Genomic DNA, 54,670 nt, shown 5'->3' with positions numbered 1-54,670 from the left:
TGAACCTGTCGACCACCGGCGGCAGCACCAATTTCGGTTTTACCCTCTACACGTTCCTCAAGTCCCTGCCGGTGCCGTTGTGTGCGATCAATGCGGGCAATATCGAGTCCATGGGCATCATCATGTTCCTGGCGGCAAACCGCCGGATCACCACGCCACACTCGCGCTTCCTGATCCATCCGATGAACTGGTACTTCAACCAGAACTCGGTAGACCACCAGCGCCTGCGGGAATACCTGTCGAGCCTGGACAACGACCTGGCGCGCTACGTGAAAATCTACGAACTGGAAACCGCCAGCGCCGAAACCCACCTGGATATTTTCAAGTGCCTCTCGGCCGAGGAAAAAGTCATCGCCGCCCACGAGTCACTGGCCTACGGGATTGCCCATGAGGTCGAGCAGATCGTGTTTGCCGACGACATCAAGCACTGGAAAGTCAGCGGCGGCTAGGCATGGTTTAATGCATGCCAGCCGCCACTGGACCGTGCAACCTGCACGACCAGCGTCGATATTTATTCGATATAAACTATTGATTTATAAGCCAATAAATATTCCGCTCAACTTGGTACAACTCATGCTGTAGAGGTCTGGACAGGCGGGCAATTCGACCCGCCCTTTCGCTACCCGTGAGGTGTCACCCATGAATGCCATTGATCTTCTCAAGGCCGACCACGAACGCGTCAAAGCCATCCTGAACCAGCTGAGTGAGTCTACTGAACGCGGCGTCAAAAAGCGCACCGAGCTACTGGCGAAACTGGAAATGGAAATCAGCCTTCACACCCGCCTTGAGGAAGAAATCCTCTATCCGGCTTTTCGCAAGGCTGGGGGCAAGGATCAGGAAATCATGTACCACGAGGCCAAGGAAGAACATCGCACTGTCGACTCCCTCGTCCTTCCGGACCTGAAGCAGACTTCGCCCTCCACCACCGAGTTTTCCGGCCGGGTGAAAGTCGTCAAGGAACTGTTGGAGCACCATATCGAGGAAGAGGAAAGCGAGATGTTCCCACAGGCCAGGAAGCTGTTGGGCAAGGCCTTGCTGGAAGAGCTGGGCGCGGAGATGGAAGCGATGAAAGCCGCGCACAAGAAAGCACCCGGCGCGAAGCCAATGGCGGCTTGATGTCCATTCGTCGCATGCCTGGAAACTATTTCAAACTTTGAATTGGCTGGAGGATTCCCAATTAGGCAACACCATTGATTCGCTCATCATTGAGGGTTTTCAAAATGGCTAATAGTGGAAAAACTACCCCAGGTGCTGGTCACAAAGACCAGAAAGACCCAAACCGTAAAAGCGGCGGCCAGGGTTCAGGCGGCAACTTCGCCAATGACCGCGAGAAGGCTTCTGAAGCGGGCAAAAAAGGCGGGGCTCATAGCCACGCCCCAGGCTCCAGGAAGTCTTGATTGAGGCGTCGCCGAAGCCTGGATGTGCTCCGGGCTTCGGTCCCCATCGCCAAGAGGGATTGAGTCATGAAGACCAGCATTTCCCAAAGGATCGTACTTGTCGCCAGCCTGGCGCTCGTTCTGTATGCCCCCGCCTACGCAGCCTTCGGCGACAACACCGCCCCCGAGGTGCCCGCCCTGAGCGGCAACAGCGCTCCTGGCTCGGCACTGCCGCCCGGCACCTATCCCAGCAGCCCGTCCGGGGCTGACAGCAGTGGCAACAAGGACGCTGAAACGAACGCACCTGCACCGTCTAAAACCGTGAAGAGCACGCGCCATAAAGGCACCTCGACCCAGCATCCCGGTACCAAGACCGGCAAAAAGGCCGTGCCAGAATCGGGCAGTTGACCGATTAGTTCTCGCTGGGGCCGCCGATAAAGTCCAGGCGCAGGTTCATCCACTGCCGAACGATTTCCCGGGCTGCTTGCCTGGCATCAGCAGCAGAGAAGCCGCGCTCGCGTTGCAGCCAGTCACTCGTCGCTTGCCGTGCGGGCTCAATGGCGGCCAGCGCTTGCTGACGTTGCCTGGCAGGCCACTGTTTATCTGCGCCCCAGTTGTGCAGGGCTGATTCCGGGTCCTGGGCCTGCGCTGCGGTGCCTGGCTGGAGAAACAGCCGAGGCGACGCGGTGGCCTTGAGGGAAAGCGTGTTCCAGTCGGCGTAGCTGGCAAAGCGGATGGTGCCTTCGTTCTGCGATGCAGTGGACAAAGGCTCGGTAAACGAATCGTCCAACCGCTTCCACGCCGGCTGTGCAAACAGATCACCCTGAGGGGCACAAATCGGCGCAAAGCTGTCGCGGGTGGAGCCGTACAACGACCCGAACGACTCATACGCGACCTCACCCTGCCGGCTGAAAACGAAACAGTGCACATACGGGCGTTGGTCGGCGTACATCTCATACTGTTGGCGCTCGATCATCATGCGCAGCAAGGTCAACATCACCCGGTCACGGCTGACAGCAGGATCATTCTGCAGGTCCTGCCAGATCGACCAGGGAAAACTGTCTTCCTTGAGTGCTATGAGAACCTGCTTGCGATTCTCCTCGGCCTCATTCTCCGTAACGCCACTGTCAGGTTCAAAACGCTGCAGGTAGACCAGCCAGGAGGCGGCCAGATCGTTCATCGGGTAGCGCCGAAGCCCTTCAGCTGCCTGGGCCGGATGGTACGGAATACTGGCAATGATTGCGTCAAGGGCTGCGGTGTCTTTGTGGGTGATGGTTCCCACCTCGACCACTCTCTGGCTCAGTTGGGATTGCAGGCAGCCGGGCAATTGTTCGGGGGCACCGGCACACGCGTTGCGAGTCTGCAACCACGTGCGCTGGCCACGGCGCAATTCGTCGCGCTGGTCGGGTGCCAGTTTGGCCATTGCCTGGCTGTAGTAAACGCTCAGCGTAGTGTCGAGTTCGCTTAATTCAGGGCTGGCGCAAATGGCCTTTTCCACCGTGGTGGAGGCCTTTTTACAATCGAAGGACGCGCCACTGGCAGGCATCGCTGCGCCTATCAGCGCGCCAGCGAGCAACAACATTGGGTAGGCAGAATGAATACGGCGGGCCATGGCTTTCCTTGGGTGAGTTCCTTTCAAGGCGCTCATTGTGCCGACGCGATTGCCAATGTCCAGCCTGTCGGCACAGTACTACGAAGCACTGGCCATGGAGGGGCGATCACTTGCCAGTTCACGTTCAATCTGTTCGATGCTGGGCAGGCTGGTTTGCAGCTCTGCCGGCAGGGATTCCACCAGCTGATACTCGGCAACCCCAATAGGACGGGAGCTGTCACGCAGAGCGTATTCGGCCACTACTTCGTTCTTGCTCTTGCACAGCAGCAGGCCGATGGTGGGGCTGTCCTGCGGGTGCTTGAGCTGGGCGTCTACCGCAGCGAGGTAAAAGCCCAACTGCCCCAGATGGTCGGGTTTGAATTTACCGGCCTTGAGTTCGATCACCACGTAGCACCTCAGCTTGAGGTGATAAAACAGCAGGTCGACGAAAAACTCCTCGCCCCCTACGTCCAGCAATACTTGCCGTCCCACGAAGGCAAAACCGGCGCCCAGCTCCAGCAGAAAATCGGTGACATGTTTGACCAGGGCGTTTTCGATTTCACGCTCCTGCGCGTCAAGGGACAGGCCCAGGAAGTCGAAACGGTAAGGATCTTTAAGCGATTCGCGAGCCAGGTCGGATTGCGCCTTGGGTAGCAGCCCCTCGAAGTTGCTGACCGCATTGCCGCTGCGCTCCAGCAGGCGACCCTCGATTTGCATCACCAGGACGTTGCGCGACCAGTTGTGCTCGATGGCCTGGGCAATGTACCAGCGACGGGTTTCGCGCCCGGGCAGCCTGTCCAGCAACACCAGGTTATGGCCCCAGGGCAATTGTGCAGCAGCCTGTTGCACAAATTCGGAGTCCGGCCACGCCTCCGCAAATGCGCGCATGTACTTCAGGTTACGCGGCGAAAAACCCTTCATCTCCGGAAATGCTGAACGCAAATCCTGCGCCAGCCGCTCAATCACCTTGGTCCCCCAGCCCTGCCGCGCTTGCCGGGTCAGAATATCCTGGCCGATTTGCCAATACAGCAACACCAGCTCGCGGTTTACCGCCAGGGTGGCGCGTTGCTGGGCGCAGTGGATTCGACTCTTGAGATCGGACAGCCAGTCGCTGTATCCCTCGGGTGGTGTGTTCAGGCTATCGGGGGTCTCACTCATTCCTTTTCCCTCGTGGGTTGGGCAGGCGGCCGATAGTAGCGAGGGAAAAATGCGTGATGGGCCAGCAGAATGCTTTCGATACAAATCAACTGGAACCGTACCTTCAGGCGCATCAAGGGGTGCCTCAACATGCGTGCTGTGGTCAAATGAGCCGGTCACTTCCATGGTTATTCCCGATCTATGAACGCCACACCCACCGACGACAGCCAGGCATCCACCGGGGACCGCATTCTGTTCCTGCTCAAGACCCGTGGCCCGCTGAAAACCACGGACCTGGCTGCACTGCTGGAAATCACCTCCGAAGCCGCCCGCCAGCAAATCCAGAAGTTGCAGGTCGCGCAGTTGATCGTCGGTGTATCGGCCCCCATCTCGGGTGCCGGCCGGCCCTCGTTGAAGTGGACATTGACCGAAACCGCCCAAAGCAAATTCCCCGATTCCCACAGCGTACTGACGTTGCACCTGATCGAGTCCATTGAAGGAATTTTTGGCAGCGAAGGCGTGGAAAAAGTCATCGCCAGCATGGAAGCGACGGCCAGGCACGAATACACCCAGGCCTGCTCCGCCGCGTCGACCTTGCGGGAGAAAGTCGAGATCCTGGTACAGATTCGCGAACGCGCCGGGTACATGGCGCAGATGGAGCCGCTGGACGATGGCTGGCTGCTGGTGGAGAACCACTGCCCGATCTGCGTCGCCGCCCGTAAATGCCAGGGGTTCTGCCGCTCGGAACTGCAGATCTTCCAGGCAGCCCTGGGCGATGAGAATGTGGTGGAGCGGCGCGAGCATTTGATTTCCGGGGACCGGCGCTGCGCCTACAGCATCCAGCCCCGCCGCCTGTAAGAAAGAGGCTGCGATGGGCTGCGCAGCAACCGCAATTCCAGCGCCGCAGTGTCCCGGATACACCAACGGTTCAGGATTCACGACCGCTGCGCAGTCCATCGCAGCCTAAGCCTCACGCCGTACTCAAGCCCATTGCAGGAAGGACAGATTCCGGTGTAGTGGCGCAATGCCCACCAATCATATAACCAAGAGAGATCTTGGATAATACGTTGAGCGCTTTGAATTACACAAGCCAATACTTTTTACGGTGCCGTAAACAGCCTAAACCCTGACCCCCAGCATGCCGCTGGTAATGATGATCGTGACTATGGCGCCCATGCCAATCACCAGCCAGGTCAACAGCGAACTGCGTGACTCGCTGACATTGTGATTACGCAATACACCTCGCAAACCACAACCCAGATGCCCAATCAGCAGGAACACCGCCAGCGAGTAATGCGGCAGCAGCCGAATGCTCCATGGATCCGCCAATAACCCTACGGGCTCGGCCACGGCCCAGGCGTAATCGGTGTCGGTGCCGAAGTAACGCGCCAGGGTAAACACCGAGTTGATATGGGACGCGATAAACAGCGAGAGATAGGCGCCGGAGGCGGTTTGTAACGCGTCCAGCAGGTCGGCACGCGTGACGGTCTTCGGGCGAATCAACACCAGCCCGCTGAGAATCTGAAAGAAAAACGTGACAATGATCACCGGCTCCAGCCAGCCATTGCGATACACCCGTCGCAGCACGTCCATCACCGACTTATGCACATCGGTACCCAGTACACCCAGGAGGTGGTTGAACAGGTGCGGCGCGAGAAACACCAACAGGATCGCCACCGAGGCGATGCCGTGGGCGACACGCAGCTTGATATAGGTCTTGTCCAAGGTCACCAGGCTGGTGCTCGGGCCCGTTGACGACACCATCGCAAAAAAGCCCGCCAGCGCCAGCCACAGCCCGCTCCATACCGCGATGTCGTGGCCCTCGATTTTCATCAGGTACAGCAAGACGCCCATAAGCGTGTACGCAGGAGGCGCAGCCACCGCCAGGCACGACAAGCGTCGCGCCAGGACCAGGCGTGCGCTCATGACCGGTTGAACACCGGTGACATACACACAGGCAAACGCCAACAGCGGCACCGCATAGGCACTCAGGATCAGCGCCAGGACGACCGGGGTGCCGGCGCCTGCCACATGCGCCTGGTTACTCCACGCCAGCGCCCACGGATAATACAGCGCCGCGGCGAACGGCAGCAGCCACAGCCATTCCAGCCAGGGTTTGATAGCTTTGCTTAACATATTGATTTCCCGGTGATAAATATCACCCGGATAGTGCCCAGCCATCGCCACCCGCGACAATTAGGCACCCAGGCAAAAGCCTTTTACCCAATGGTCATGCCTGGAAGGCTTGCACCATGTAGTCGACGAACAGCTTGACTCGCAGCGGTATCTTGTCGCGCTGCCGATAGCAGATGTAATGCCCCCTGCCCCGCGCCTGCGCCGCATAACCCGGCAGCAAAACGATCAAACGCTGTTGCGCGATCCAGTGCTGCGCCTGATAGCCGGCCAGCTGTGCCACACCACCGCCGGCTACGGCCGCGAGCGCCACTAGCTCCGGGTCATTGAACAACTGGCTGTAAGGCAACGGCAGCCGTATGAACTGCCCGTCGACTTCAAACTCCCACACATGCGGCTTGCCCGACTGCGCCAGGCGAAAGGCGATAGTCTTGTGCGCCGCAAGGTCTTCCAGGGTCTGCGGGTAGCCGGCTGAGTGCAGGTACTCAGGCGCGGCGCAGGTGACGAAACTCATCGGCGCCAGTTGCCTGGCGATCACATCGGCGTTCTCCAGCCGCCCGTTGCGAATCGCGACATCCACGCGACCTTCGGCGAAATCCACATGGCGATCATTCAGATCAAATTCGAGGGTGATGTCCGGGTGGGACTTACAGAACCCAGGCAACAGCGGCGCAATGCACTTGCGCCCAAAACCCACGGTAGAGCTTACGCGCACTACGCCGGACGGCGACTGGGTAGCGTGTTTCAGCGCTTCGGTCGTGCGCAACAGATGCTCGACACTGGGCAGGCACTCTTGAAAAAACCGGCGCCCTTCCTGCGTGACCGCTACGCTGTGGGTCGTGCGTTCCAGCAGCTTGATCGCCAGTTGGGTTTCCAGGCGCGTAATGCTGCGACTCACCGAAGGCACTGAAATGCCCAGGTCGCGTGCTGCCTCGCTGAAGCTTTCGCTGGCCGCGACTTTCATGAAGGCGATGACGCCGGCGAAGTTTTTTCCGATGGACATCGGTGAGGTTTCCTTGAAGGGCGCACGCCAAAAGCATCGACAGTACCCAACCGCAAACCCAAGCGCCCTAGCCAATCCGACGGTTTTTCGGTAGGCCAAACTGCGGCTTTACAGCCCTTTTGATCTGGCACAAAATCCCTCCTTATCTAGAAAATATCGGGATCGCGCCATGCTTGAACACCCATCGATTAAGTTTGGCGCGGCCCCCGTGCAAGGTTTGGTCCGGGAGTATTTGCCCGGCTTGCGTGAACCTCACGTTCACCCGGAACACGCGCAAATCATGTACGCCATCAAAGGTTCGATGACGGTACTGACGGCCGAAGGCATCTGGGTTCTGCCACCGCAGCGGGCGCTCTGGATTCCGCCAGGTGTCAGCCACACCTTCAAGCATTCGCGTCAGGTGTCGATGCGTACCGTATATGTGCGTCAGGGCGCGGCCAGCATTCCACCGTGGGCCCGCTGCGCAGTGTTAAATGTCGGGACGCTGGTGCGCGAGCTGATCCTGGCCTGCGCGCAACTGCCAGGCGAGTACCCCGAGCACAGCCGCGAAAGCCGCCTGGGCACCGTGCTGCTGGACCACCTGGCATTGCTTGAGCAAGACGCCTTTTACCTGCCTGAACCCTCGGATAAACGCGCGGTGCGCGCCGCCAACCTGATCAAGCAAAACCCCAACGACACTCGGCCGCTCAAGGAAATCGCCTTCGAGGTAGGCGCCAGTGCACGCACCCTGGAGCGGCTGTTTGCTGCCCAGACCCGCATGGGCTTCGGCGCCTGGCGCCAACGCTTGCGGATGATGGTGGCCCTGGAAAACCTCGCGGCGGGGGAAAGCGTCAGCAGCACCGCCGCCGCGATTGGCTACGAAAGCTCCAGCAGCTTTATCGCCGTGTTCCGCTCGGTGTTCGGTTGCAGCCCGGCCAGGTATTTCGCCCAGCGTTGAGCCGGCCTACAGCAAGGGAATGCTGTAGCTGACCATCAACCGGGCTTCGTCTTTGTCAGCGCTGTCATTACCCCGCAGCACCGCACCACGCCACATGAACCCAATCCCCTTGAAGGTGCCGGCAGGAATCACATAGTCAACCCGCACGTCCCGCTCCCACTCGGTATTGTCACGACCTGCCGTGCGGATGTGGCTGCCATGTATGTAGGTGACGCTGGTCTTCAGCCCCGCCACGCCCAGGTTCGCAAAATCATAGGCATAGCTGGCCACCGTGGCCTGTTCCCCGGCGTTGACGAACTTCAACGACTGGGAGTTGGTGATCAAATACACCGAGCGGCCCTGCCCCTGGTTGATATGGGGGAAGTCACTTTCGCCCGTGGTTTTCTGATACCCCAGGCTCACCGAATGGCCTTGCAGCGAATAAGTAAACAAGGCACTCCACAGGTTATTGTCGACCTTGCCATTGTTGACGCCCGGCCCGTAGTAACCCGAGCTGACGTAGCCCTCGGCACGCCCCGCCGCACTGGAGTTCTTACCGTCCGAGGTACTGTGGAAGTAGCGCAGGTCACTCTTGAACTGGCCCACCGGCAACTGCCAGTTGTGCACCAGGCCGAAGAAGTGTTGCTGGTAAAAGTTTTCAAGATTCGCGTAGTAATACTGCAACTGCATCTGCTTGCTTACGGCGTAATCCACACCACCGTAGTAAAACTGATTGCTGGACGTGCCCTTGACCGGATCGTTTGCGCCAGCGATGGACAAGCCCTGGCCGTTGCTGGAGTTACGGTCAAGCACCTGCTCGATTTTGCCGGCGACGAGGTTGAAGTCTTTCAGGTCCTTGGAGTCCACCTGGTAGCCACGAAAAGTCTGGGGCAACAACCGGCCGTCTTCATACATCAGTACCGGCACCCGGGGCATCAGCGTGCCCACTTTCAGTTGGGTCTGGGAGATGCGCACTTTGCCGGTGACCCCGGTCTTGCTGAAATCATTGGCAGCCTTGCCATCAGACAGCGGGAAGACGCTACCGGGTGTGTTGTCCTCCCCCACCTTGCCGGCACGCCCTGACGCATCCAGCCGTACGCCGTACAGCTCTTGCAGATCCAACCCCAGGCCCACCACCCCCTCGGTGAAACCGGACTGATAATTGAACATGAAGGCCTGGCCCCATTCCCGGTCCGAGGCCCCCTTGGCATTGCGCGTGTCCTGGTTGAGATAGAAGTTGCGCAGGTCCAGGGTCGCTTTACTGTCGTCGATAAAACCCGATGCAGCCGCCTGCTGTACAACGCCGAAAGAAACGGCCAGGGCCAGGTAAGTCTTGTGGTTCATGAAGGCTCCGAACAGTGAACACGACTGTCCCGTCGACCCAGTGATGGCAGCCGTTTTTTATTGTGTGTTGCAGTGTTTTCATTCGACGGGAGGCGCGCACGATATAGGCCTGGCGGTTGTGAAAACAGCCGCCAAAACGGGCATTCACTTTTCCAGTTTTTGTAACAATGAGGACGACGCGCAGGCGTCTGGAACGGGCTTTCCACGAGGGTCTTAAGTCAACTGCGAGTACAACGACTCACGCTGCAGTGCCGTCTCGCTCCGACAGCCAGCGGAGCTTTTCCAGCATGGGATCGAACATCGCGCGTACCGCCTCGACTGCCGCGTCTTCATCGCCAAAGATAATCGCCTGGACGACTTGCGCATGGGCTTCAAGCCCCGGCTCATACAACTCGTTGTCGGCAAAAATCGCCAGATACTGGCTGTGGAACGAAGAGCTGAATGCGCGGTACATCGACTGCAAGACCACGTTGTGGGAAGCCACGGCCACCGCACCGTGCAAGGCCTGGTCGCGGTCGACGAAATCGTCGAGTTGATCCCCGAGGTTATATTCGCCACGCCGCGCCAGGGCGTGCCACAACCGGCGGATATCCTCCAGGGTGCGACGGCGCGCAGCGAGTCGGGCGGTTTCGACTTCCAGCAGGTACTGGGCCTCCAGGTGGTCGCGGATCGCGCTACGTTGTTCACGAATGCCATCGATGATCGAGGCGACCCAGGCGTGATTGCAAAGACCGGCGTACATGGGCCACTCCTGAAAGATCATGCCCCTCGAGTATGGAGATTGATGCTCACCCAGACTCCTTCCGGCCCGCCAACTAGTCGCTCGATTGCGCCACTTTTTCTGCCGGCTGGTTGTAGTGGACCAGCGGCGATTGCGGGTCGAGCAGCGAGGTGCGGATGAAGTGCAGGTAGCTTTCCACCCGTCTCAGGGCTGAAGTCTCAAAGTTCCCGGCGAATGGCTCATCGGTCTGTTGCACGCACTCAATGGCGTGCTCGACAGCCTCCAGCGCGCGCTGCAAATAACCGGGCCCAGGCTTGACGAACAACCGCACCAGTGCGCGACCCATTGCCCGGATGGCGAGGCGCCAGGGCATGCTCTCGGCGTAACAGGCCTGCGCCGGCAACCGGGCCTGCTCGCGGCGCAACTCGATGATCGCGTGCCCCACGTCCAGTACCACGAACGTCCAGCGCAGCAGGCGATGCTGCACCGATGCCCTGCCCGCCGCAAAGTTGTAGGCCTGGTTGAGCAGGTCGCGGGTGCCGCTTTCGAAACCGGAGCCCAGCGCCGGCAACGGCGCGCTGATGGCAACCACCACCTGGCGGCGCAGATCCTGTTCCAGCCGGCGCCACAGCCAAGGGCTGTTGGGTGGCAGGATAATCGCCCCCGCCGCGGCGCACACCAACATGCCAAACACCATGGCGAGATAGTCATTGATCAGCCCGTAGGGGTTGTACAGCGTCAGGTTGGCAGGCACTGAGCTGGTGCCGAAAAACACCAGCATGCCCAGGCCATAGCCGGCCAATTGCGGCCTCGCCAGCCAGAACGAACCCAGTACGATCACCGGCGCCATGACCACGCACAGCAACGGAAAACCGTCGATCATCGGGTACACGAAAAACACTTCGAAAATGCCAATCACCGCTGCCAGTAGCGTACCGCAGGCGATTTGAAACGACATGCGCCTGGGGTTGGCAGAGAACGCCGACAGGCCTACGGTCAGCGCCGACACCAGGGTCATGGCCGCGCCGCTGGGCCAACTGGTGGCAATCCACAACGTACTGAGCACCAGTAACACCACCGCGGCGCGCAACCCGGCCGCAAGGGTCGCCAGCCAGTTGGTCCGAGGTTGAAACGGTTCGTTCCATTGCTCTCGCACATGGTGGTGATCGGCGAGGGACGCATGCGTCTGGGCGTAGCTGTGCAGCTCGTCGACAAAGCGGTAGAGCAGTTCATACGCGGTGTGAAAGTCCAGCAGGTCATCGGCTACGGGAGCGGTATGTTGCAACGCCGCACGCAGGCGCCGGACCCGGTCTGGCAAGCCGGCTTTGTAGACTTTCAGTTCGGTGGACAGCACGGCCGCGTCACGGTCCGTCAATGGGTGCCCGGCGAAGGGTTTGAGCAGCTCGGCCAACGCGATCAACCCCGGCGCCACCGCGCAGGCGAACCCGTTCAAGCAGTTGATGCAGCGCGTTGAAACGCGTGGTGATCGCCATGAACTCGCTGTTGAGGCGGTTGATTCGCCCATTGCGCTGGCGCATGTAAGGGTCTTCGAACACGCTGACGCTGCGCATTACTTCCAGGCCAACGGCCTCGGCGATAAACCCCAGGTTGGCGCTCTCGAAGGCCGCCTGGTCACCGGTATCACGCAGGCGCTGCCGCACAAATCCGGCAAAGCGGCCAAAGCGTTGGTACAACGTGTTGCGCATCGCCACGCTGGAGGTTTTAGGCAATACGGTGGCGCTGATCAGCGTCGCGCAGACGATCCCCAAGGTGATCTCCAGCACTCGCCAGACGGCCGCCATGAATACCTGCTGCGGATGGCCCACCACGGGAAGCCCGACCATCACCGCCGTGTAGCCGGCGAGCACAAATCCATAGGCGCGGAAGTTGCGATTGCGCGCGGCACCACCGGAACACAACCCCACCCACAATGCCAGGCCCGCGAGAAACAGCTCGGTGCTCTGGGCAAACAGGGCCATCAACAGCACCATGAACGATGAGCCCACCAACGTGCCGATGAAGCGATAGATACTCTTGGCGAGGACGTGCCCGCTGTGGGGCTGCATCACGATAAACACAGTGGTGATCGCGGTGCTCGGTTGTGGCAGTTCCAGGCGCATCGCCAGCCACAGGGTCAGGTACGAGGCGATCAATACCTTGCCCAGGTAGATCCACATCACCCCATCGCTGCGGGCCCACTCCATGAAGCCCCGGCGCCAGGGCAGCGACACCAGCCAGCGGCCCGCTCTACCGGCGATATTGAAACGACGAACAGTGAGTCGAGGCACGCGACCTTCCGGCTGACGGGAAATGGGGCGGCGACTCTAGGGGCTTCCATGCGCCCCGGTAAGTCATCAGAAACGTGAATGACTGTTACGTAAAAATCCACAATAAATAGCGTTTACAGCCGTGGATGAGTTCATGCCACACTAAAAAACGTTCCACCTGGAGAGCATCGATGGACATCCTGCAGAACATGCGCATCTTCCGCTGCGTTGCCGAAGTCGGCAGTTTTACTGGCGCGGCAGTGCAGTTGAATAGCAACACCACCCATATTTCGCGCTCCATTTCCAACCTTGAAACCCACCTGCGAACCCGCCTGTTCAACCGCACCACACGCCGTACCGCACTGACCGAATCCGGCAAACGCTACCTGTTGCGTTGCGAGCAAATCCTGCGCTCCGTCGAGGAAGCGGAGCTGGAAGCCGGCGACGCCCACACACGCCCTACCGGCCAGTTGAAAGTGCACTCGATGACAGGCATCGGCCAGCACTACGTGGTGGACGCCATCGCACGCTACCGCAAGAACTACCCCGACGTGACGTTCAACCTGAGCATGAGCAACCGCACGCCGAACCTGGTCAACGAAGGGTTCGACGTGTCGATTGTGTTGGCCATTGACCTGCCCGATTCTAGCCACGTTTCACAGAAACTGGGCACGACCTACAGCATCGTCTGCGCCTCACCGTCCTACATAAAAAACCATGGTGCCGCGCAAACGCCGCAAGACCTGCTCAGCCACGCCTGCCTGCGGCTGGTCAGCCCGGTGATCCCGCTGGAAGACTGGACGTTCGACGGCCCCCGTGGCCAGGAGAGCGTCACCATCAGCAGCTCGCCGTTCCTGGTGGACTCGGTCGACGCCATGAAGACCGCCATCAGCAACGACATGGGCGTGGGCATCCTGCCGGTGCATGCGGCAATCAAGGGGCTGCGCAGCGGCACTCTGGTGCGAGTCCTGCCCGAGTACCGCCTGGAAGAACTGAGCCTGTACGCCATCTACCCTTCCCGGCACTACCTGGATGCAAAAATCAAAACCTGGGTGGAGTACCTGCGCAGTTCACTCCCGGAAGTGCTGGCCGACCATAAGGCTGTGCTGAAGATTCGCGACCGGGTCAGCTACGGCTGATCATCGCTGATAGTGCTGATTCAGCCATCCGAGTGCCCACCGGCGGGCACTGGCGTCGGCCTCCATGACGCCATACAGGTCCGTCACCGCCACCACCGGCTCCTTGTCCAGCACATGCCGGATGCACTCGGCGATCTGCATGAAGCCGATGCGTCCGTCCAGAAAGGCCTGCACCGCGACTTCATTGGCCGCATTGAGCGACGCCGGTGCCGTGCCGCCCACATCCGCCACCTCGCGCGCCAGGGCCAGGCAAGGAAAGCGCTTCTCGTCCGGTACTTCGAAATCCAGCCGGGCCACCTTGAACAAATCCAGTGGTTCAACCCCTGAATCGATCCGTTGCGGCCAGGCCAGGGCATGGCTGATGGGCGTGCGCATGTCCGGGTTCCCCAACTGCGCGAGCATTGAGCCGTCGACGTAATCCACCAGCGAATGGACGACGCTTTGCGGATGGATCACTACCTCGACCTGGGACGGCCTGGCGCCGAATAACCAACAGGCCTCGATCAGTTCGAGTCCCTTGTTCATCAGGGTTGCCGAGTCCACCGAAATCTTGCGGCCCATGGACCATTTCGGGTGAGCGCAGGCTTGGTCCGGCGTTACGTTGTGCAGTTGCGCCATCGGCGTTTGGCGAAACGGCCCGCCGGAGCCAGTCAACAGAATGCGCCGCACGCCCGCGTGGGCCAGGCCGTGTTGAGCATGGGACGGCAGGCACTGAAAGATTGCGTTGTGCTCGCTGTCCAGCGGTAACAGCACCGCCCCACTGCTGCGCACCGCCTGCATGAACAACGCACCGGACATCACCAGTGCCTCTTTGTTGGCCAGGAGGATTTTCTTGCCGGCCTCGACGGCGGCCATCGTTGCATTCAAGCCCGCCGCACCGACGATAGCGGCCACCACCGTGTCCACATCCCGGTGACCGGCGACGAATTTCAGACCGCTTTCGCCGCCCACTACCTGAGTCTGAGAGCCCTCCTCCAACAGTTGCTTCTGCAGCGTCGCCACGGCTTGCGGCGTGGGCACCACGGCGTAGTCCGGACGGTGCAACAAGCATTGTTTTTTCAACAGCTCCAGTTGGGTGAACCCGCTGAGGGCGAAGACTTTATAGCGCTCGGGGTGACGCGCGATAACGTCCAATACGTTGACGCCCACCGAACCGGTAGCGCCCAGCACGCTGATGGCTTGCAAGCGTTGACGGGTGGCGATCACCTGGCGAATGACTTTTTTGCGCGGAATAAGCGACATGACGTAATGAGCCTGACGTAGAGAAAACAACCGCCATTAACCAAGGAAAGTGCCAGCGCCGTCATCGCGATAACGCCAACAACTATCGCAAAAAAGCCAAGCCTTCGATCAGCTCGAAAACGGGCCTTGGTCATAACGACTACAGCACGTCATAAGGACTACATAACACTCGTGTCATATCGACTACAAAAAATATATCCAACTGATTTATAGGAACTTTTCATATGGCATGAATCCTGATCAGTGCTGCGCGCCCCTTTGGCAATCTATAAAGAGAACCCCATGAACAATGACTTCAACCACCGCCTTGCCGTAGTGACCGGTGCCAGTTCAGGTATCGGCCTGGCTGTCACCTGCAAGCTGCTTGAGCAAGGTGCGCAAGTGGTCGCCATGTCGCGACAGATTGGCGAATTGGGCGCATTGGCGGAGCGTTTTGGCGAGCAGCTCTACTGGCTGGCGGGGGATGTCACCCAGGCTGCCGACCAGGCACGCCTGGCGCAGTTGACGGCGTCCATCGGACCGGTGGATTACCTCGTGCCCAATGCCGGGATCGCACAACTGGCCGATGGCCTGGACCTGGCCGCCTTTGACCGGCAATGGGCCGTCAATGGAGCCGCGGCTCTCAACACCCTCGGCAGCCTACGCGAGCAAATGGCCGCCCAGGCGTCGGTGGTATTTATCGGTACATTCCTGGAGCTGGCGACCTTCCCTGGGCTCGCCGCGTATATTGCTTCGAAGGCCGCCTTGCGGGCGCAAATGCGCACCCTGGCGGTGGAGCTGGCGCCCCATGGCATTCGTCTGAACATGGTATCGCCCGGCCCCACCGCCACGCCGATCTGGAGCACCTTGGGGCTCAGTGACGAAGCGTTGGGCGGCGTTGCCACCACAGTCAATCAGCGCCTGCTCAATGGGCAATTCCTGGAGCCGGGCGCTATTGCCGATGTGATCCTGTTCCAGTTGAGCCAGGGCGCACGCAGTGTGTTTGGCCAGGACTGGGTGGTCGACGGCGGCTACACCCTGCGTTGACCATGGCCCCGCAGGCCTAATGCGCAGCGCACAGGTCTGCGGGCAATGCCTTGGCGCCTCCGAACGCCAAGGCCTTCCACCCAATCACAAGCAATGACAGTGCGGCAAATATCAAGCCGCAGCCGATCACTCCGGTGGTGCCGAATGCATTGATAAACAGCCCGCCCACGGACGCCCCGATCACCACGCCGGCATTCGCCGAGGACACATACAGGCTGGTTGCGAACTCATGCGCCTCGGGCGCCGACGAGGTCAGCCAGACTTGCGTGACCACCAGCCCGCAGGTATGCGCAGCGCCCCACAGCAGCACAATCAAGCTCATCGACCACCACGACGGGCTGCCGAACGCGTACAAGATCACGTACGCCGCCGCCAGCACAATGGGGTACAGCACCACCGTCGCCACCATGCTTTTGCCCAATAACCGGCCCACCAACAGGTTGCCCGTGACACCGCCCACGCCGAAGATCACCAGCATGATGCTGATGGCCTGGCCATCCATGCCGGTCTGGGTCCTGAGGTACTCGGCGGCATAGCTGTAGACCGAAAACATCGTGGTGAACACCAGCACCGTCGCGATGATCGCCAGCCACACCGACAGGCTGCGCAGCACCGCCAGTTGCTTGCCGAAACTCAGCGGCATCGGGCGTTCATGATGGGGCAGTTTCAACAGCAGTCCGACACCTGCCAACCCCGTTGCCAAAGCGCAGAAGAAGAACGATGCCTCATAGGAAATACTCGCGCCCACCCATGTGGTCAGCGGCACCCCAAGCACCAGGCCCAAGGTGGTGCCCACCACGGCCAGGGCCGTGGCATGCGCCGCGCGGTCCTTGGGGTACAAGGACACCGCGGTGGAAAACGCAGCGGCAAAAAACACCGGGTGCAGCATCGCCGGAATTACCCGCAACGCCATCAAGGTTTCGAAGTTCGGCGCAAACGCCGACAGCACGCTGCACACGGAAAAACCAAAGAGCGCGCCCACCAGGATTTTCTTGCGCGCCAGGCGCGACGCCATCAGCACCAGGAAAGGCCCCAGCACCGCCACGATCAGCGCAAACAAGCCCATCAATAACCCGGCCTGAGACACGCTGATGCCGAAACGTTCGACGATCATCGGTAAAATGCCGACCACACCAAACTCCAGGGTGTACAGGCCGAAAAGACCCAGAATGATGTAGATCACCGGCCGACCTCGATCACGATCTTGCCAAAGGCACCGCGCCCGAGATGAGCGAAGGCTTCGGGCACTTGCTCGAAGCCGTAGGTGTGATCGATTACCGGCTCGATGCCGTGGCGGTCGATCATGGCAATCAGATCTTCCAATGCGCGGCGCGGCCCCACGGAGATGCCGATGATGGAGGCCCGCTTGCCCAGCAAGGCCATGACCGGAGCATTCAATTGGTCACTCTCCAGCAGGCCGATCACCGAGATGCGCCCACCGTTGGCTACCGCGTGCAGGGAACGCGTGAGGTTGTCACCGCCGGCCATTTCCAGGATATGTTCGGCGCCACGCCCATCGGTCAGCGCTTGCACCGCCGTGTGCCATTCCGGTACCCGGCTGCGGTTGATGCCATGGGTGGCACCCAGCTCTATGGCACGCGCGATCTTTTCATCGCTGCTACTGGTGATGATAACGCGGGCACCATTGGCCGCAGCCAGTTGCACCGCAAACAACGAGACGCCACCGGTGCCCTGCACCACCACGGTATGGCCGGCGTGCAGGTGGCCCAGTTCGAACAGCGCCATCCACGCCGTCAAGGCGGCCACTGGCAAGGTGCTGGCCTGCCCTGCGGTGAGGCTGAGGGGCGCATGCACGCACCATTCGGCAGGTGTTGCCACGTACTCGGCGAGCATGCCGGGGAGCGGGCCACCCTGAGGCGGCGCTTCACTCCAGGACAGCGGAGCGCCATCGACCCATCCGGCAAAAAACGTCGACAGCAGCTTGTCGCCCACCTTGAAACGCGTAACGCCCTCGCCCACGGCGACCACCGTGCCCGCCATGTCGGAGGCCGGCGTGAATGGGAATGTGAGGTCGGCACCCATGCTGTTTTCGACCACTTCACCGTCGCGGTAATTGAGCGAGACGGCCTCGACGCGCACCAATACCTCCCCGGCCTTCGCGATGGGGCGTGGCACGTCGGCAAGGCGCAGTGTGTGCAGTCCCAATGCAGGTGTTTCCCAGCGTTTCATGGTGTCGGTCATCTTGGTATTCCTCGTGAATGGGCAATGCCACAAGGATATGGGCCTGTCCTCACGGGATTAAGGGGGCGCCGGCTCCACTGTCTACGGAGCTTTTGTTCCGCAATCGGGATAAGGTAGCCAGGCCTCGCCTCAGCCAAACCGGAGCCTCGATGGACAGCCTCAACACCCTGAATGTTTTTGTGCAGGTCGCCGAAACCCGCAGCTTTGTCGCCGCCGGGCGCGTGCTGGGCGTAACGGCCTCGGCAGTCGGCAAGAGCGTGGTACGCCTGGAGGAACGCCTGGGTGTGCGCCTGTTCAACCGCAGCACCCGCAGCGTCACGCTGACTGCCGAGGGCGAGCTGTTTCTGGAGCGCAGCCGGCGCATCCTGATGGAGATCGACGAAGCCGAAGCCGAGCTTTCGCAAACCGTGTCGGCGCCTCGTGGCCGGCTCAAGGTCAGCCTGCCGCTGGTGGGCCATCCGTTCTTGCAGGTGCTCGCGCAATTCAAGAAAGCCTACCCCGAGGTGCAGCTGGACCTGAGCTTTACCGACCGCCGCGTGGACGTGGTGGAAGAAGGTTACGACGCCGTGCTGCGCAGCGGTGAAGCGCCCGACTCGCGCCTCACATCGCGCCTGATCGGCGGCTACCGGATGCTGCTGGTAGCATCACCGGCTTACCTCGCCGAGCGCGGCACGCCGCAACGGCCGGAAGACCTGGCTCAGCATGCATGCATCAAGTTCCGCTACCCCAACACCGGCAAAATGCAGCGCTGGCCCCTGCGCCAGGACGGGGTGGAAGCTGATTTCCCACTGCCCGCCGCGATGGTCTGCAACAACCTGGAAGCGCGCATCTGCTTTGCCGTGCAAGGTATCGGCATCGCCTACCTGGCGGATTTCGCCATTCGTGAATGGCTCGACAGCGGACAATTGGTGCCGGTGCTGGAGGCGTGTTCGGAAGCAGAGAACTTCCGGATCATGTGGCCTTCGGGCCGCCATCCAACGCCCAAGCTGCGGGTGTTTATCGACTACCTGCATGCGCACCTGTTTCCCGAGGATGGGCCTGCGAGCAAACGTGCAGACTGCCGGCCCACGTCTTGATCACAGCGCCTGATCAGCGTCGAACTGCTCCCGGGATCGCCTGAATCCGTCGGCATTTTCCACCACCCACGTCCACAACGGAATCATGTGCACCAGCAGCTGTTTGCCCAACTCCGATAGCTGGTATTCGACCTTGGGCGGCACCTCCTGGAAGTCATGGCGCAGCACCAGGCCATCGCGCTCCAGCTGGCGCAAGGTCCGCGTGAGCATGCGCTGGGTGACGCCCTCCATGCGTCGGCCGATCTCGGCGTGGCGCAGCCGGCCGTTCACGCCCAACAGGTGCACGATGCCCAACGACCAGCGGTTTCCCGCATGGGTCAGCACCTGCCGTTTGAGCCCGTCTTCATCGGCGCTAAGGGCTTCACAGGCGGCTTGTGAGCGCCTGATGATCTCGTCGTTATCCACCTTCTACTCCCGGTATCACTGGTGTGCCTTCTTATGCGCGGTCGGCAATTCTGCAAGCATGGCATGACTTTCACCTGAACCGAGACCCCTATGACTGCTTCGATCCTTGTACTGGGCGCCGGCGAACTGGGCCTGGCGGTACTGCGCCAACTGTCCCGCCTGGCTGCACCGCAAAATGTGTCTGTGACGGTGTTGCTGCGCCCCGCCACACTGAACTCCCCCGACCCGGCCAAACAGCAGGAAATCATCGAACTGCGCGCCTTGGGCATTGAGCTGCTGGCGGGTGACCTGGCCAATGGCTCCGAGGCCGAGCTGGCAACGGTGTTCGCCGACTATCACACCGTGATCAGTTGCATCGGCTTTGCCGCAGGCCCCGGCACTCAGCGCAAGCTGACCCGCGCGGTCATCGCAGGCGGCGTGAAACGTTATGTACCGTGGCAGTTCGGTGTGGACTACGACGTGATCGGCCGCGGTTCGGCCCAGGACCTCTGGGATGAACAGCTTGACGTGCGCGACTTGCTGCGCTCCCAGCAAGGCACGCAATGGGTGATTGTCTCCACCGGGATGTTCACCAGCTTCCTGTTTGAACCGTCCTTCGGCGTCCTCGACCTGGCGCAGAATACCGTGCATGCATTGGGAGATTGGGACACCGCTGTCACCGTCACCACGCCTGAGGACATCGGCCTGCTGACGGCACGCATCCTGTTCAGCACGCCGCCGATCACCAATCAGGTGGTGTACACCGCCGGCGACACCCTGACCTACGGCGAGCTGGCCGATACCGTGGATGCGCAACTGGGGCTCACCCTCAAACGCGAACGCTGGTCGGTGCGCTACCTGGAAGCGGAACTGGCCGCTGCACCCGAGGACAACCTGATGAAATACCGGGTGGCCTTCGCCCAAGGCAACGGCGTGGCCTGGGACCCTGCCATTACCTTCAATGGGCAACAACAGATCGCCGTGACCAGCGTTGCCCAATGGATTGAGCAGAACCTCAAGGCACCGGCAACCACCCGCTGAACTGCCCCTGACTGTCCAACGTGCACCAGGCGAAATCCCAGGGCAGCGGCGGCAGCCTTTGCAGCGCCACGCCACTGCCCGGCTTCCAGTCCACCACCTGAAGCGGCGCGCCTTGCCAGGCCACAACCACGCCCCGGACCTGGCTGGTGTCATCGCTGACCCAACGGGCCGCGGCCGCTGTCATGAACGCTTCGATGGGCTCTTCATCGATCTGCGTGCGATACACCGAACCGAGCAGCCAACGGCACACGTTTACATGGTAGGTCCAGTCCAGGGAGGGACGGTTGCGGTAAGCCCAGGTCATGAAGCTGCGAAACAGGTTCAAGCCCTCCGGCGGGTCGAGCTTGAGCAAACCGGGGCAGATGTCGAACAAGGTGTGCCAGTACGGCAGCAACCGTGCATCCAGGTGGACGAAACAGCGGGCGTTACTCGGGTATTCGACAGACGGTAGCAACACGTCGCCGCGGGACGGACGGCGCGACGCCTTGCTGACCAGACGGGCAGCGCCGGAAGGCAGGATAGAGCTCATGGAACGCACTCACACTCGTGACGATAGAACGCCTCCTGGTATCAGGAAGCCCAGGGCACACGTCAGAATGCAGGGGAAGCGCGAGGGTTGGCCGAGGGCCAGGAATACCGTGGAGGGGCCTTGTTGCGCCGCTCATGGGCCGGGCGCGGCTTTTGCCCCAGGCCCAACAGCCAGGCCAGGCAAAACAGGAAGACGATGCCCAGGGTCACGGCGGAGCACACCGGGCAGGCGAAGAAGTTCGACCAACTGCTGGCCGTCGGATTGCCCAGGCCGGCATCCGAGGCCGGCGCCTTGGTACCCAGGCTTGAGCAGAACTGACCGCCCAGGCCATTGAGCTCAAGCCCCATCATCTGCCCATGGCCCAAACCGCAGACGAACACATTGAACAGGACGCAAAAATACAGGGTCCAGGCAATGAGTGAACGGTCCGGGCGGGAGAGTTTCATGGCGGCGACTTTACCACTCACGCTGTGGGAGCTGTCGAGCTTTAGCGAGGCTGCGATGCAGGCGCCACGGTCTTGCAGGAATACCGAGCCGATCCCTTCGCAGCCTCGCTCAAGCTCGACAGCGCCCACATTTGGTCTTGCTCGGCAGGGCCTGTGACAGAACGTCGCAGATTACGCCCAGAGGCCCGGGTTGTTAGAATGCCACGCTCTCCTCGCCTGATTTAACGCTTCGTGGTACCCAGGCGCTTCACAGGATGCACAGTTGATGAGTACGTTATTCACCCGCCGCAAAGTCCTCTCCGGCATGGGATTGCTGGGCCTGGGCCTGCTGGCCGGCTGTGACAACAGCCCGAAACTGAACTTCAAGTACGGCAAGGATCTGAGCGACAAGATCATGGGCCGTACCTTCAAGCTCAAGAACACCGACGGCGAGACCGTCACCTTGAGCTCTTTCCGTGGCTTGATGCCGGTGGTGTTCTTCGGCTTCACCCAGTGCCCGGCCGTGTGCCCGACCACCCTGGCGCGCATGGCCCAGGCGAAAAAACTGATGGGCCGCGACGGCAAGATCATGCAGGTGGTGTTTATCACCCTGGATCCGGAACGCGACACGCCCAAGATACTCGACGCCTACGTCAAGGCCTTCGACCCCAGCTTCCAGGCGCTGTATGGCACCCCGGAAGAAATCGCCGTGGCCGCGAAGGAATTCGGGATCTTTTATGAAAAGATCCCCGCCGGCGACAGCTACACCCTCTCCCACACCGCCACCAGCTTTGTGTTCGACACCCGGGGCACCCTGCGCCTGGGCTTGTCTGCCTCGCTTAACGCCAAAGAGTGCGCAGAAGACCTGCTCACCGTCATGGAGGTCTGCTAATGACTGCCGTTCAACACCTCAAGCGCTTCGCCCTCGGTCTCTCCCTGCTGGGCCTCGCCGCCCACGCCAGCGCACAGGCAGTGGTCACCGACGCCTGGGTACGCGCCTCGGTACCGGGCCAGCCGTCCAGCGGCGCGTTCATGACCGTCACCGCCGACAGCGACAGCAAACTGCTCAGCGTGGCGTCGCCGGTCGCCAAGACCGTGCAGATCCATGAGATGACCATGAAGGACGACGTGATGCGCATGGGCCCGGTGGACTCGGTGCCGTTGCCCGCCGGCAAGGCCGTCAAGCTCGACCCGGATGGCTATCACGTGATGCTGATCGACCTCACCGCCCAGATCAAGGAAGGCGACCAGGTGCCGCTGACCGTCACCGTGGAAAATGCCAAGGGTGAAAAGCAGTCGATCGAAGTGAAGGCCCAAGCCCGTGCGTTGAATGCGACGGAAACCATGGATCACAGCAAGATGCACTAAAGCGCAGATCAAAATGTTGGGGCTTGTGTGGGAGCGGGCTTGCTCGCGAATGCGGTGTGACAGTCACCGGATGTATTGACTGATCCACCGCTTTCGCGAGCAAGCCCGCTCCCACATTGGCCCTTCAGGGCCTGAAAAATCGGGCGCCCGCTTCATACTTTTTTCGTCTCGCATCAACACTTTCTATATATTTTCAATCTGCAATACAACTCGTTAGCCTGCGCAAGCCGGACGCGTCTCCCTGTCGCCGTCCGGCCAGATAATTCTAAAAATAAGCAGCAGACAACGGGAATAACAATGAACAAATCCCCCATTACCCTGGGCTTGACTTCGGCCACCCTCGGTTTGACCCTCGCCTTCCCAACCTTTGCCGAAGCTGACTTTTTCAAAGACAGCAAGGCCGACCTCGAATTTCGCAACTTCTACTTCAACAGCGATTACCGCCAGCCCAACGCGAGCCAGTCCAAGCGCGATGAGTGGGCCCAAGGGCTGATCCTCAATTACCAGTCGGGTTACACCGAAGGCCTGGTGGGCTTTGGCCTCGATGCCATCGGCCTGCAGGGTTTGAAACTGGACTCAAGCCCCGACCGCCAAAACACCGGCCTGCTCCCCGTGGGCGAGGATGGCGCACCGGACAGCTACAGTCGAATGGGCGCCACCGCCAAGGCGCGGATCTCCAAAAGCGTGCTCAAATTCGGCACGCTGATCCCCAAGCTGCCGACCGTACTGCCCAACGATGGCCGGCTGCTGCCCCAGACCTTTCGCGGCACTCAATTGACCAGCCAGGACATCGCCGGCCTGACCTTCGATGCCGGGCGCCTGACCAGCAACACCCTGCGTAACGACAGCGGCCATGCAGACATCGAAGTCGACGGCAAAGGCATCAAGGGCGCCGTGCCCAGCGATAAATTCGACTTCGCCAGTGCCAGCTACAGCTGGACCAAAACCCTGGTCACCGGCTACCACTACGCCAACCTCGAGAACAACTACAAGCAACACATCTTCAACCTGGTCCATACCCTGCCACTGGGTGACGCGCAGTCGTTCAAGACCGACCTGCGTTACGCCGACTCCAGCAAGGAAGGCAACAGCAACATCGACAACCAGGCCTTCGGTGCCAAGTTCACCTACAGCCTCCACGGCCACTCGTTCGGCGCCGCCTACCAGCGCATGAAAGGCACCACCGGCTTCCCCCACCTGGACGGTACCGACTCCTACCTCGTCAACTACGTGATGATCTCGCCGGACTTCGCCAACCCCGAGGAAAAGTCCTGGCAGGCCCGCTACGACTATGACTTCGCCGCCCTCGGCATCCCCGGCCTGACCTTCATGACCCGCTACCTCAAGGGTGACAACTTCGTGCGTACCCGAAGCCTGGAAGGCACCGAGTGGGAGCGCAACACCGATATCGGCTACGTGTTCCAGAGCGGTGCCCTGAAGAACCTTGAAGTGAAATGGCGCAATGGCACGTATCGCAGCAATGGCAGCGGCAGCGATATCGACCAGAACCGCTTTATCGTCAGCTACACCCTGCCCTTGCTGTGATTTTTCCCGGAGCGTTGCACATGAATAGCAGAAAAAGCCTGATCCACCTGGCCGTCGCCTTTGCCCTGTTCAGCAGTTACGGCGCCTACGCCGCCGACACCGGCGCGTTGCCCTGCAAAACCACCGAAGAATGCGCCGCCCAGGCGGCCAAAGTCGGCGCCACGCCGGGCTCCTCGCAAAGCGCCCACAAGGCCAAGGGCGACCCGACCCAAACCCAGTTCGCCTGGTTGAACCGCATCAACAAAGCCTCGATCGTGATGCTCACCGAAGAAGGCATCGTCAAGCCGGACATGGGCCACAAGATCGCCGGCGGCGTGCGCTTTGCCATCGACCAGGCCGACCAGCCCGATGGCAAGCGCCCGGAAGACGTGCTGCAACTGGAAAAAATCATGACCGACAAGATCGGTCCGGAAGCGTCGCTGATCCACTCCGGCCGCAGCCGCCAGGACATGCTTGCCACCTACCGCCTGGCCAAACTGCGCTCCCAGGTGCTGGCCTACAGCGAGGCACTGAACGCCACCCGCCAGCGCATCCTGAACATCGCCGACAAGAACATCGACACCCTGGTGCCCGCCTACACCAACGGCGTGCAGGCCATGCCCATCAGCTATGCGCACTACCTGCTGGCGTTCGAAGCCGCATTTGATCGCGACGGCCAACGCATCCGTGAACTCTACACTCGCCTCAACCTGAGCCCGATGGGCACCGCGGTACTGGCGAACTCCGCTTACCCGCTGAACCGCGAACGCCTGGCCGAGTTGCTGGGGTTCGACGGCGTGCGGGAAAACTCCCTGGATTCGAGCCAGGTGTCGACCTACGACATCCCGATCGAGGCGGCCAACCTCGCGGCGTCTTCGGCGATCCGCATCGGCGCGATGATTGGCGATATCCATACCCAGTACCATCAGATCCGCCCCTGGTTGCTGCTGGACGAAGAGTCCACCTACACCAGCAGTGCGATGCCGCAAAAGCGCAACCCGGGGTTGTTGATGCGCACTCGGGAATCGGCCTCGGACGTGGTGGGCCTGGCGCAAACCGTGACCTTGCGCGCGCATAACGTCACCACCGGCATGACCGACTACAAGTTTGCGTTCGATTCATTGGGGCTGTTCCAGTCCACCGATGACATGTTCAAAAGCATGGATGCCGTGCTGGATGCGGTGCAGATCAACCCGCAGCGAGCGCTGGATGAGCTGGAGTCGGAATGGACCACGTCCATGGAGTTGGCCGACACCCTGGAGCGTCAGTTCAAGGTGCCGTTCCGCATTGGCCACAGCTTCGCCTCGTTGATCGTCACCGAGGCGCGCAGCAATGGCACCACGCCGAAAACCTTCGCGTATGCGGACGCGCAGAAGCTGTACACCCAGGCCGCGGACAAATACAAATGGACGCCGAATACGTTGCCGCTGGATGAGGCCGGTTTCCGGGCTGCACTGTCGCCGACCACGATGGTCAAGACTCGCAAGGGTACGGGTGGGCCGCAGCCGGAAGAGGTCAAGCGGATGCTGGTGGAAGCGCGCAAGAATCTCGACGCGGACCAGAGTTGGTTGAAGGAGCGTCGTGAGAAGCTGAAAGGTGCTGAAGGCAACCTGGACAAGGCCTTCGACAAGTTGCTCAACGCCAAGGGCTGAAATGCGATCTGAATGTGGGAGCGGGCTTGCCCGCGATAGCGGAGTGTCAGACAACAGATTTATCGACTGACATACCGCTATCGCAGGCAAGCCAGCTCCCACATTTGATCTGCTTTTACCTGAGGAATGTGCTCGGCTCAGTGATTCAATTCCCGCTTCAACACCTCATGGTCAATCGACTTCTGCCACCCGCATATCGCCAGGCACGCCACGCAATTGCCCAGCACATTGGTCAACGACCGACACTTCATCAGCCGCTCCACTCCCAACAACAAACCCACCCCTTCCAGCGGTACCAGTTGCAGGATGTTCAAGGTGGCGATCAAGGTAAACAGCGCCGAGCCCGCGACACTGGTAGACCCCAGCGACGTGAACAGGCAGATCACCAGCACCGCCAGCAACTCGGGTACGGCAATCTCCACTCCGGCGAGGTGCGCCAAGAACATAATGGCAGTAGTCAGGTAAAGATTGGTACCGGCCAAGTTGAACGTATACCCGGTGGTCAACACCAGGCGCACTAATTGGCGATCACAGCCCAGCGCCTCAAGTTTGCTGACGCAACCTGGAAGTGCGGCCACTGAAGAGCCGGTGAACGTCACCAACAACAACTCTTCTTTCAAGTAAGCAATTAGCCGGCTCAATTTAACGCCGAGCAGGCGGGTAATCGTGGCGAACACTAGAATGACGAACACCGCGCAAACCAGGTAAATAACAACAATGAACTTCAAGAGCGGCAGCACCGAACTTAAACCGTACTTTCCCACCACAAATGCCATCGCCCCAAACGCCGCCAGCGGTGCGAACTTCAGGATAAACCGCAGCAACCAGAACAACCCGGCGACCGCCGCTTCCAGCCAACCGAGGCAGCGGTTTGCGACCTGGCCGCCACGCCCCAGCAGCAGGCCGCACAGCACCGCCACCAGCATCACCTGGAGCACCAGGCTTTGGGTGAAAACCTTGTAAAGGCTGGACGAAATCGAGGTCATCGACAGCTCGTGCAACAGCGTTTCGGGCGCAGCAGGCGGTGTCAGATGATCAAAATCCAGGTTGGCCACTGCCGTATGATCCAGGCTGAACAACCACCCCGTCGACATTCCCAACACCAATGCAGCAAGGGACATCAGCTGGAAATACACCACGATCCGCCCCACTACATGCCGATGGTGGGGCTCGCGCTTGATACTTGCGACACCGGTCGACACCAGCACAAACAACAGAAATGGCATCAGTAACCCGACCACTTTTATAAAGGCGTCACTGAGCAGCTTCATCTCGACTGCCACGCCCGGATAAAAAAGCCCCAACACCATGCCAAGAGCAATGGCAATCAAAATAGGCAAGGTGGCGTTATTCGAAAATCGGGTCGACATCAATGCTCCATGGTCTTTTTATTTATTGTTATTGTCGGATCAGGCCACTTTCGGCATATTGGTCGCCAAGGCGCATTCAGGCCACAAATAATAAAGTCTTGTCACGGGATATACCACCATGGAACTTCGCCATTTACGTTATTTCATCATGGTGGCCGAAGAGCGACATTTCACCCGCGCCGCCGCTCGCCTGAACATGCAGCAGCCGCCCCTCAGCCAACAGATACGTGCCCTCGAACAAGAGCTGGGATTCGACCTGTTCAAGCGCCACCCCAAGGGCGTCGACCTGACTGCCGGCGGGCTGGTGTTTCTCGATGAAGCGCGAGTGATCCTCGCCCGCGTCGAGCAAGGTTCCCTCAAGGCGGCTCGCGCTGCCCAGGGTATCGAAGGCACGTTGGTCATTGCCTTCACCAGTTCCGCCGCCGCCCACCCGCTGATCCCGCGAATCATTCGCGCCTACCGCGAGCAATACCCGGGCGTGGAGCTCTCGATCAACGAAGGCAGCGCCCGGGAAGTCACCGAAGACACCATCGAAAAACGCATCGACATCGGCATCCTCCGCGCACCGGTGGGCGACCACCAGAGCCTCACGTTCCACCGATTGCTCAACGAAGAAATGCTGCTGACCCTGCCCGTCGGGCATGCGCTGCTCAAGGGCGCCGAGCCAAAAATCACCATGGCCGACCTCAAGGACGAACGCTTCATCCTGGTCCGCCGCCCCGGCGCGCCGGGGATGTACGCCAACCTGATCAAGGCCTGCCAGAACGCCGGCTTCGAGCCGAAGATTGCCTTTGAAGTGGAGCGCATGCTGACCAACGTCAGCCTGGTGGCCGCAGGCGAAGGCATCTCGGTGGTGCCGGCGTCGATGCGCGACGTGCATCGCGAAAGCGTGGTGTACTGCCGGATCAGCGATGCACGGCCAAGGTTGCTGGCACCGATCACCCTGGTGCGGCGCGCGTTCAATCCGTCGACGCCGTTGCAGAATTTCATTGGGCTGGCGCGGGAGTTGGCGGGGGTTTATCGCAAGGGTTGAAGGGCGATGGAACGTCAATCGACCACAAATAACTTTGCGCCAATGGCAGTGGAGGAACGATGCCCCTCCATGTCATTGCCCACCTGATAACTCATCCCGGCAGTCAGCGTGAACTGCCGGCCATCCTCCAGCTCGGTATGCAACTCACCTTCCAGGCACAGCAGGATATGCCCGCGCCAACACCAGTGATCAGCCAGGTAACCGGCGCTGTATTCGACCATGCGCACGCGGGTTGAACCGAACTGGCAAGTGCGCCAATACGCACTGCCGGTTTCGCCGGGATGCATCACCGGCTCGAGGGTCGACCAGTCGGTGGTGCCAAAGGGGATTGCGGTCAGGTCCATGGTTTTCTCGGCATTGAATAGGTATGGATGAACCGTATCTATAAGGTGAATGCCGCGATAGAGACAGATCCGCTGCATTTGCGGGATACAGGGCGATGACTCTTGGTATCCTGCCAAGCCTCTTCGCATGGAAGCCCGTCGATGAAGATCGATCCATCCTTTGTTGTGCATGAGACCGAGCACTGGCTGCTCAATCATCACCTGTCATCCGCACTGCCGGGCTACCTGATGCTGGGTGCCAAGGCGCCGGTTGACTCACTGGCCGAGATGCCCGATGCGGCGCTCGCGGAGCTGGGTGGGTTGCTGGCCAAAACCCAGCGGGTCATGGAGGCTCAGTTGAAGCCCAAGTGGCTTTACATCAGCCGGTTCGGGCATATGCCGGGCTTCCCGCTGCACTTTCATTTCATACCGGTGTATGGATGGGTTGAAGCGCTGTTCTGGCAGGATGAGCGCTATCGGGTGTTGCAGAATTTCGGGACGCAGCAGAAGGCTACCGACGGTGCGGAGCTGACGCTTTTTATCTGGCGGGAGTTTGGTGAGAGCCCTACGCCGCCGGTGGTTCAAGGAGCTTCGGTGAGCGAGGTGATCAGGTGTTTGCGTACGGAGTTCAATACCCAAGACGACACATGACCTGTGGCGAGGGAGCTTGCTCCCGCTGGGCTGCGCAGCAGCCCCAAGAAGGTCAGCGAGTTCTTTCAGTCAGATTGCGCTGGCTTTATTGGGGTCGCTTCGCGACCCAGCGGGAGCAAGCTCCCTCGCCACAGCAAGCCCCCTCGCCACAAGGTTTTGGGTGGGTCAGCGAACATTGTAGAGGTGTTTGCGCATAGGAATACAGGCCAGTTGCAACCCCGACGGCGAATGATAGATGGCCTGCTCGGTCCCCACATACCCACACCGTCGATAAAAATCCGCCGCGTTCAACGTCGCGTCCAGGATCACTTCCTCGATCCCCAATTCCTGCGCCAACGCTTCCAGATACGCCAGTATCTGCTTGCCAATCCCGCGTCCGGTAAACCCGGGCAGCACAAACAGCGCACCGATTTCGTTGTTCGCCAGATCCAGCATGCCGGTGGCCACAGGTTCAGCGTTCACGCAGCCCAGGTAAAAATGCTTGTCCATCAGCGTGTCGTAACCGTCCTTGGCTGCGCCTTGCGTCCACAACATCATCTGCTCGGACGTATAGGCGCCGATGCATTGACTGCGTATGGCCAACAGGCGAATGTCGAAGGCTGCCTGTGCATCTTCCAGCGTGGCGCGTCGTATCTCGAGCATCTGTCCCTCCATGGACGTCAGGCGTTCTCGTCACCCGGTCGGGTAAACGAATAGCGATCAATATCGGTCCTCAGCTGCCAGCCCTGGCCCTGCCAATAACGGGCAGCGCTGTCGTTGGTCTTGAACACATCCAGGTGGCATTTGCGGATGCCCAATTGCGCCAGGCGGGTGAGGCAGCGCTCAACCAACGCGTTCGCAATACCCTGGCGCCGATACGCGGGCAGCACCAGCAAGTGCTGCAAATACCCGCGCCGGCCATCGTGCCCGCACATCACGCACCCAACCAGCCCCCCGTCGACCTCGGCGACGAAACTCATGCCTGGATTGCGCTCCAGGTAACGCTCAGTGGCCTCGCGGGAGTCGGCATCGCGCAGGGAGATGCCAGGCGTTTTCTGCATCAGTTCGAGCACGGCGTCGTAGTCGGCAGTGCTCATTACGCGAATAGTGACCATGGTGTTCAAAGCCCTCTGGGTTCGCGCTGATTTTGCCTGTAGTTGTGCCGGCCGCGCACGCATAAATACACGACCGGATAACCGCTTGAGTCAACGCAGCTGAAACCAGGTGGTTTTCAGCTGCGTGTACTTGTCAAAAGCGTGCAGCGACAAATCACGCCCGAACCCGGATTGCTTGCCACCACCGAACGGCACCGCCACATCCAGGGCGTCGATGGTGTTGACCGACACCGTCCCGGCATTCAGGGCACGGGCCACACGGTGCGCACGGTTGAGGTCATCACTCCAGACCGAGGCCGCCAGGCCGTAGAGGCTGTCGTTGGCCTGCTGTATCGCCTGCTCTTCCGTGTCGAAAGCGCTGACGGCAAGCACCGGGCCGAACACTTCATCACGGGACAGGGCCATGTCGCGGGTCACGTCGGCAAAAATGGTTGGCTGGATGAAGTTGGAGGAGCCATTGATGGCCAACTGTTCGCCACCGCACAACAGCCTGGCACCCTCCCCCTGGGCCTGGCTGATGGCGTGCATGATGCGTGCGGTTTGCTGACTGTCGACGATGGCCCCGGCCGCACTGCCGGGGTCCAGCGGATCACCCGGCATCCAGGCGCGCGACTTGGCGATCAGGCGCTCGACGAATTCGTCATGGATGGAGCGTTGCACGTAGAGACGGGAGTTGGCCGAACACACTTCGCCCTGGTTGAAAAAGATGCCGAAGGCGGCCTTCTGCGCCGCAAGGTCAAGGTCCTGGCAGTCCTCAAACACCAGGTTCGGGCTCTTGCCGCCACACTCCAGCCACACCTGTTTCAGGTTGGACTGGGCGGAATACTGCATGAAGTATTTGCCCACCTGAGTGGAGCCGGTGAACACCAGGCAATCCACGTCGGGGTGCAGCCCCAGGGCCTTGCCGGCACTTTCGCCGAGGCCGGGCACCACATTCAACACACCTTCCGGGACACCGGCTTCCAGGGCAAGCTGGGCCAGGCGCAGGGCAGAAAACGGCGACTGCTCGGCAGGTTTCAAGACCACGCTGTTACCGGCCGCCAACGCCGGCGCGAGTTTCCAGGCGGCCATGTCGAGCGGGAAGTTCCACGGCACCACCGCCGCGATCACCCCCAGTGCTTCACGCGTGATGGTTGCCAACGCGTTGTGAGCGGTGGGCGCGACTTGATCGTAGAGCTTGTCGAGGGCTTCGCCGTACCAGGCAAACACATTGGCGGCGCCGGGCACGTCAACGTTGTAGGCGTCCATCACCGGCTTGCCCATGTTCAGCGAATCGAGCAGCGCCAGTTCCTCGCGGTGGGTCATCAGTAATTCGGAGAGCCTGATCAAAATTTTCTTGCGCTCCACCGGCGGCATCCGTCGCCAGGGGCCGGTCTCGAAGGCCTGGCGTGCGCTGCGCACGGCCAGGTCGACTTCTGCGTCACCGCAGGCTGCAACCCGCGACAGCAACTGCTGGGTCGCAGGGTTAATGGCATCGAAGGTCGCCCCGGATGCCGCATTCACTGAGCGGCCACCGATCAGGGCGGTGTTGATGAACGTCTGGCGGGCAACACGCTGTTGCCAGTAGTTAAGGTCGAACACGTTGTACTCCCAACGAATGGCGATGGATAAAAGAGGGGTTCACTCGGCGATCTGCAGTTCCGGCATCTTCACGCGCAGCCCCCGCGTGATGCCCAGCAGGCACAGGAGCCCAAGTCCCATCCAGCACAGGCCGATGGTGAACGACAGGCTGGAAAGGCTGCTCCATAGCCAGATCGTGCTGAGGAACCCCAGCGCCGGCACAACGGCGTACAGCAAGTAGTTCCTGGTACCGCGCAACTTCTGGTCGACCAGGTAGTGCTTGATCACCGCCAGGTTTACCGCCGAGAACGCGAACAGCGCACCGAAGCTGATCATGTTGGCGACGGTATCCAGCGTGATGAACAAGGCAATCAGCGAGAACAGGCTGACCAGCACGATGGCCGTGGCGGGCACGCGCTTTTTCGTCACCAGCTTGCCGAGCACACGGGGCAGCGCGCCGTCACGCCCCATGGCGAACAGCACCCGCGACACACTGGCCTGGGAGACCATCGCCGAGGCGAAGCAACCGGCGACATAGGTTGCGGTAAAGGCGGTCACCAGCAGTTCGCCGCCCACCCGGCGCATCACATCCACCGAGGCGGCATCCGGGTCGACGAAGCTGTTCCATTGCGGGAACACCATTTGCGCGAAATACGAAACCAGCAGGAACAGCAGGCCGCCGAACAGCGACACCACCATGATCGCCAACGGGATGGTGCGGCGTGGGTTGGGGGTTTCCTCGGCCATGGTCGACACCGCATCGAAGCCAAGAAACGACAGGCACAGCACCGCGGCGCCCGCCATGATCAGCGGCGCGCTGAAGCCTTCATGGTGGAATGGCGCCAGCAGCGACACGGGTGCGGACTGCTCGCTGAGGGTGTGCACCGACAACGCCACGAACACCACGATGAACACCAACTGGGCGACGATGAGTATCCAGTTGACCCGGGTGATGGACTCGATGCCCACCAGGTTCAGCGTGGTCACCAGGGCAATCGAGCCGAGCACCCACACGGCGGTCGGCACCCCGGGAAAATACTCGGACATGTAGATGCCGATCAGCAAATAGCTGAGCAACGGCAGGAAGATGTAGTCCAGCAACAGGGTCCACCCGGCGATGAAGCCGAAGTAGGCGCCAAACGCCTTGCGGGTGTAAGAGTAGACCGAGCCCGAATAGGGATGCGCCTGGACCATGCGCCCATAGCTGTAGGCCGTCAGCAGCATGGCGGCGAGAGTCAGCATGTAGGCGGTCGGCAAGTGGCCCTTGGTCATTTGGGTCACCAGCCCGTAGGTGGTAAACACCGCCAGCGGCACCATGTACGCCAGGCCGAACAACACCAGCCCGATAAGACCCAGCGGCTGACGGAAGCGGCGGGACGAGGCGGCTTTGGGTGAGGATTGATGAGCGGGTGTATCGGTCACGTTTGTTATTGTATTCATGGGTGACTCCTGGAAATGGGGATGCAGGGCGTCGCGGCATTCGATGGCATCGATGCCGTTCAAGCGTTGCCTGATGGAGATTGCGCACCACCCCTCACTTGGGGCGGCGCGCAGGTCACTTCAGAGTTTTCCCGCGATCCGTGCGGTGCGATCCACGGCGATGCGGGTCTTTTCAACCAGCTCGTCCAGCTCAGTGCGCGTGGCCACCAGTGCCGGTGCCATGATCATGCGGCCCAGCGTCGAGCGAATGATTACGCCCTCTTCGAAACCAAACGTGCGGCACTGCCAGGCCAGGTCGTTTTCGTTCTCGAAGCGCTTGCGGGTGCTCTTGTCTTCAGCAAACTGCAAGGCCGCGAGCAAGCCCGTGCCCTGGATCTCGCCGATCATCGGGTGATTGCCAAACACTTCATGGAGGATTTTTTGCAGGTACGGTCCGGTGTCGTTCTTCACCTGGCGCACGATGCCTTCGTCCCGCAGCGCCTTGAGGTTGGCCAGCGCCACCGCCGCCGCCACCGGGTGCCCGGAATAGGTCAGCCCGTGGGCAAACACGCCGCCGCGCTCCACCAGCGCATCGGCCACGCGCTTGCTCAGCACCAGGCCACCCATCGGCAGGTAACCGGAGGTCAGGCCCTTGGCGATGGACAGGGTGTCGGGCTCGAAACCGAAGTGTTGATGGGCGAACCATTCGCCGGTACGGCCAAAGCCACCAATCACCTCATCGGCACACAGCAGCACATCGTATTGCCGGCAAATGCGCTGGATCTCGGGCCAGTAGCTTTCCGGCGGGAAGATCATGCCGCCCGCGCCCTGGAACGGCTCGGCGATAAACCCGGCGACGTTTTCAGCGCCCAGCTCGAGGATTTTCTCTTCCAGCTGCAAGGCGCAGCGGCGGCCGAACTCGGCAGGCGTCAGCTCGCCGCCATGGGCGTACCAGTAGGGTTCGTCAATGTGTGCCACGTCGGGAATCAGGCCGCCCATCTCGTGCATGAACTTCATGCCGCCCAGGGCAGACGCCGCCAGCGTGGAGCCGTGATAACCATTCCAGCGCCCGATCATGATTTTTTTCTGCGGTTGGCCGACCACTTGCCAGTAACGGCGCACGGTACGGATCAGTACTTCGTTGGCCTCGGAGCCGGAGTTGGTGTAGATCACGTGGCTGTAGTGGCCCGGCAACAGGCTGAAGAGCAACTCCGACAACTCGATCACCGCCGGGTGGGTGGTGTGGAAGAACATGTTGTAGTACGCCAACTGGTCCATCTGGGCGGCAGCGGCAGCGGTCAAGTCCCTGCGACCGTAACCCAGCTGGGTGCACCACAGGCCCGACATGCCGTCCAGGTAACGCTTGCCTTCGCTGTCCCACAGGTAAAGGCCCTCACCGCGCACCATCACCCGCGGGCCTTCGGCATTCAGCGCTTTTTGATCGACAAATGCATGGATGTGGTGGGCCGCATCCGACTTCTGGTAGTCCTCGGTCAGGCGGTTCAGTTGGGCGGGTACGTTCATGGTATTTCTCTCTTATTAGTAATGACGCAAGGGCGAGCAACGCCGCTCAGCGGTGCTTGCTCATGTAGCTTTCGAGGGGATCTTTGCTCAGCACTCCCTGGGCTTCGGCCAGCGAATCGATAAACAGGGCAAACAGTTCCGATTGCGCGCCGATATCGAGCTTGGTGTAGATGTGCTTGCGGTGGGACTTGATGGTGTCTTCCGAGACGTCGAGGCGTTCGGCCAGCGAACGGGTGGAATGCCCGCGCAGGATCAGTTGGGCGATCCGGCATTCCCGCTCGGTCAATATCGACGAGCCGAAGTTGTTCAGCGCCGAGTGAATGCGCTGCTCCAGCAGGTTTTCGAATCGCGCCCCCTGGGCATCCAGGCCAACGAAATGCTTGCCCAGCACCGCCAGCACCCACGGCGCGATGCGTTTGAATTGCCCGGTGGTGGTGGCGTCGAGCTTTTGCGTAAAGGCCAGCGACACCGCCAGGCTCGAGCCGTTGCTCGACTGCAGGATGTAGTTCAGTTCATCCTCCAGATGGGAGTGCCGGTAAAACGACTGGAAGTATTCGCTGAGCTCGAAGTGATCGGGGGCGACCTCGGCCAGCTCGTAACACCCGGAGCTGACGCCCTCCACACAGGCCCCGTAAAACGGGTCGAGCAGATAAAACCCCGACAGGTACTGGCGCACATTGCCTTGTGGCAACCATGGCCCGTCCAGCTCGAACAGCGCACTGGGCATGCCGCCGCGCGGGTAGAAATACAGCGTGGTGGCCTGGATCGGCTGGAGATAACCGAGAGCCTCGAACAAGGTCGCGGCGAACCCCGATTGCCCGATGCTATCGGTCACCCGGGCCATCTGTTCGAACCATTGCGCAGAAGAAAGCCGGTCGTTTTCCACTTCAAACACTCGCTGAAAGAACTGCAAGGATGGTTGCACACCCGCTCCATCCTCGAAATCACCCGATAGGGTGAGCCTGCATCCGATATTTATGCTCACTTCCCAGCTTAATAATATTTTATTAAAAACCGCCCTCCCCCTAGCCTTGAAGCCATGCCCAAGCTGAATCCAACTGCATTACGCAAGGACAGACACATGACTCAAGCAATAACAAAAACAGACACGCTGGTGGTGGGAGCCGGTCAGGCTGGCGTCGCCATGAGCGAGCACCTGAGCAAGCAAGGCGTGCCGCACCTGGTGCTGGAGCGCAGCCGTATCGCCGAGCGCTGGCGCACCGGCCGCTGGGATTCGCTGGTCGCCAACGGCCCGGCCTGGCATGACCGTTTTCCGGGCCTGGCCTTCGATAACGTCGCCCCCGATGGCTTTGCGCCGAAAGAGCGTGTGGCGGACTACTTCGAAGCCTATGCACGCAAGTTCAATGCACCGATTCGCACCGGCGTCGACGTGACCTCGGTGGTGCGCAATGTAGGTCGCCCAGGCTTCACCATCCACACCAGCGAAGGCGTGATCGAAGCCAACCGCGTGGTGGCGGCCACCGGGCCGTTCCAGAAGCCGGTGATTCCGGCGATTGCCCCTCAAGACAGCGCGCTGCACCAGATCCACTCCGCCGACTACCGCAACCCCGCGCAACTGCCGGCCGGCGCGGTGCTGGTGGTGGGTGCGGGTTCCTCCGGGGTGCAGATCGCCGACGAACTGCAACGCTCCGGGCGCCAGGTGTACCTGTCGGTGGGTGCTCACGACCGCCCACCGCGGGCCTATCGCAACCGCGACTTCTGCTGGTGGCTGGGCGTGTTGGGTGAGTGGGACCAGGCCGCGATGAAACCCGGCCGCGAGCACGTGACCATTGCGGTGAGCGGCGCCCACGGCGGCAAGACCATTGACTTCCGCGAGCTGGCCCAACAAGGCATGACCCTGGTCGGCCTGACCCAATCCTTCAACGGCAGCGTTGCGAGCTTCCAGCCCAACCTGGTGGAAAACCTGGCCCGCGGCGATGAGAACTACCTGGCCCTGCTGGATGCGGCGGATGCCTATATCGAGCGCAACGGCCTCGACCTGCCGCCAGAGCCCGAAGCGCGTCGTGCGTTTCCCGATGCCGAGTGCATCAAGCACCCGATCCTGGAACTGGACCTGGCCAAGGCCGGTATCACTTCAATCATCTGGGCCACCGGCTTTGCCGTGGATTACAGCTGGCTGAAGGTCGATGCATTTGACGCCGCCGGCAAGCCGCAGCACCAGCGCGGCGTGGCCAGCGAGTCGGGCATCTACTTCCTCGGTTTGCCATGGCAGTCGCGCCGGGGCTCGTCGTTTATCTGGGGGGTGTGGCATGACGCCAAGTACGTGGCCGACCATATCGCCATCCAGCGCCAATACCTTGAGTACCGCGAACCCACACCGGTTGTTCACACCTCACCTGTCAGCGCCTGATCACTTTTTTCTGGAGTTTTTTTGATGCCTACTCACACTCGCATCCGCATGTTCAACACCAAGGAAACCTACCCTAACCAGAGCCTGGACAATGACCTGTGCCAGGCCGTACGCGCCGGCAACACGGTGTATGTACGGGGCCAGGTGGGCACCGATTTCGACGGCAACCTGATCGGCCTTGGCGACCCGCGCGCGCAAGCCGAACAGGCAATGAAAAACGTCAAGCAACTGCTGGAAGAGGCCGGCAGCGACCTGAGCCACATCGTCAAGACCACCACCTACCTGATCGACCCGCGCTACCGCGAGCCGGTGTACCAGGAAGTCGGCAAGTGGCTCAAGGGCGTGTTCCCGATCTCCACCGGGTTGGTGGTTTCGGCCCTGGGCCAGCCACAGTGGCTGATGGAAATCGACGTGATTGCAGTTATCCCCGAGTAACCCAAGGAGGCACGACATGACCTTTTCAATCGTCGCCCGCTGCGCGGAAACCGGCCAGATGGGCATTGCCATTAGCTCATCGAGCATCGCCGTGGGCGCCCGCTGCCCATGGCTGCGGCCCGGCGTGGGTGCGGTCTCGACCCAGAACATCACCCTGCCCGCCCTGGGCCCGGACGTACTCGATCTATTGGAGCAAGGCCTTGCCCCTGCCGATGCCGTAGACAAGGCCCTGACCCGCAACGGCTACAGCCAATACCGGCAACTGACGGCGATTGATCACCTCGGGCGCACGGTGCATTTCAGCGGCAACGAAACCCTTGGCACCCACAATGCGGTGTCGGGCGAACAGTGCGTGGCCGCCGGCAATATGCTCGCCGACCGCGCGGTGATCGAGGCGATGGTCAAGGCCTTCGAGCAAGGCGAAGGCCAACTGGCAGACCGCCTGCTGGCCGCGATGCATGCAGCCATTGCCGCCGGGGGCGAAGCCGGGCCGGTGCATTCCGCCGCGCTGGTGGTGGTGGGCGAGCTGACCTGGCCGATCATCAACCTGCGGGTGGATTGGGCCGACGAGCAGCCGATCGCCGAGCTGCAAAAGCTCTGGGACGCCTACCGTCCACAGGTGCAGGACTACATCGACCGCGCCCTCGCCCCGGACCGCTCCCCTGGCTACGGCGTGGCCGGAGACGACCGATGAGCACCAGCCGCGAACTGCTGCAGGCGCTGGTGGGGTTTGATACCACCAGCCGCGAATCCAACCTGAAGCTGATCGAGTTCGTGCGCGATTACCTGGCAGGGTTCGGCGTGCCTTGCGAGTTGATCTACAACGATGAGCGCAGCAAGGCCAATCTGTTCGCCACCCTCGGCCCGGCGAATGTGCCCGGGATTGTGCTGTCGGGGCACACCGATGTGGTGCCGGTAGATGGCCAGCCGTGGACGTTGCCGCCGTTTGAGTTGACCGAACGCGACGGCAAGCTGTTTGGCCGGGGCACGGCGGACATGAAGGGCTACATCGCCTGTGTACTGGCGCTGGTGCCGGCCTTGGCAAGCGCAGACTTGCGCATGCCGGTGCACATCGCCCTGTCCTACGACGAGGAAGTCGGCTGCCTTGGGGTGCGTTCGTTGCTCAAGGTGCTGGAACAATGGCCGGTGAAACCGCTGCTGTGCATTATCGGCGAGCCCACCGAGTTGAAGCCAGTGCTGGGCCATAAAGGCAAGCTCGCCATGCGCTGTGAAGTGCATGGCGAGGCCTGCCATTCGGCGTATGCGCCCCAGGGCGTGAATGCGATCGAGTATGCGGCCGAGTTGATTGGTGAGCTGGGGCGAATCGGCCAGCGGCTCAAGGTGCATCAGGACGAGCGCTTTGACCCGCCGTTCAGCACCGTGCAAACCGGGGTGATTTCCGGAGGCAAGGCGTTGAATATCGTGCCTGCCGATTGCCGTTTTGACTTTGAAGTGCGCGCCCTGCCCTCGATGGACCCGGGTGAAGTGGCCGAGGAGCTGCAAGCCTATGCGATGCAGCAGGTGTTGCCGCGGATGCAGGCGGTGAGCCGGCAGAGTGCGATTCGCTTCAGTGAGTTGTCGGCGTACCCGGGGCTGGCCACCGACCAGCGCAGCCAGGCGGCGGAGCTGATTGCGGCGTTTTGCGGCTCGCGGGAATTTGGCACCGTGGCGTTCGGGACCGAGGGTGGGTTGTTTGATGCGGCGGGCATTCCGACGGTGGTGTGCGGGCCTGGGAGCATGGACCAGGGGCATAAGCCGGATGAGTTTGTGAGTGTTGCGCAACTGAAGGCTTGCGATGCCATGTTGTTGCGCATGCTCGACTCGATTCGCGCCTGAAACGCGGGCCAAATGTGGGAGCGGGCTTGCTCGCGAATGCGGTGTGACAGTCACCCGATGTATTGACTGATCCACCGCTTTCGCGAGCAAGCCCGCTCCCACATTTTTAGTTCTGTGTCTAACCTAACAACCGCGCCAGCTCTTCCCGGCAATACTCCACAAACAACTGCACCGGCTTGGTCAACGGCGCCCGCCGCAACCACACCGCCGACAACCCCGACCCCGTCACCGTCTCCGCCAACGGCACGCACACCAGCTTCTGCCCGTCATAGGAATACGGCGAAAACGGCTTGGTCACCAGGATCGAAAACCCGAACCCGCGCCCCACCATCCCGCGCACCATCTCGATCGACGGCGAACTGAAGACAATATTCGGCGTCAGCCCACGCTCTTCAAAGATGCTCACGAAGTACGTCCGGCTCGGCAGCACATCCAGCAAAATCATCGGTTCCAGCACCAAGTCCGCCAACGACACCTTGGCCTGCTGCGCAAACCGGTGATCCGCCGGCAGCAACGCATAGGGTTGCTGCGGCGGCATCAGCGGCGTGGTCTCGATGGCGCTGCCCAGGTCATGCTCAAACAGCATCGCCACATCGATACTGCCGGCCGTCAGCGCCTGCACCAGTTCCTGTTGTTCGCCATCGCGCAGACGGATTTCCACCCCCGGCCAACGCTCCCGGAAACCGGCAATCAAGCGCGGCAAATACAGCGGTGCCACGGTTTCGAAGCAACCGATATCGATCTGCCCCGCCACCACGTCATTGTCTGCCAGGGCGTTCTGCTCAAACTCATGGGCCACCCGCAGCAGCTCCAGGGCCTTGCGATAGAACCGCGCACCGCTCGGCGTCAGTGACACCCCTTGGGCGTGATGGCGGATAAACAGCTGCACACCGAAGCTGTCTTCCAACTGCTTGATGGCCGTCGACACCGACGGTTGCGCGATATAGAGCTTGCGCGAGGCCTCTGCCACGCTGCCGCACTCGGCCGTGGTTACAAAATATCTGAGCTGGCGCAGGTTATAGGCAGCCATCGGGACCTCCATAAACGTGGGATTTCGCCCCAAACAAGTGCGTGAAAATCGGCCTTTTCACACTGATTCAAGTGCATGCAACATACCGGAGCAAAAAACCCCGCGAGATATTATTTTTAAGGTCTATAGCAACAAACTTACTAATTTACCTCCCTGTGACCATTGCACATGATCACTCCAACAACAAAAGCGACGCACACGCGCCGCCCAGCGAAGTACGTCAACGTACTCACCTTGCCTTGGAGCTCGTCATGGTTACCACTGCAACATCCTCCGCCCCGCTTATCGAAAAACACACGATTGGATACGTGCCCCCGGAAGATCGCCACGGAAAGGTAAGAGACCTGTTCACCCTGTGGTTCGGCGGCAACATCGCGCCGTTGCCCATCGTCACCGGCGCGCTGGCCGTGCAACTGTTCGGCCTGAACCTGGTGTGGGGCATCATCGCCATCCTCGTCGGCCACCTCGTCGGCGGCGTGCTGATGGCGCTGCACTCGGCCCAGGGCCCGCAGATGGGCATCCCGCAAATGATCCAGAGCCGCGCCCAGTTCGGCTCCCTCGGCGCACTGCTGGTGGTGGTGATCGCCGGCGTGATGTACATCGGCTTCTTCGCCTCCAACATCGTATTGGCGGGCAAATCCCTGCACGGCGTCGTCGACGTGATCCCGGTACCGGTAGGCATCGTCATCGGCGCCATCGGCTCGGGGATCATCGGCATCATCGGCTACCGCTTCATCCACGTCCTCAACCGCATCGGCACCTGGGTGCTGGGCGCGGGCATCGTGCTGGGGTTCGGCTACATCTTCACCCATGTGCAGACGGCCGACTTCCTGACACGCGGTAACTTCAACATCTCCGGCTGGCTGGCCACCGTGTCGCTGGCCGCGCTGTGGCAGATCGCGTTTGCGCCGTATGTGTCTGACTACTCCCGCTACCTGCCGGCGGATGTGCCGGTGGCGTCGACCTTCTGGACCACCTATCTGGGCACCGTGCTCGGTTCCAGCCTGTCGTTCATCTTTGGTGCGGTTGCGGTACTGGCTACGCCGGTGGGCATGGACACCATGGACGCGGTCAAACTGGCGACCGGCTCCATTGGACCGCTGATGCTGTTGCTGTTCCTGCTTAGTGTGATCAGCCACAACGCGCTTAACCTGTACGGTGCGGTGCTGTCATTGATCACCCTGGTACAGACCTTTGCCTACCGCTGGATCCCCACCGCCAAGGCGCGTGCAGTGATCTCGGTGCTGGTGCTGGCGGCGTGCTCGATTGCGGCGGTGTTTGCGTCAAAGGATTTTATCGGGCACTTCGTGGACATGGTGCTGGTGCTGCTGGTGGTACTGGTGCCGTGGACGGCGATCAACCTGATCGACTTCTATGCAATCCATAAGGGCAAGTACGACATCGGTTCGATCTTTCGCGTGGATGGCGGGATCTACGGGCGCTACAACCCTCAGGCGCTGGTGGCCTATGCGGTGGGGATTGTGGTGCAGATTCCGTTTATGAATACGCCGCTGTATGTCGGGCCGATTTCGGCGCATATCAACGGGGCGGATTTGTCCTGGTTGGTGGGGTTGGTGGTGACGTCGCCGTTGTATTTCTGGTTGGCGAGTCGGGACAGTGCGTATAAGCGTCGGTTGGAGGGGGGGAAGTTGGTGGGTGGGGTTTAATAGAGCCTGGCTCAGTTACGAGAAAACCCGCATTTGCGGGTTTTCCAGTTATCCGGCTTGGCGAATATTGATGGTGCCAGGAAGGCCGCCATCGCGGCCTCGCTAAAGCTCGACGGCTCCCACAGGGGGTCGGTGGTGTGAGTGGGTTTTGTGTTCGGCGGTGCTGTCGGGGTGTTCTTTCTTTATCATGGGGGCCGTCGTTCAACTTCTCCGGTAACCCAATGCCCGCCCTCACCTTCCGTAACGCCAACCCCGCCGACGCCAACCGTTGCTACGAAATCGAAATCACCGCCTACGAAGGCGACGAAGCCGCGACCCTGGAAAAGATCGCCACGCGCATTGCGCTGTACCCGCAAGGCTTTCTGATCCTGGAGGCGGATGGTGTTGTGGTCGGTTTCATCAACTGCGGTTGCGCCGATGAAGTGGTGATGTCGGATGAGGCCTTCAAGGAGTTGGTCGGGCATTCAGCCGATGCGCCGAATGTGGTGATCATGTCGGTGGTGGTGGATCCCGCCCAGCAAGGCAAGGGCTACTCCACGCGCTTGATGACGGAGTTCGTGCAGCGCATGCAGGCGATGGGCAAGAAGACCATTCACCTGATGTGCAAGGACCGCCATGTGGAGCTGTATAAGCGCATGGGCTATCGCTATGTGCAGCCGTCGGCGTCGGACCACGGCGGGATGGCGTGGCATGAGATGGTGATGGATATCTAGCCATCACACTTCCCCCTGTGGCGAGGGAGCTTGCTCCCGTTGGGGTGCGAAGCGCCCCTGATTCAGTGGATACGGTTTTTCAGAGACCTGGTGACTGGTTTTGGGGCTGCTGCACAGCCCAACGGGAGCAAGCTCCCTCGCCACAGGGAAAGCATTTGCCTTGGGTTACAGGTTTCCCCCGGCCCACACGTGCGGGCGACGTGCAGCCCAAGGCGTTGCCCGTTCCAGTTGCGTCGCCAGGCCAAGCAACATGCCCTCCTGACCAAACGCGCCCATGAACTGCATGCCGATCGGCAGCCCGCTCCGGGAATCATGACCCAGCGGCACCGACATCGCCGGCGCGCCAATGACGTTGGCCAGCGCGGTAAACGGCGAATGCGCAAACACTCGATTCATCCACCCTCGCCCGTCCAGTTGCGCCTGGCCCTGGTTGTAGTCGCCGATCATCGGCGCCAGCCCGGGCAGTGTGGGCGACAGCAGCACGTCATATCGCTGGAACAGGTCACCCATGTGGCGCGCGACGATGTTGCGTTCCCACAGGGCCCCCAACAGGTCTATCGCTTGCAGTGACTTGCCCAGGCGATACAACGCCAGTGTCGCCGGTTCCAGGTATTCAGCACTGATCGAACGACCCGTCGCGTCGGCAACTGCATCTATCCAGGCTGCCGTATTCGACGACCAGAAGCGCGCATTGAGTTCGACAAACGCCTCCCAACTGACGCCAATGTCCGGCTGGATTTCTTCAACCTGATGACCCAGTGCTTCCAGTTGTTTGGCGGTATTGAACAGCGCCTGTTCCACCGCCGGATGCAGCTTTTGCCCGCTTAAAGGCAGACTCTGGAGGGCAATGCGCAACGAACCGGGCGCCCGTTGGGCAAGCGCCGAAAAGCTGCTTTCCGGCGGTGCTATGTGAAACGGATCTCCAGGCGCGCCGCCATGGATCGCGTCGAGCATGCCAGCGCTGTCGCGTACCGAACGGGTCAATACCCCGTGCACTGCCAAACCACTCCAGACTTCGTCGACGTCCGGCCCCATGGGCACGCGACCACGGCTCGGCTTGAGCCCGAACAGGCCGCACATGGACGCGGGTACGCGGATTGAGCCGCCGCCATCGGTCGCATGCGCCACCGGTACCAACCCCGCCGCCACCGCCGCTGCCGAGCCGCCGCTGGAACCACCGGCGCTGCGCTGCACGTCCCACGGGTTGCGGGTGGGGCCTGAAAAGCGGCTTTCGGTGGTGGTGCTGGCGGCGAATTCGGGGGTGGTGGTGCGGCCCAACGGCATGAGGCCGGCGCGGCGCAGGCGGGTCATCAGTTCCGAGTCGGCATCGGCGGTGCAGCCCTGCGCGAGCGCGCTGCCGAGTTCATTGCGGCGGCCTGCGGCGCTGACGCCCAGGTCTTTGAGCAGCAGCGGCACGCCATGGAACGGGCCTTGGGCCGCAACCGGTTCATCGTCCCAGGCTTCCACCAAGGCGTTGATCTGCGGGTTGACGGCTAAGATGGCTTGCAGGGCGACCGCGCGCACCTCGTCGACACTGACAGCGTGGGTGTGGATCAGGCGTGCCAGGCCGGTAGCATCCTGATCGGCATATTCAGACAGGTACATGAAACCCTCCAAACGGGTATGATGAATACTCTTCGGTATCGTACGATACCGAAAAGTATCATGCGATACTCCATGGTATCGCTGTCAAGTGGAGAATGTGCATGCGTGCGCAACGGACACCTCAACTGCCGCCCCGCGAGCGGATCGTCGATGCGGCGCAAACGCTGTTTGTCGAACAGGGCATCACCCGTGTCAGCGTGGATGCCATTGCGGCACTGGCCGCCTCGACCAAGATGACCGTGTACCGGCATTTCGAGAATAAGGATGCGCTGGTGCTGGAGTGGCTGGAGCGCCTGACGGAAAGCTACAGCGATGTGCTGGATGGCCTGGCGCAGCAACACCCCGACTCCCCCAGGGAACAGCTGCTGGGCTTGGCGGGTTTTATCGTCGACGACCTGGAACGGGCGGGCTATCGCGGTTGCCCGTTTACCAACACCCTCGCGGAAATTCCGGAGGCCGATCACCCTGCGCGAGCGCTGATCCAGGCGCATAAAAAACGCCAGTTTGAGCGGGTGAAGCTGCTGTGCACGCAGCTCAAGGCGAGCAAGCCCGGGGAGCTGGCTGAAGAGCTGACGTTGTTGATGGAAGGTGCCCAGGTGGTTGCGCAAAACAAAGGCGTGGATCAGGTGGGTGAACGGCTGATGCGGATGGTGCGGGAACGGCTTTGACAGGGAGCAGAACCTGATGAAACAGCATTTGATTGAGATAGGTGACCAACCAGACGCCGAAGCCGAGCAGCTTCTCGGCAAGGGACTCGCCGCCTTCAACGAACACATCACCGGCTCCAATGACCGACGTCCGTTGACGGTGCTGATCAAGGATCCCGACACCGGTGAAACCCTCGGCGGCATCACCGGCAAAACCAGCCTCGGGATGGCGTTCCTCGACCTGTTCCATTTGCCCGATGCGCTGCGTGGTTCAGGCCTGGGTACATCGCTGCTGAAGGCGTTCGAAGACGAAGCCCGTCACCGAGGGTGCCGCTCGGCGGTGCTGTACACCATCAGTTTCCAGGCCCCGGAATTTTACGAGAAGAATGGCTGGGTACGTTTTGGTGAAATACCATGCGACCCGCAAGGCAGCAGCCGGGTTTTCCTCAGCAAAACGCTCTGACGGCTAGACGCCAAGCCTTTTGCCAAACAACCGATTTTCATGGGTTTCATTCTGGAACGTATACGTAGGCGCCCCCAATAGCTCATAACCACGACGCGGATAAAAACCCAGCGCCCGCTCGTTGCCGACCCACACCGTCGCCCACAACAAAGAAGCGCCACCCTGCCCTGCGCGCTGTTCAGCCGCTTGCAGCAAACGGTAGCCGAGTCCGAGCCCGGTAAACCGTTCCTGGATGTAGAGCCGCTGCAACTCCGCCGCCTTCGGGGTTGAGATCAGCGCATGGCCGGTGTCCATCGCCACTTGGGCAAACCCCACCAGATGCCCATTGGCTTCAGCGACGATGATGGCCGTGCCCGGCTGGGCGATCAGCGCGGAAATCGTCTGGGGCGAAAACGCTTGCAGCGCCTCGGCGGCGATTGAGTCGCGAATGCCTTCGGTGGCGTAAGTATCGAGAAAAACCTGCATGCCCAGCACACCAACGCATAACGCGTCTTCAGGCCGTGCATCGCGGATAAGCATGTCGGGAAGCATTCGAGGGGTACTCTCAAAATCAGCAAAGGCAACGTTTTAACACAACTGCACATCTCTTCAATTGCCAGCCTGAATTTGCCCCAGTAGGGTTGTCGCTTCCCCCGCCAACAGGAGCCAGCAATGACCTGGTTTTCAGATCCCGACGCTGTCGCCCGCTACGCCGAAGGCCCGGTGAGGCTGGTGCCGGGTTTCGAGTCCTTGCAGCGCATGAGCACGCTGCTGCTGCGCGAAAGCGTCCCAGCCACCGGCAAGGTATTGGTACTCGGTGCAGGCGGCGGCCTGGAGTTGAAGAAGTTTGCCGACAGCCAGCCCGAGTGGCAGTTTGTGGGGGTGGACCCGTCTGCCGAGATGCTGAAGCTGGCCGAGGCCACCTTGGGTCCGCTGATGGCCCGGGTGCAGTTGCATGAAGGCTATATCGATACCGCGCCCGAGGGGCCGTTCGATGCCGCCACGTCCTTGCTGACCTTGCACTTCATCCCGGCCGAAGAGCGTCTGCAAACCCTGAAAGAGCTGTGGCGGCGCTTGTCGCCGGGCGCGCCTTTGATTGCGGCGCATCACAGCTTCCCCCAATCCTCGCCAGAGAAAAAAGCGCGCTGGCTGAAGCGTTATGCGGCCTATGCGGTGGATTCCGGCGTACCGGCTGAAGATGCGCAGCGGGCGATTGCCGCCATCAGCAGCCACTTGCCGGTGTTGTCACCCAACGACGATGAAGCGCTGCTACGGGAGGCAGGCTTCGAAGGTGTGGAACTGTTCTACGCGGGCTTCAGCTTCAAGGGCTGGATTGCCTACAAGCCCGCCTAGCTTCCGGGGGAGGCTTACCAACTCCCCGACGCCCCACCCCCACCACTGGAACCACCACCACCCGATGAGCTGCTGCTGGAACTGGAACTCGAACCGGAGGAGCTGGAGCCCCCACCAGACCCCGACCCCGACCCGCCGCTGATACCGTGGGCAAAGATGAACAGCGCCGCGAACGAAGCGAAGGGAAACGCCAGCAGCCATCCCGTGGCGCCCTTGTCAATCAATGCCCCCACGATCCCGTACACCACCAGCACCGCCACCAGCCGCGCGATAAAGCCACCCTGGCTCTCTTTCCACATGCTCTTCATCACCAGGAACAGGCCCAGATACAGGCCCAGGACCAGCAACCCTGCGAATGGATAAGCCAGCCAGTGAATAAGGGATATCTCGCGCACGAAGTTATCGGTCAGCAGCACGCCGGCGATGTAGCCCAACAGCACCAGCACGGTGTAAAACGCCGCCCTCGCCTGCCACAACGCGCCGAAAGTAGCGCCACCGATCAGCATGCACAGGGGCAGCAACAGCAAATAGACCGGCCAGTCCTTGCCGCCCGCAACCGCGACCAGCACCACGGTGACAACGACCACCGCCATCAGGGCCCGGCGCCAAGGGAGTTTTTCGGCGCCCATCAATACCCCGACCACCCCGCCAAACATAAATGCCAGGAGTACCGCATACGCTTCAGGCGGAAAACCGGCCTTGGCCACCTCGGGCAAATTGCCCCCCTCCACCAACAGCGTCAGGTCGTCCACCGCTTGCTGCACGCCGCCTGCGTAATCGCCTTGGCGAAACGCCGGGGTGATGTGTTCCTCGATGATGCGGTGGGCCAGCAGGTCGGTGACCACGCCTTCCAGGCCGTAACCGACTTCGATCCGAACCTTGCGATCGTCTTTCGCCACCAGCAGCAGGATGCCGTCGTTGACGTCCTTGCGCCCCAGTTTCCAGGCACGGAACAGTTGGTTGGCGAAGTCCTCGATGCCAACGCCCTGGGTGCTCGGCAGCAGCATCACCGTCACCTGTGCGCCCTTGCGTTGTTCCAGACTGGCGAGTTGCGTGGTCATACGCGATTGAGTGGCAGCGTCGAGGGTTTGGGTCAGGTCGATCACGCGCTGATCCAGCGCAACCGTGACCGGCGCCGGGGGAACGGTATCGGCCCACACTTGCGAGCCGGAAACGATCAGCAGCAAGCCCAAGACACATTGCCGTAGGAACACCATCATGTTTTGTTACCTGAAGTTTCATCCTGAATCGGCCGACTTTACCCTATCGACGCTATAAACAGGTGACCCGACGCCACCGACTATCTAGACTTACGCCACCCCCACACACGCCCTACACGAGAACGCCATGGACCTTCAGCAGCGCAACAACGTCAGGGTGTATGGCAGCGGTCCCTCGACCCTGGTTTTCTCCCATGGCTTCGGGTGTGATCAAACCATGTGGAATTATCTGTTTCCTCATTTCACCGGGCGTTTCCGTGTGGTGCTGTATGACCTGGTGGGGGCTGGCCAATCCGACCTGGGCGCGTACGACAGCGAAAAATACAGCTCACTCGCCGGCTACGCCCATGACTTGGGCGAGATTGTTGATGAATACGCCGTGGGCCCGGTGGTGCTGGTGGGGCACTCCGTCAGCGCGATGATCGGCGCCCTGGCCGATCGCCAGGCGCCCGGAACAATCGCCGCCCATGTGATGATCGGTCCTTCGCCGTGCTATATCGATTCCGGTGACTACACGGGCGGGTTCACCCTCGACGATATCCATTCGTTGCTCGATACCCTCGACAGCAATTACCTCGGCTGGTCCAGCACCATGGCCCCGGTAATCATGGGCGCACCCGGGCAACCTGCCCTCGGCGAAGAACTGACCAACAGTTTCTGCCGCACCGAGCCCGACATCGCCAAGCGCTTCGCACGGGTAACCTTCCTGTCGGACAACCGCCAGGACATCGCAGGCCTGATGACCCCCACCCTGATTCTGCAATCCACCGACGACTTGATCGCACCGGTCTGCGTGGGTGAATACCTGCACGCGGCGTTGCCCGCCAGCACGTATTGCCTGGTCGATAACGTGGGGCATTGCCCGCACATGAGTGCACCCGGGGCCTGCTCAGTGGCCATGGACAGTTTCCTGTTGCCATGGGTGGGTGCCGATGCCAGCCGATAACCTGTCGTTGCCGGACTCTCAACGTTTGTTCGACGGTGCGCCCTGCGCCTTGGTCGTCACCCGGGAAGACGGCACCATCGTGCAGGCCAACCAGTGCTTCAGCGACTGGACCGGCTTCAGCGTCGAGGAGTTGAAGGAACGACGGTTCCAGGACCTGCTGACGATGGGCGGGCGGATCTTCCATCAGACGCACCTGGCGCCGCTGATGAAAATGCAAGGCTCCATCGCCGAAGTGAAACTCGACCTGCTGCACCGTGACCGGCGCACCGTCACGGTATTGCTCAACGGCGTCAGGCACGAACATGCCGGTATTGCCTACAACGAACTGGCCCTTTTCGGCACCACCGACCGCGACAAGTACGAGCGCGAACTGCTCAACGCCCGCAAACTGGCTGAAGCCTTGCTGCAGGAAAAGACCGCCGCTGAAGTCGCGCTGCATCAGGCCCAGGCCGAACTGAGCAGCGCCTATGAAATCGCCCAGCGCCGGGCGCTGTTTGCCGAGCAGATGGTCGCGATTGTCAGCCATGACCTGAAGAACCCGCTTACCGCGATCAAGATGGCCTCGGAGTTCCTCGCCCGTGGCGAGCGCAGCCCCAAGGAGCGCCAACTCCTGGGGCATATCGGCCTGTCCACCGAACGGGCGCAGCGGATGATCGCCGACTTGCTGGACTTCACCCAGGCCAGAGTCGGCCAGGGCATCAGCATCAATCCCGTAGCACTCGACCTGCACGCCGTCACCCGTGACAGTCTCGACGAGTTGCAAGTGGCGTTCCCCACGGCGACCCTCGAACATCACGCCACGGGCAGCGCCCGCACGTTCCTGGATGCCGACCGCATACAACAAATCATCGGCAACCTGGTGGCCAACAGCGTGGCGTACGGCGACCTGCAACAGCCGATTACCATCACCTCGCACCAGGACGCGCAAGAGAGCCGGCTCTCGGTGCATAACCAGGGGCCGGCGATTCCCGAAGCGTTGATGGCTGGCTTGTTTGAACCCATGACCCGAGGCACGGAGCAGGACAGTGAGGTGCGTAGCGTTGGCCTGGGGCTGTTTATCGTGCGGGAAATTGCCAAGGCCCATGATGGAGGTGTTTCGGTGAGTTCAAGCCCGGACCGGGGCACTACCTTCAGTGTGCACTTTCCATTGCGCCACCCATGAGCGCGGCCGCCACAGTGCCGTGAACAACGGTTTGGACTGACCCCGTCAACACCACGCCGCCACGCCCATCCCAATGCACCGTCACGGTACCGCCATCGCATTGCACGTCGACGGTGTCATCCAGCAGCCCACGACGAATTCCGTTGACCACCGCGCCACAACAGCACGAACCCGAGCCTTGCGGGACACCGCCGCCCCGTTCCCAGATGCGCAGGCGGATATGACCCCGGTCGAGTACCTGCACGAAATGCACATTGGTCTTGTTGGGGAACAACGGGTGGGTTTCCAGCGACGGGCCAACCGCTGCAATATCGACCGTCGCCAGGTCATCGACAAAGAACGTGCAGTGCGGGTTGCCCATGCCGCACGCCGCCGGGTCGCCCTCCAGCGGCAAGCGTTCGGTGTCCATCGCTTGCGCCAGCGGAATAGCTTCCCAGCCCAATGACGGCGGCCCCATGTCCACCGACACCCGCTGCGCCGATTCGCGCACGCAGGTCAGCAGCCCCCGGTTGGTTCGCAGCACGAGGGTGGCAGTGCCGGCTTCGCGCATCAGCATGTCTGCAACCCCGCGGGTGGCGCTGCCGCAGGTGTCGAGCGGGGTGCCGTTGGGGTTCCAGAATTTGATACGGGCGGCCGCGTCAGTGCAGTCGAGCACCACGGCCAATTGATTGAAGCCGATGCCGCGATGACGGTCACCCAGGCGGCGGGCGATTTCAGCGGTGATCGGGTCATCCTGGCCGCGCCGGTCGATCACGATGAAATCATCACCGTGGGCGTGCATCTTCACGAACTGCAAAGTCATGGTGCGTCCTGTTCTCGACCGGGCTTGGCGGGCTAGGATAGAGGGCTGGCGGGTATTTCATCAAATTCCCATCACGGGCATGGTAGCGTGGCTGCGCCCCGACCCGGTCAATCCAACACCGAGAAACTGCATGCTACAACGCTCTCTGAAAACCGTGGCCCTGGCCGCGCTGCTCGCCGCGTTCGCCAACGCCGCCTTTGCCGCGCCCCAGGTCCTGAGTGCCTGCCAGCCCGCCACCTCGAATCCGACCTCCAAATCGCTGCTGGCTGCCGCCCAGCGCCACCTCGGCGACCAGCCCGACGCCCTGCCCCATCTGCACACCGAAGGTACCCTGCCGAACCACGGCATCCGCGAGCAAAGCATCGCCGCCGAGAAGGATTGGCCAGTCATGCGCCAAGCGGCCCTGGCCTGGCGCCTGAGCAGTGACACGCGCTACCTCAAGCAAGTGGATGACTACCTGAGCGCGTGGGCCAGCACCTACCAGCCGGACTTCAACCCGATCGACGAAACCAACCTCGACATGCTGATCAGCGCCTACGCCCTCACCGCCAGCGACCTTCGCCCCCAGACCCGCGACGCCACCCGCGCGCTGCTGACCCACCTGGGCAATGGCTATATCGAGCGCATCAAGCAGTTCCACGGAGAAAAGAAAGCCACCAACACCAATAACTGGCAGAGCCACCGCGTAAAACTGGTCACGGTGGCCGCCGCCGCACTGGGCGACCGCGAGATGCTCGAACAGGCCTTCCAGCTGTTCCGGCAACAGATCAACGACAACGTACTGCCCGACGGCTCGGTGAGCGACTTCCAGGACCGTGACGCCCTGCACTATGTGGTCTACGACCTGGAGCCGCTGGTGCAGGCCGCGCTGGCGGCCAAGCCCTACGGCATTGGCGGCAACTGGCTGGACGTCACCGCGCCCCACGGTGGCTCGCTGAGCGAAGCACTGGACTGGCTGGCGCCGTATGCCAAAGGCCAGCGCAGCCACGAAGAGTTCGTGCATACCCACGTGCAGTTCGACCGGGACCGGGCCCGCGTAGGTGAGCCTGGCTACAGCGGCGAATGGAACCCGAAAAGCAGCAACACGCTGTACTGGCTGGCGGCGCAGTTGGACGCCCGGTATCTGCCAGTGGCCGAACAACTCGCGCCCAAGCCTTCGGACTGGATCAGCGCCTGTTATTTGAAGTGAGTCGCCCGGTAGACTGAGCCGACTCACCCCTTCGAAGGATCGACCATGCTTATTGTGTTCAGCGGCCTGCCCGGCACCGGGAAGACCACAATTGCCAAGGCCCTTGCCGGCCAATCCGGCGCCGTGTATCTGCGCATCGACACCATCGAGCAGGCCATCCGCGATGCAGGGGTACTGGAGCAAGGTGTGGGCAGCAGCGGTTACCAGGTGGCCAATGCGCTGGCGTTGAGCAACCTGTTGCTGGGCCGCACGGTTGTCGTCGATTGCGTTAACCCGGTGGCTGAAAGTCGTCAGGCGTGGCGCGACACCGCGCTAAGCGCCGATACGCCGCTGGTGAATATCCAGGTGGTGTGCTCCGACCCACACGAACACCAACGTCGCGTGGAATCACGCACCAGCGATATTCCGGGGCTCACGCCGCCCACCTGGCAGTCCGTCCTGGCCCATGAATATGAGCCATGGGCCGAGTCGCCATTGACCGTCGATACGGCGCGCTTGTCTCCCCATGAGGCGCTGACGATGATCAACGCTCAGCTAAGCGCCTAGAGCGCACTCTCCATCGCTTTCATCAACACCGGGTCGCGCCCGTAAATGTCCGGCGCGTAGAGCAACGCGCCCTTGCCATCGACCTGCACCGTCCAATACCCCAGCAGCACCGGTACCGGCGTCGCGAGCCGGAACTCGTGGGTGGTTTCCGTCGCCAGCAATTCTTCGGTGCGGATCTTCTCCGCCGGGCTCACCAGCAAGTCGCGCAACAGCAGCGGCTGCTCAACCCTCACACATCCCGAACTGAAGGCCCGCGGGCCCTTGGAGAACAGCGGCTGGCTCGGCGTGTCGTGCAGGTACACCGAATACGGGTTGGGAAAGCGCAACACGATCCGGCCCAGCGGGTTGCGCGGGCCGGCGCCCTGGCGCAGCAGGATGTTGCCGGGGTGCGCCCAGTCGACCTGTTCCGGTGCCAGCGGGTTGCCCTGGCTGTCGAGCACTTGCAGGTTCTGCTGGCGCAGGTATTCGGGGTTCAGGCGGATCGCCGGCAGCTTGTCCTCGCGCATGATGGTGGGCGGGATAGTCCAGGTGGGGTTCAGGGTCAGCCGGGTGATGCGCGACTTCAGCAGCGGCGTCTGGCGGTCGGCGCGGCCGACTTGCAGGCGGGTTTGCCACACGGGCACGCCGCCCTGGTAGAAGCTCAGTTGCGCCGCTGCCACGTTCACCAGCACGCCCTCGGGTTCCAGGTCCCGGGACAGCCAGCGAAACCGTTCAAGGTTGATGCGCAATTGTTCGCGGCGAATCGCCGGGCTGATGTTCAGCTCGGTGACCGTGCCGGGGCCGATCACGCCGTCGGCTTGCAGGGAATGGCTTTGCTGGAAGGTCTTGACCGCGTTGACCAACTCGCCACGGTATTGCGTCCCCGCGGAGGTGGCGCTCAGGTAGCCGCCATTGACCATTCGCCGCGCCAGTTGCGGCACCCGCGAATCGTCCATGCCGGGGCGCAACAACGGGCCGCTGGCCACGGCTTCCCAATGCTGCAACGGTTGCTGGCGCAAGGCGGCGTAGGCACTGCGCAGGCCAAGGTATAGCGGCGCGCTCGGGCGGGCCTGGTCGAAGGCTTGGGCGACGTTCTGCATGCCGGCCTCGGCCATGGCCAGCAATTGAGTGTCGGGGTCCGGGGCCGGTTGCGAATGCCAGACGGGCTCGAAGCGCGACTGCTGCAAGCGGCCGAAATGCAGGTCCTGCAGGGCTTGCAGGTACTGCTGGCTGGTACCGATATCGATGCACAGCACGTTCCCCGTGGCATCCGCCGGGGGCAGTCTATAGTGAGTCGGGTCCAGGCCATCGTCGGCCAGCAACTGCAGTTGGGCTAGCAATGCGGCGCGGCGATCCCCCTCGGACCACAGCACCACGTCGCCCTGCTGCTGATAAAACGCCTGCAAACGCGCCAGGGAAGGCGCATCGACCTGCCCGGCCGGGCCTGGGCAAACGGTCGACAATTGCGAGAGCGCCAATTGCACCGGGGCCGGCGACACCACCAACAGGTCTTCGGCTGTCGCGACCAGCGGTGCAACGAGCAGGCAAATGCTCAAGTAACATGCGTGTTTTTTGAACAATCGCTTAGCTCCCATCCACGGCGGAGATGCTTTATACATGCTGACCTTTTGCTGCCGACTCGGCCTGATCATCTCGA

Annotated in this window: 56 protein-coding genes and 1 pseudogene (2 of these 57 running past the window's edge); 30 read left to right on the top strand and 27 right to left on the bottom strand. The window is 61.3% G+C overall.

Annotation, left to right across the window (positions count from 1 at the left end):
• The 4 genes from HX817_RS05070 to HX817_RS05055 form a co-directional block, all read left to right on the top strand.
• Nucleotides 1-449, top strand: the 3' portion of a protein-coding gene (locus HX817_RS05070; protein ID WP_008435011.1) for an ATP-dependent Clp protease proteolytic subunit. It extends 109 nt beyond the left edge of the window; only the last 449 of its 558 coding nucleotides appear in the window; its start codon lies beyond the left edge, outside the window; the stop codon is at nt 447-449.
• A 190-nt stretch (nt 450-639) separates the two neighbouring features.
• Nucleotides 640-1,116 carry a hemerythrin domain-containing protein gene (locus tag HX817_RS05065; protein ID WP_008435010.1) on the top strand — a complete coding sequence of 159 codons (477 nt, stop codon included), beginning with the start codon at nt 640-642 and terminating at the stop codon, nt 1,114-1,116.
• Between the two features lie 104 nt (nt 1,117-1,220).
• Nucleotides 1,221-1,397, top strand: coding sequence for a KGG domain-containing protein (locus HX817_RS31560; RefSeq protein ID WP_177039985.1), 177 nt, complete (start codon nt 1,221-1,223; stop codon nt 1,395-1,397).
• 66 nt (nt 1,398-1,463) lie between these two features.
• Nucleotides 1,464-1,784 carry a hypothetical protein gene (locus tag HX817_RS05055; RefSeq protein ID WP_177039894.1) on the top strand — a complete coding sequence of 107 codons (321 nt, stop codon included), beginning with the start codon at nt 1,464-1,466 and terminating at the stop codon, nt 1,782-1,784.
• A gap of 4 nt (nt 1,785-1,788) precedes the next feature.
• Here the strand turns inward: HX817_RS05055 and HX817_RS05050 are convergent, their stop codons facing one another.
• Nucleotides 1,789-2,988: a lysozyme inhibitor LprI family protein gene (locus tag HX817_RS05050; protein WP_177039893.1), complete on the bottom strand. Its 1,200-nt coding sequence runs from the start codon at nt 2,986-2,988 to the stop codon at nt 1,789-1,791.
• A 78-nt stretch (nt 2,989-3,066) separates the two neighbouring features.
• Nucleotides 3,067-4,125 carry a YhcG family protein gene (locus tag HX817_RS05045; RefSeq protein WP_177039892.1) on the bottom strand — a complete coding sequence of 353 codons (1,059 nt, stop codon included), beginning with the start codon at nt 4,123-4,125 and terminating at the stop codon, nt 3,067-3,069.
• Between the two features lie 180 nt (nt 4,126-4,305).
• Between HX817_RS05045 and HX817_RS05040 the strand changes: the two genes are divergently transcribed.
• Nucleotides 4,306-4,962, top strand: coding sequence for a metalloregulator ArsR/SmtB family transcription factor (locus HX817_RS05040; protein WP_003207391.1), 657 nt, complete (start codon nt 4,306-4,308; stop codon nt 4,960-4,962).
• Between the two features lie 261 nt (nt 4,963-5,223).
• On the opposite strand, the gene HX817_RS05035 is transcribed toward HX817_RS05040, so the two are convergent.
• Both HX817_RS05035 and HX817_RS05030 read right to left on the bottom strand, forming a co-directional pair.
• Nucleotides 5,224-6,240: a hypothetical protein gene (locus HX817_RS05035; protein WP_177039891.1), complete on the bottom strand. Its 1,017-nt coding sequence runs from the start codon at nt 6,238-6,240 to the stop codon at nt 5,224-5,226.
• Between the two features lie 94 nt (nt 6,241-6,334).
• Nucleotides 6,335-7,240: a LysR family transcriptional regulator gene (locus tag HX817_RS05030; protein ID WP_177028170.1), complete on the bottom strand. Its 906-nt coding sequence runs from the start codon at nt 7,238-7,240 to the stop codon at nt 6,335-6,337.
• A gap of 208 nt (nt 7,241-7,448) precedes the next feature.
• Between HX817_RS05030 and HX817_RS05025 the strand changes: the two genes are divergently transcribed.
• Entirely contained in the window at nt 7,449-8,177 is a 729-nt protein-coding gene (locus HX817_RS05025) for a helix-turn-helix transcriptional regulator (RefSeq protein ID WP_158213527.1), read from the top strand.
• A gap of 6 nt (nt 8,178-8,183) precedes the next feature.
• Here HX817_RS05025 and HX817_RS05020 read toward each other — a convergent pair whose 3' ends face one another.
• The 3 genes and pseudogenes from HX817_RS05020 to HX817_RS05010 all read right to left on the bottom strand — a co-directional run bounded on the left by HX817_RS05020 (nt 8,184) and on the right by HX817_RS05010 (nt 12,425).
• Entirely contained in the window at nt 8,184-9,500 is a 1,317-nt protein-coding gene (locus HX817_RS05020; RefSeq protein ID WP_003207383.1) for an OprD family outer membrane porin, read from the bottom strand.
• 238 nt (nt 9,501-9,738) lie between these two features.
• The gene (locus HX817_RS05015) at nt 9,739-10,242 is read right to left on the bottom strand and encodes a FadR/GntR family transcriptional regulator (protein ID WP_003207381.1); all 504 of its coding nucleotides are present in this window, start codon (nt 10,240-10,242) and stop codon (nt 9,739-9,741) included.
• A 73-nt stretch (nt 10,243-10,315) separates the two neighbouring features.
• Nucleotides 10,316-12,425, bottom strand: a pseudogene (locus HX817_RS05010) (FUSC family protein).
• Nucleotides 12,426-12,679: 254 nt separating this feature from the next.
• Here HX817_RS05010 and HX817_RS05005 point away from each other — a divergent pair.
• Entirely contained in the window at nt 12,680-13,627 is a 948-nt protein-coding gene (locus HX817_RS05005; RefSeq protein WP_003207376.1) for a LysR family transcriptional regulator, read from the top strand.
• Here the strand turns inward: HX817_RS05005 and ispC are convergent, their stop codons facing one another.
• On the bottom strand, nt 13,628-14,869 hold the full coding sequence (gene ispC, locus HX817_RS05000) for a 1-deoxy-D-xylulose-5-phosphate reductoisomerase (protein ID WP_087692420.1): 1,242 nt from the start codon (nt 14,867-14,869) through the stop codon (nt 13,628-13,630).
• A 282-nt stretch (nt 14,870-15,151) separates the two neighbouring features.
• On the opposite strand from ispC, the gene HX817_RS04995 reads away from it, so the two are divergent.
• A complete protein-coding gene (locus HX817_RS04995; protein WP_003207372.1) occupies nt 15,152-15,895 on the top strand; it encodes an SDR family NAD(P)-dependent oxidoreductase in 744 nt (247 codons plus the stop codon).
• A gap of 16 nt (nt 15,896-15,911) precedes the next feature.
• Here HX817_RS04995 and HX817_RS04990 read toward each other — a convergent pair whose 3' ends face one another.
• Both HX817_RS04990 and HX817_RS04985 read right to left on the bottom strand, forming a co-directional pair.
• Complete coding sequence (locus tag HX817_RS04990) at nt 15,912-17,078, bottom strand: MFS transporter (protein ID WP_177039890.1); 1,167 nt, start codon at nt 17,076-17,078, stop codon at nt 15,912-15,914.
• Nucleotides 17,075-18,097, bottom strand: coding sequence for an NAD(P)-dependent alcohol dehydrogenase (locus HX817_RS04985; RefSeq protein WP_003207368.1), 1,023 nt, complete (start codon nt 18,095-18,097; stop codon nt 17,075-17,077). The genes HX817_RS04990 and HX817_RS04985 overlap by 4 nt, the downstream gene beginning before the upstream one ends.
• Before the next feature lie 149 nt (nt 18,098-18,246).
• Between HX817_RS04985 and HX817_RS04980 the strand changes: the two genes are divergently transcribed.
• A complete protein-coding gene (locus tag HX817_RS04980) occupies nt 18,247-19,173 on the top strand; it encodes a LysR family transcriptional regulator (protein WP_003207367.1) in 927 nt (308 codons plus the stop codon).
• On the opposite strand, the gene HX817_RS04975 is transcribed toward HX817_RS04980, so the two are convergent.
• Nucleotides 19,174-19,578 carry a helix-turn-helix domain-containing protein gene (locus HX817_RS04975; RefSeq protein ID WP_003207365.1) on the bottom strand — a complete coding sequence of 135 codons (405 nt, stop codon included), beginning with the start codon at nt 19,576-19,578 and terminating at the stop codon, nt 19,174-19,176.
• A gap of 90 nt (nt 19,579-19,668) precedes the next feature.
• Between HX817_RS04975 and HX817_RS04970 the strand changes: the two genes are divergently transcribed.
• Nucleotides 19,669-20,598, top strand: coding sequence for an aromatic alcohol reductase (locus tag HX817_RS04970; RefSeq protein WP_177039889.1), 930 nt, complete (start codon nt 19,669-19,671; stop codon nt 20,596-20,598).
• Here the strand turns inward: HX817_RS04970 and HX817_RS04965 are convergent.
• Both HX817_RS04965 and HX817_RS04960 read right to left on the bottom strand, forming a co-directional pair.
• The gene (locus HX817_RS04965) at nt 20,573-21,127 is read right to left on the bottom strand and encodes a putative natural product biosynthesis protein (RefSeq protein WP_003207361.1); all 555 of its coding nucleotides are present in this window, start codon (nt 21,125-21,127) and stop codon (nt 20,573-20,575) included. The two genes, HX817_RS04970 and HX817_RS04965, sit on opposite strands and share 26 nt — an antisense overlap.
• 62 nt (nt 21,128-21,189) lie before the next feature.
• Nucleotides 21,190-21,573, bottom strand: a complete 384-nt coding sequence (locus HX817_RS04960; protein ID WP_003207359.1) for a DUF2946 domain-containing protein — start codon at nt 21,571-21,573, stop codon at nt 21,190-21,192.
• A 265-nt stretch (nt 21,574-21,838) separates the two neighbouring features.
• Here HX817_RS04960 and HX817_RS04955 point away from each other — a divergent pair, with 265 nt between their 5' ends.
• The 4 genes from HX817_RS04955 (at nt 21,839) to HX817_RS04940 (ending at nt 26,096) form a co-directional block, all read left to right on the top strand.
• Nucleotides 21,839-22,444, top strand: coding sequence for an SCO family protein (locus HX817_RS04955; protein WP_003207358.1), 606 nt, complete (start codon nt 21,839-21,841; stop codon nt 22,442-22,444).
• Nucleotides 22,444-22,920 (top strand): copper chaperone PCu(A)C, encoded by a 477-nt coding sequence (locus HX817_RS04950; RefSeq protein WP_003207356.1) that lies wholly within the window; start codon nt 22,444-22,446, stop codon nt 22,918-22,920. The genes HX817_RS04955 and HX817_RS04950 overlap by 1 nt, the downstream gene beginning before the upstream one ends.
• Before the next feature lie 297 nt (nt 22,921-23,217).
• Nucleotides 23,218-24,465 (top strand): OprD family porin, encoded by a 1,248-nt coding sequence (locus HX817_RS04945; RefSeq protein ID WP_177039888.1) that lies wholly within the window; start codon nt 23,218-23,220, stop codon nt 24,463-24,465.
• Between the two features lie 20 nt (nt 24,466-24,485).
• Nucleotides 24,486-26,096, top strand: coding sequence for an argininosuccinate lyase (locus HX817_RS04940; protein ID WP_177039887.1), 1,611 nt, complete (start codon nt 24,486-24,488; stop codon nt 26,094-26,096).
• A 137-nt stretch (nt 26,097-26,233) separates the two neighbouring features.
• Here the strand turns inward: HX817_RS04940 and HX817_RS04935 are convergent, their stop codons facing one another.
• On the bottom strand, nt 26,234-27,466 hold the full coding sequence (locus tag HX817_RS04935; protein WP_177039886.1) for a cation:dicarboxylate symporter family transporter: 1,233 nt from the start codon (nt 27,464-27,466) through the stop codon (nt 26,234-26,236).
• Between the two features lie 118 nt (nt 27,467-27,584).
• Here HX817_RS04935 and HX817_RS04930 point away from each other — a divergent pair, with 118 nt between their 5' ends.
• Nucleotides 27,585-28,499 carry a LysR family transcriptional regulator gene (locus HX817_RS04930; RefSeq protein ID WP_003207349.1) on the top strand — a complete coding sequence of 305 codons (915 nt, stop codon included), beginning with the start codon at nt 27,585-27,587 and terminating at the stop codon, nt 28,497-28,499.
• A gap of 14 nt (nt 28,500-28,513) precedes the next feature.
• Here HX817_RS04930 and HX817_RS04925 read toward each other — a convergent pair whose 3' ends face one another.
• The gene (locus HX817_RS04925; RefSeq protein WP_087692424.1) at nt 28,514-28,843 is read right to left on the bottom strand and encodes a DHCW motif cupin fold protein; all 330 of its coding nucleotides are present in this window, start codon (nt 28,841-28,843) and stop codon (nt 28,514-28,516) included.
• A 141-nt stretch (nt 28,844-28,984) separates the two neighbouring features.
• Between HX817_RS04925 and HX817_RS04920 the strand changes: the two genes are divergently transcribed.
• Nucleotides 28,985-29,473, top strand: a complete 489-nt coding sequence (locus HX817_RS04920; protein ID WP_003207341.1) for an HIT family protein — start codon at nt 28,985-28,987, stop codon at nt 29,471-29,473.
• A gap of 165 nt (nt 29,474-29,638) precedes the next feature.
• On the opposite strand, the gene HX817_RS04915 is transcribed toward HX817_RS04920, so the two are convergent.
• The 6 genes from HX817_RS04915 to HX817_RS04890 form a co-directional block, all read right to left on the bottom strand.
• Nucleotides 29,639-30,115, bottom strand: a complete 477-nt coding sequence (locus HX817_RS04915) for a GNAT family N-acetyltransferase (RefSeq protein WP_177039885.1) — start codon at nt 30,113-30,115, stop codon at nt 29,639-29,641.
• Nucleotides 30,116-30,132: 17 nt separating this feature from the next.
• Entirely contained in the window at nt 30,133-30,630 is a 498-nt protein-coding gene (locus HX817_RS04910) for a GNAT family N-acetyltransferase (RefSeq protein ID WP_134326384.1), read from the bottom strand.
• Nucleotides 30,631-30,657: 27 nt separating this feature from the next.
• On the bottom strand, nt 30,658-32,148 hold the full coding sequence (locus HX817_RS04905) for an aldehyde dehydrogenase (protein ID WP_177039884.1): 1,491 nt from the start codon (nt 32,146-32,148) through the stop codon (nt 30,658-30,660).
• Nucleotides 32,149-32,187: 39 nt separating this feature from the next.
• Nucleotides 32,188-33,567, bottom strand: coding sequence for an APC family permease (locus HX817_RS04900; RefSeq protein ID WP_023658770.1), 1,380 nt, complete (start codon nt 33,565-33,567; stop codon nt 32,188-32,190).
• A 120-nt stretch (nt 33,568-33,687) separates the two neighbouring features.
• Nucleotides 33,688-35,070 carry an aspartate aminotransferase family protein gene (locus HX817_RS04895; RefSeq protein WP_008435341.1) on the bottom strand — a complete coding sequence of 461 codons (1,383 nt, stop codon included), beginning with the start codon at nt 35,068-35,070 and terminating at the stop codon, nt 33,688-33,690.
• A gap of 46 nt (nt 35,071-35,116) precedes the next feature.
• The gene (locus tag HX817_RS04890) at nt 35,117-35,914 is read right to left on the bottom strand and encodes a helix-turn-helix transcriptional regulator (RefSeq protein ID WP_102370257.1); all 798 of its coding nucleotides are present in this window, start codon (nt 35,912-35,914) and stop codon (nt 35,117-35,119) included.
• Between the two features lie 195 nt (nt 35,915-36,109).
• On the opposite strand from HX817_RS04890, the gene HX817_RS04885 reads away from it, so the two are divergent.
• From HX817_RS04885 to argE, 4 genes are read left to right on the top strand one after another with little or no spacing between them, the layout of a single operon-like run.
• The gene (locus tag HX817_RS04885; protein ID WP_371316561.1) at nt 36,110-37,441 is read left to right on the top strand and encodes a flavin-containing monooxygenase; all 1,332 of its coding nucleotides are present in this window, start codon (nt 36,110-36,112) and stop codon (nt 37,439-37,441) included.
• A 24-nt stretch (nt 37,442-37,465) separates the two neighbouring features.
• The gene (locus HX817_RS04880) at nt 37,466-37,876 is read left to right on the top strand and encodes a RidA family protein (RefSeq protein WP_003207327.1); all 411 of its coding nucleotides are present in this window, start codon (nt 37,466-37,468) and stop codon (nt 37,874-37,876) included.
• Nucleotides 37,877-37,892: 16 nt separating this feature from the next.
• The gene (locus HX817_RS04875; protein ID WP_003207324.1) at nt 37,893-38,570 is read left to right on the top strand and encodes a DUF1028 domain-containing protein; all 678 of its coding nucleotides are present in this window, start codon (nt 37,893-37,895) and stop codon (nt 38,568-38,570) included.
• The gene (argE, locus tag HX817_RS04870) at nt 38,567-39,712 is read left to right on the top strand and encodes an acetylornithine deacetylase (RefSeq protein ID WP_102606138.1); all 1,146 of its coding nucleotides are present in this window, start codon (nt 38,567-38,569) and stop codon (nt 39,710-39,712) included. The genes HX817_RS04875 and argE overlap by 4 nt, the downstream gene beginning before the upstream one ends.
• Nucleotides 39,713-39,830: 118 nt before the next feature.
• Here the strand turns inward: argE and HX817_RS04865 are convergent, their stop codons facing one another.
• Nucleotides 39,831-40,742 carry a LysR substrate-binding domain-containing protein gene (locus tag HX817_RS04865; RefSeq protein WP_003210159.1) on the bottom strand — a complete coding sequence of 304 codons (912 nt, stop codon included), beginning with the start codon at nt 40,740-40,742 and terminating at the stop codon, nt 39,831-39,833.
• 251 nt (nt 40,743-40,993) lie between these two features.
• On the opposite strand from HX817_RS04865, the gene HX817_RS04860 reads away from it, so the two are divergent.
• The gene (locus HX817_RS04860) at nt 40,994-42,409 is read left to right on the top strand and encodes a cytosine permease (protein ID WP_008435358.1); all 1,416 of its coding nucleotides are present in this window, start codon (nt 40,994-40,996) and stop codon (nt 42,407-42,409) included.
• A 221-nt stretch (nt 42,410-42,630) separates the two neighbouring features.
• Entirely contained in the window at nt 42,631-43,122 is a 492-nt protein-coding gene (locus tag HX817_RS04855) for a GNAT family N-acetyltransferase (RefSeq protein ID WP_177039883.1), read from the top strand.
• A gap of 165 nt (nt 43,123-43,287) precedes the next feature.
• Here HX817_RS04855 and HX817_RS04850 read toward each other — a convergent pair whose 3' ends face one another.
• Complete coding sequence (locus HX817_RS04850) at nt 43,288-44,727, bottom strand: amidase (protein ID WP_177039882.1); 1,440 nt, start codon at nt 44,725-44,727, stop codon at nt 43,288-43,290.
• Between the two features lie 101 nt (nt 44,728-44,828).
• Here HX817_RS04850 and HX817_RS04845 point away from each other — a divergent pair, with 101 nt between their 5' ends.
• Together HX817_RS04845 and HX817_RS04840 are read left to right on the top strand one after the other, a co-directional pair.
• Nucleotides 44,829-45,395: a TetR/AcrR family transcriptional regulator gene (locus HX817_RS04845; RefSeq protein WP_177008604.1), complete on the top strand. Its 567-nt coding sequence runs from the start codon at nt 44,829-44,831 to the stop codon at nt 45,393-45,395.
• A gap of 16 nt (nt 45,396-45,411) precedes the next feature.
• Nucleotides 45,412-45,837 (top strand): N-acetyltransferase, encoded by a 426-nt coding sequence (locus HX817_RS04840; RefSeq protein WP_008435362.1) that lies wholly within the window; start codon nt 45,412-45,414, stop codon nt 45,835-45,837.
• 3 nt (nt 45,838-45,840) lie between these two features.
• On the opposite strand, the gene HX817_RS04835 is transcribed toward HX817_RS04840, so the two are convergent.
• Nucleotides 45,841-46,356: a GNAT family N-acetyltransferase gene (locus HX817_RS04835; RefSeq protein ID WP_256344240.1), complete on the bottom strand. Its 516-nt coding sequence runs from the start codon at nt 46,354-46,356 to the stop codon at nt 45,841-45,843.
• Between the two features lie 132 nt (nt 46,357-46,488).
• On the opposite strand from HX817_RS04835, the gene HX817_RS04830 reads away from it, so the two are divergent.
• Complete coding sequence (locus tag HX817_RS04830; protein WP_177039881.1) at nt 46,489-47,169, top strand: class I SAM-dependent methyltransferase; 681 nt, start codon at nt 46,489-46,491, stop codon at nt 47,167-47,169.
• Between the two features lie 14 nt (nt 47,170-47,183).
• On the opposite strand, the gene HX817_RS04825 is transcribed toward HX817_RS04830, so the two are convergent.
• Nucleotides 47,184-48,389: a YgcG family protein gene (locus tag HX817_RS04825; RefSeq protein ID WP_003210175.1), complete on the bottom strand. Its 1,206-nt coding sequence runs from the start codon at nt 48,387-48,389 to the stop codon at nt 47,184-47,186.
• Between the two features lie 127 nt (nt 48,390-48,516).
• Here HX817_RS04825 and HX817_RS04820 point away from each other — a divergent pair, with 127 nt between their 5' ends.
• Together HX817_RS04820 and HX817_RS04815 are read left to right on the top strand one after the other, a co-directional pair.
• Nucleotides 48,517-49,335, top strand: a complete 819-nt coding sequence (locus tag HX817_RS04820; protein WP_177039880.1) for an alpha/beta fold hydrolase — start codon at nt 48,517-48,519, stop codon at nt 49,333-49,335.
• The gene (locus HX817_RS04815; protein ID WP_177035438.1) at nt 49,322-50,497 is read left to right on the top strand and encodes a PAS domain-containing sensor histidine kinase; all 1,176 of its coding nucleotides are present in this window, start codon (nt 49,322-49,324) and stop codon (nt 50,495-50,497) included. Before HX817_RS04820 ends, HX817_RS04815 begins: the two co-directional genes overlap by 14 nt.
• Here the strand turns inward: HX817_RS04815 and dapF are convergent.
• Nucleotides 50,466-51,299, bottom strand: coding sequence for a diaminopimelate epimerase (gene dapF / locus HX817_RS04810; RefSeq protein WP_177039879.1), 834 nt, complete (start codon nt 51,297-51,299; stop codon nt 50,466-50,468). The genes HX817_RS04815 and dapF overlap by 32 nt on opposite strands.
• A 130-nt stretch (nt 51,300-51,429) precedes the next feature.
• Here dapF and HX817_RS04805 point away from each other — a divergent pair, with 130 nt between their 5' ends.
• Together HX817_RS04805 and HX817_RS04800 are read left to right on the top strand one after the other, a co-directional pair.
• Nucleotides 51,430-52,488 carry an alginate lyase family protein gene (locus HX817_RS04805; RefSeq protein WP_177039878.1) on the top strand — a complete coding sequence of 353 codons (1,059 nt, stop codon included), beginning with the start codon at nt 51,430-51,432 and terminating at the stop codon, nt 52,486-52,488.
• 45 nt (nt 52,489-52,533) lie between these two features.
• On the top strand, nt 52,534-53,034 hold the full coding sequence (locus HX817_RS04800) for an AAA family ATPase (protein WP_177039877.1): 501 nt from the start codon (nt 52,534-52,536) through the stop codon (nt 53,032-53,034).
• Here HX817_RS04800 and HX817_RS04795 read toward each other — a convergent pair.
• Nucleotides 53,031-54,593, bottom strand: a complete 1,563-nt coding sequence (locus HX817_RS04795; protein ID WP_177039876.1) for a murein L,D-transpeptidase — start codon at nt 54,591-54,593, stop codon at nt 53,031-53,033. The two genes, HX817_RS04800 and HX817_RS04795, sit on opposite strands and share 4 nt — an antisense overlap.
• A gap of 37 nt (nt 54,594-54,630) precedes the next feature.
• Between HX817_RS04795 and HX817_RS04790 the strand changes: the two genes are divergently transcribed.
• A protein-coding gene (locus tag HX817_RS04790; protein ID WP_023658766.1) for a murein L,D-transpeptidase catalytic domain family protein crosses the window boundary here: on the top strand, nt 54,631-54,670 show its 5' portion. Its footprint extends 674 nt past the window's final position; only the first 40 of its 714 coding nucleotides appear in the window; its start codon is at nt 54,631-54,633; its stop codon lies off the right edge, out of view.

This window comes from Pseudomonas sp. C6002 (assembly GCF_013385805.1).
Lineage (GTDB): Bacteria > Pseudomonadota > Gammaproteobacteria > Pseudomonadales > Pseudomonadaceae > Aquipseudomonas.
The sequence above is the reverse complement of the archived record's forward strand: the minus strand, read 5'-3'. Positions and strand labels throughout refer to the sequence as shown.

Excerpts from the sequence above, each read along its gene's own strand:
- HX817_RS04835 (WP_256344240.1), bottom strand. The coding sequence starts at position 46,356 with ATGCTTATCCGCGATGCACGGCCTGAAGACGCGTTATGCGTTGGTGTG.
- HX817_RS05050 (WP_177039893.1), bottom strand. The coding sequence starts at position 2,988 with ATGGCCCGCCGTATTCATTCTGCCTACCCAATGTTGTTGCTCGCTGGC.
- argE (WP_102606138.1), top strand. The coding sequence starts at position 38,567 with ATGAGCACCAGCCGCGAACTGCTGCAGGCGCTGGTGGGGTTTGATACC.
- dapF (WP_177039879.1), bottom strand. The coding sequence starts at position 51,299 with ATGACTTTGCAGTTCGTGAAGATGCACGCCCACGGTGATGATTTCATC.
- HX817_RS04925 (WP_087692424.1), bottom strand. The coding sequence starts at position 28,843 with ATGGACCTGACCGCAATCCCCTTTGGCACCACCGACTGGTCGACCCTC.
- HX817_RS05035 (WP_177039891.1), bottom strand. The coding sequence starts at position 6,240 with ATGTTAAGCAAAGCTATCAAACCCTGGCTGGAATGGCTGTGGCTGCTG.
- HX817_RS05055 (WP_177039894.1), top strand. The coding sequence starts at position 1,464 with ATGAAGACCAGCATTTCCCAAAGGATCGTACTTGTCGCCAGCCTGGCG.
- HX817_RS05030 (WP_177028170.1), bottom strand. The coding sequence starts at position 7,240 with ATGTCCATCGGAAAAAACTTCGCCGGCGTCATCGCCTTCATGAAAGTC.
- HX817_RS04980 (WP_003207367.1), top strand. The coding sequence starts at position 18,247 with ATGGACAGCCTCAACACCCTGAATGTTTTTGTGCAGGTCGCCGAAACC.
- HX817_RS04985 (WP_003207368.1), bottom strand. The coding sequence starts at position 18,097 with ATGACCGACACCATGAAACGCTGGGAAACACCTGCATTGGGACTGCAC.
- HX817_RS04880 (WP_003207327.1), top strand. The coding sequence starts at position 37,466 with ATGCCTACTCACACTCGCATCCGCATGTTCAACACCAAGGAAACCTAC.
- HX817_RS04945 (WP_177039888.1), top strand. The coding sequence starts at position 23,218 with ATGAACAAATCCCCCATTACCCTGGGCTTGACTTCGGCCACCCTCGGT.
- HX817_RS04865 (WP_003210159.1), bottom strand. The coding sequence starts at position 40,742 with ATGGCTGCCTATAACCTGCGCCAGCTCAGATATTTTGTAACCACGGCC.
- HX817_RS04935 (WP_177039886.1), bottom strand. The coding sequence starts at position 27,466 with ATGTCGACCCGATTTTCGAATAACGCCACCTTGCCTATTTTGATTGCC.
- HX817_RS04960 (WP_003207359.1), bottom strand. The coding sequence starts at position 21,573 with ATGAAACTCTCCCGCCCGGACCGTTCACTCATTGCCTGGACCCTGTAT.
- HX817_RS05045 (WP_177039892.1), bottom strand. The coding sequence starts at position 4,125 with ATGAGTGAGACCCCCGATAGCCTGAACACACCACCCGAGGGATACAGC.
- HX817_RS04815 (WP_177035438.1), top strand. The coding sequence starts at position 49,322 with ATGCCAGCCGATAACCTGTCGTTGCCGGACTCTCAACGTTTGTTCGAC.
- HX817_RS04920 (WP_003207341.1), top strand. The coding sequence starts at position 28,985 with ATGAAGATCGATCCATCCTTTGTTGTGCATGAGACCGAGCACTGGCTG.
- HX817_RS04890 (WP_102370257.1), bottom strand. The coding sequence starts at position 35,914 with ATGGCCCGGGTGACCGATAGCATCGGGCAATCGGGGTTCGCCGCGACC.
- HX817_RS04820 (WP_177039880.1), top strand. The coding sequence starts at position 48,517 with ATGGACCTTCAGCAGCGCAACAACGTCAGGGTGTATGGCAGCGGTCCC.
- HX817_RS05005 (WP_003207376.1), top strand. The coding sequence starts at position 12,680 with ATGGACATCCTGCAGAACATGCGCATCTTCCGCTGCGTTGCCGAAGTC.
- HX817_RS04855 (WP_177039883.1), top strand. The coding sequence starts at position 42,631 with ATGCCCGCCCTCACCTTCCGTAACGCCAACCCCGCCGACGCCAACCGT.
- HX817_RS04860 (WP_008435358.1), top strand. The coding sequence starts at position 40,994 with ATGGTTACCACTGCAACATCCTCCGCCCCGCTTATCGAAAAACACACG.
- HX817_RS05015 (WP_003207381.1), bottom strand. The coding sequence starts at position 10,242 with ATGTACGCCGGTCTTTGCAATCACGCCTGGGTCGCCTCGATCATCGAT.
- HX817_RS04895 (WP_008435341.1), bottom strand. The coding sequence starts at position 35,070 with ATGAACGTACCCGCCCAACTGAACCGCCTGACCGAGGACTACCAGAAG.
- HX817_RS04830 (WP_177039881.1), top strand. The coding sequence starts at position 46,489 with ATGACCTGGTTTTCAGATCCCGACGCTGTCGCCCGCTACGCCGAAGGC.
- HX817_RS04970 (WP_177039889.1), top strand. The coding sequence starts at position 19,669 with ATGACTGCTTCGATCCTTGTACTGGGCGCCGGCGAACTGGGCCTGGCG.
- HX817_RS04995 (WP_003207372.1), top strand. The coding sequence starts at position 15,152 with ATGAACAATGACTTCAACCACCGCCTTGCCGTAGTGACCGGTGCCAGT.
- HX817_RS04930 (WP_003207349.1), top strand. The coding sequence starts at position 27,585 with ATGGAACTTCGCCATTTACGTTATTTCATCATGGTGGCCGAAGAGCGA.
- HX817_RS04850 (WP_177039882.1), bottom strand. The coding sequence starts at position 44,727 with ATGTACCTGTCTGAATATGCCGATCAGGATGCTACCGGCCTGGCACGC.
- HX817_RS04940 (WP_177039887.1), top strand. The coding sequence starts at position 24,486 with ATGAATAGCAGAAAAAGCCTGATCCACCTGGCCGTCGCCTTTGCCCTG.
- HX817_RS04875 (WP_003207324.1), top strand. The coding sequence starts at position 37,893 with ATGACCTTTTCAATCGTCGCCCGCTGCGCGGAAACCGGCCAGATGGGC.
- HX817_RS04915 (WP_177039885.1), bottom strand. The coding sequence starts at position 30,115 with ATGCTCGAGATACGACGCGCCACGCTGGAAGATGCACAGGCAGCCTTC.
- HX817_RS05040 (WP_003207391.1), top strand. The coding sequence starts at position 4,306 with ATGAACGCCACACCCACCGACGACAGCCAGGCATCCACCGGGGACCGC.
- HX817_RS04825 (WP_003210175.1), bottom strand. The coding sequence starts at position 48,389 with ATGATGGTGTTCCTACGGCAATGTGTCTTGGGCTTGCTGCTGATCGTT.
- HX817_RS31560 (WP_177039985.1), top strand. The coding sequence starts at position 1,221 with ATGGCTAATAGTGGAAAAACTACCCCAGGTGCTGGTCACAAAGACCAG.
- HX817_RS04965 (WP_003207361.1), bottom strand. The coding sequence starts at position 21,127 with ATGAGCTCTATCCTGCCTTCCGGCGCTGCCCGTCTGGTCAGCAAGGCG.
- HX817_RS04900 (WP_023658770.1), bottom strand. The coding sequence starts at position 33,567 with ATGAATACAATAACAAACGTGACCGATACACCCGCTCATCAATCCTCA.
- HX817_RS04800 (WP_177039877.1), top strand. The coding sequence starts at position 52,534 with ATGCTTATTGTGTTCAGCGGCCTGCCCGGCACCGGGAAGACCACAATT.
- HX817_RS04845 (WP_177008604.1), top strand. The coding sequence starts at position 44,829 with ATGCGTGCGCAACGGACACCTCAACTGCCGCCCCGCGAGCGGATCGTC.
- HX817_RS05065 (WP_008435010.1), top strand. The coding sequence starts at position 640 with ATGAATGCCATTGATCTTCTCAAGGCCGACCACGAACGCGTCAAAGCC.
- HX817_RS04805 (WP_177039878.1), top strand. The coding sequence starts at position 51,430 with ATGCTACAACGCTCTCTGAAAACCGTGGCCCTGGCCGCGCTGCTCGCC.
- ispC (WP_087692420.1), bottom strand. The coding sequence starts at position 14,869 with ATGTCGCTTATTCCGCGCAAAAAAGTCATTCGCCAGGTGATCGCCACC.
- HX817_RS05020 (WP_003207383.1), bottom strand. The coding sequence starts at position 9,500 with ATGAACCACAAGACTTACCTGGCCCTGGCCGTTTCTTTCGGCGTTGTA.
- HX817_RS04840 (WP_008435362.1), top strand. The coding sequence starts at position 45,412 with ATGAAACAGCATTTGATTGAGATAGGTGACCAACCAGACGCCGAAGCC.
- HX817_RS04955 (WP_003207358.1), top strand. The coding sequence starts at position 21,839 with ATGAGTACGTTATTCACCCGCCGCAAAGTCCTCTCCGGCATGGGATTG.
- HX817_RS04910 (WP_134326384.1), bottom strand. The coding sequence starts at position 30,630 with ATGCGTGCGCGGCCGGCACAACTACAGGCAAAATCAGCGCGAACCCAG.
- HX817_RS04885 (WP_371316561.1), top strand. The coding sequence starts at position 36,110 with ATGCCCAAGCTGAATCCAACTGCATTACGCAAGGACAGACACATGACT.
- HX817_RS04950 (WP_003207356.1), top strand. The coding sequence starts at position 22,444 with ATGACTGCCGTTCAACACCTCAAGCGCTTCGCCCTCGGTCTCTCCCTG.